This is a genomic window from Acidovorax sp. GW821-FHT10E04, assembly GCF_059415185.1.
This window is the reverse complement of the sequence record NZ_JBWKMT010000007.1, coordinates 221,971-278,526: the sequence shown is the minus strand read 5'-3', so window position 1 is coordinate 278,526 and position 56,556 is coordinate 221,971. Positions and strand designations below refer to the sequence as shown.

52 protein-coding genes (2 of these 52 cut by a window edge) are annotated in these 56,556 nt (G+C 68.1%); 37 read left to right on the top strand and 15 right to left on the bottom strand.

The features are described from left to right. From narJ to AC07OC_RS22115, 14 genes are all read left to right on the top strand, one after another. A protein-coding gene (gene narJ, locus AC07OC_RS22180) for a nitrate reductase molybdenum cofactor assembly chaperone (protein WP_218297308.1) crosses the window boundary here: on the top strand, positions 1-533 show its 3' portion. 169 nt of this gene lie to the left of the window's left edge; only the last 533 of its 702 coding nucleotides appear in the window; its start codon lies off the left edge, out of view; its stop codon occupies positions 531-533. Beyond that, on the top strand, positions 530-1,264 hold the full coding sequence (narI, locus tag AC07OC_RS22175; RefSeq protein WP_218297307.1) for a respiratory nitrate reductase subunit gamma: 735 nt from the start codon (positions 530-532) through the stop codon (positions 1,262-1,264). Before narJ ends, narI begins: the two co-directional genes overlap by 4 nt. Positions 1,265-1,421: 157 nt before the next feature. Continuing rightward, entirely contained in the window at positions 1,422-2,228 is an 807-nt protein-coding gene (locus AC07OC_RS22170) for a peptidylprolyl isomerase (RefSeq protein ID WP_218341431.1), read from the top strand. A 30-nt stretch (positions 2,229-2,258) separates the two neighbouring features. Further along, a complete protein-coding gene (locus AC07OC_RS22165; RefSeq protein ID WP_218297305.1) occupies positions 2,259-2,939 on the top strand; it encodes a carbonic anhydrase in 681 nt (226 codons plus the stop codon). A 96-nt stretch (positions 2,940-3,035) separates the two neighbouring features. Continuing rightward, a complete protein-coding gene (locus AC07OC_RS22160) occupies positions 3,036-5,468 on the top strand; it encodes an adenosylcobalamin-dependent ribonucleoside-diphosphate reductase (RefSeq protein ID WP_218297304.1) in 2,433 nt (810 codons plus the stop codon). Next, positions 5,465-6,796, top strand: a complete 1,332-nt coding sequence (locus AC07OC_RS22155) for an NnrS family protein (protein ID WP_370628117.1) — start codon at positions 5,465-5,467, stop codon at positions 6,794-6,796. The genes AC07OC_RS22160 and AC07OC_RS22155 overlap by 4 nt, the downstream gene beginning before the upstream one ends. Positions 6,797-6,818: 22 nt before the next feature. Further along, positions 6,819-7,514: a nitroreductase family protein gene (locus AC07OC_RS22150; protein ID WP_218341375.1), complete on the top strand. Its 696-nt coding sequence runs from the start codon at positions 6,819-6,821 to the stop codon at positions 7,512-7,514. 54 nt (positions 7,515-7,568) lie between these two features. Continuing rightward, positions 7,569-7,982, top strand: coding sequence for a ribonucleotide reductase subunit alpha (locus AC07OC_RS22145; protein WP_494602246.1), 414 nt, complete (start codon positions 7,569-7,571; stop codon positions 7,980-7,982). A 7-nt stretch (positions 7,983-7,989) separates the two neighbouring features. Continuing rightward, positions 7,990-8,547 carry a hemerythrin domain-containing protein gene (locus tag AC07OC_RS22140; RefSeq protein ID WP_255591685.1) on the top strand — a complete coding sequence of 186 codons (558 nt, stop codon included), beginning with the start codon at positions 7,990-7,992 and terminating at the stop codon, positions 8,545-8,547. Between the two features lie 224 nt (positions 8,548-8,771). Beyond that, positions 8,772-10,988: an O-linked N-acetylglucosamine transferase, SPINDLY family protein gene (locus AC07OC_RS22135; protein WP_255591689.1), complete on the top strand. Its 2,217-nt coding sequence runs from the start codon at positions 8,772-8,774 to the stop codon at positions 10,986-10,988. A 97-nt stretch (positions 10,989-11,085) separates the two neighbouring features. Beyond that, positions 11,086-12,486 carry a UDP-glucose dehydrogenase family protein gene (locus AC07OC_RS22130; protein ID WP_218341377.1) on the top strand — a complete coding sequence of 467 codons (1,401 nt, stop codon included), beginning with the start codon at positions 11,086-11,088 and terminating at the stop codon, positions 12,484-12,486. Further along, on the top strand, positions 12,483-13,433 hold the full coding sequence (locus AC07OC_RS22125) for a UDP-glucuronic acid decarboxylase family protein (RefSeq protein WP_218341378.1): 951 nt from the start codon (positions 12,483-12,485) through the stop codon (positions 13,431-13,433). Before AC07OC_RS22130 ends, AC07OC_RS22125 begins: the two co-directional genes overlap by 4 nt. 161 nt (positions 13,434-13,594) lie before the next feature. Next, entirely contained in the window at positions 13,595-14,653 is a 1,059-nt protein-coding gene (locus AC07OC_RS22120; protein WP_218341379.1) for an AbrB family transcriptional regulator, read from the top strand. A gap of 239 nt (positions 14,654-14,892) precedes the next feature. After that, positions 14,893-17,322 (top strand): tetratricopeptide repeat protein, encoded by a 2,430-nt coding sequence (locus AC07OC_RS22115; RefSeq protein WP_218341380.1) that lies wholly within the window; start codon positions 14,893-14,895, stop codon positions 17,320-17,322. A gap of 66 nt (positions 17,323-17,388) precedes the next feature. On the opposite strand, the gene AC07OC_RS22110 is transcribed toward AC07OC_RS22115, so the two are convergent. The 3 genes from AC07OC_RS22110 to AC07OC_RS22100 all read right to left on the bottom strand — a co-directional run bounded on the left by AC07OC_RS22110 (position 17,389) and on the right by AC07OC_RS22100 (position 19,991). Beyond that, complete coding sequence (locus AC07OC_RS22110) at positions 17,389-17,688, bottom strand: BTH_I0359 family protein (RefSeq protein WP_010462989.1); 300 nt, start codon at positions 17,686-17,688, stop codon at positions 17,389-17,391. Positions 17,689-18,020: 332 nt separating this feature from the next. Continuing rightward, positions 18,021-19,181, bottom strand: coding sequence for a DUF3108 domain-containing protein (locus tag AC07OC_RS22105; RefSeq protein ID WP_218341381.1), 1,161 nt, complete (start codon positions 19,179-19,181; stop codon positions 18,021-18,023). Positions 19,182-19,208: 27 nt separating this feature from the next. Then, a complete protein-coding gene (locus AC07OC_RS22100; RefSeq protein WP_218297295.1) occupies positions 19,209-19,991 on the bottom strand; it encodes an IclR family transcriptional regulator in 783 nt (260 codons plus the stop codon). Between the two features lie 103 nt (positions 19,992-20,094). Here AC07OC_RS22100 and AC07OC_RS22095 point away from each other — a divergent pair, with 103 nt between their 5' ends. Beyond that, entirely contained in the window at positions 20,095-21,102 is a 1,008-nt protein-coding gene (locus AC07OC_RS22095; protein WP_218341382.1) for a fumarylacetoacetate hydrolase family protein, read from the top strand. Between the two features lie 206 nt (positions 21,103-21,308). Next, positions 21,309-22,286: a Bug family tripartite tricarboxylate transporter substrate binding protein gene (locus AC07OC_RS22090; RefSeq protein ID WP_218341383.1), complete on the top strand. Its 978-nt coding sequence runs from the start codon at positions 21,309-21,311 to the stop codon at positions 22,284-22,286. A gap of 106 nt (positions 22,287-22,392) precedes the next feature. Here the strand turns inward: AC07OC_RS22090 and AC07OC_RS22085 are convergent, their stop codons facing one another. From AC07OC_RS22085 to AC07OC_RS22075, 3 genes are all read right to left on the bottom strand, one after another. Next, on the bottom strand, positions 22,393-22,806 hold the full coding sequence (locus tag AC07OC_RS22085; RefSeq protein ID WP_218341384.1) for a VOC family protein: 414 nt from the start codon (positions 22,804-22,806) through the stop codon (positions 22,393-22,395). 130 nt (positions 22,807-22,936) lie between these two features. After that, the gene (locus AC07OC_RS22080) at positions 22,937-23,956 is read right to left on the bottom strand and encodes a zinc-binding alcohol dehydrogenase family protein (RefSeq protein WP_494602241.1); all 1,020 of its coding nucleotides are present in this window, start codon (positions 23,954-23,956) and stop codon (positions 22,937-22,939) included. Positions 23,957-24,020: 64 nt separating this feature from the next. Further along, a complete protein-coding gene (locus AC07OC_RS22075; RefSeq protein WP_218297290.1) occupies positions 24,021-25,136 on the bottom strand; it encodes an alkene reductase in 1,116 nt (371 codons plus the stop codon). A 137-nt stretch (positions 25,137-25,273) separates the two neighbouring features. Here AC07OC_RS22075 and AC07OC_RS22070 point away from each other — a divergent pair, with 137 nt between their 5' ends. The 6 genes from AC07OC_RS22070 to AC07OC_RS22045 all read left to right on the top strand — a co-directional run bounded on the left by AC07OC_RS22070 (position 25,274) and on the right by AC07OC_RS22045 (position 30,377). Then, complete coding sequence (locus AC07OC_RS22070; protein WP_255591693.1) at positions 25,274-26,233, top strand: LysR family transcriptional regulator; 960 nt, start codon at positions 25,274-25,276, stop codon at positions 26,231-26,233. A gap of 136 nt (positions 26,234-26,369) precedes the next feature. Next, positions 26,370-26,711: a hypothetical protein gene (locus AC07OC_RS22065; RefSeq protein ID WP_218341386.1), complete on the top strand. Its 342-nt coding sequence runs from the start codon at positions 26,370-26,372 to the stop codon at positions 26,709-26,711. A 3-nt stretch (positions 26,712-26,714) separates the two neighbouring features. Beyond that, entirely contained in the window at positions 26,715-27,062 is a 348-nt protein-coding gene (locus AC07OC_RS22060) for a hypothetical protein (RefSeq protein ID WP_218297288.1), read from the top strand. 121 nt (positions 27,063-27,183) lie between these two features. Next, positions 27,184-28,347 (top strand): iron-containing alcohol dehydrogenase, encoded by a 1,164-nt coding sequence (locus tag AC07OC_RS22055; RefSeq protein ID WP_218341387.1) that lies wholly within the window; start codon positions 27,184-27,186, stop codon positions 28,345-28,347. A gap of 101 nt (positions 28,348-28,448) precedes the next feature. After that, a complete protein-coding gene (locus AC07OC_RS22050; protein ID WP_218341388.1) occupies positions 28,449-29,129 on the top strand; it encodes a type 1 glutamine amidotransferase domain-containing protein in 681 nt (226 codons plus the stop codon). A gap of 186 nt (positions 29,130-29,315) precedes the next feature. After that, complete coding sequence (locus AC07OC_RS22045) at positions 29,316-30,377, top strand: alpha/beta hydrolase family protein (RefSeq protein ID WP_370627865.1); 1,062 nt, start codon at positions 29,316-29,318, stop codon at positions 30,375-30,377. A 97-nt stretch (positions 30,378-30,474) separates the two neighbouring features. Here the strand turns inward: AC07OC_RS22045 and AC07OC_RS22040 are convergent, their stop codons facing one another. Then, positions 30,475-31,377 (bottom strand): LysR family transcriptional regulator, encoded by a 903-nt coding sequence (locus AC07OC_RS22040; protein ID WP_218341389.1) that lies wholly within the window; start codon positions 31,375-31,377, stop codon positions 30,475-30,477. A gap of 44 nt (positions 31,378-31,421) precedes the next feature. Between AC07OC_RS22040 and AC07OC_RS22035 the strand changes: the two genes are divergently transcribed. The 6 genes from AC07OC_RS22035 (at position 31,422) to AC07OC_RS22010 (ending at position 37,255) form a co-directional block, all read left to right on the top strand. After that, on the top strand, positions 31,422-31,550 hold the full coding sequence (locus tag AC07OC_RS22035; RefSeq protein WP_255591694.1) for a hypothetical protein: 129 nt from the start codon (positions 31,422-31,424) through the stop codon (positions 31,548-31,550). Positions 31,551-31,562: 12 nt separating this feature from the next. Continuing rightward, a complete protein-coding gene (locus tag AC07OC_RS22030; protein WP_494602236.1) occupies positions 31,563-32,291 on the top strand; it encodes a pirin family protein in 729 nt (242 codons plus the stop codon). Positions 32,292-32,425: 134 nt separating this feature from the next. Then, the gene (locus tag AC07OC_RS22025) at positions 32,426-33,103 is read left to right on the top strand and encodes a hydrolase (RefSeq protein ID WP_218297283.1); all 678 of its coding nucleotides are present in this window, start codon (positions 32,426-32,428) and stop codon (positions 33,101-33,103) included. 162 nt (positions 33,104-33,265) lie between these two features. Next, positions 33,266-35,167 (top strand): amidohydrolase, encoded by a 1,902-nt coding sequence (locus AC07OC_RS22020; RefSeq protein ID WP_218341392.1) that lies wholly within the window; start codon positions 33,266-33,268, stop codon positions 35,165-35,167. A gap of 2 nt (positions 35,168-35,169) precedes the next feature. After that, entirely contained in the window at positions 35,170-35,580 is a 411-nt protein-coding gene (locus AC07OC_RS22015) for a DoxX family protein (RefSeq protein WP_218297396.1), read from the top strand. Beyond that, positions 35,570-37,255, top strand: a complete 1,686-nt coding sequence (locus tag AC07OC_RS22010; RefSeq protein WP_255591695.1) for an MFS transporter — start codon at positions 35,570-35,572, stop codon at positions 37,253-37,255. The genes AC07OC_RS22015 and AC07OC_RS22010 overlap by 11 nt, the downstream gene beginning before the upstream one ends. Positions 37,256-37,350: 95 nt before the next feature. Here the strand turns inward: AC07OC_RS22010 and AC07OC_RS22005 are convergent, their stop codons facing one another. After that, positions 37,351-39,453 (bottom strand): molybdopterin-containing oxidoreductase family protein, encoded by a 2,103-nt coding sequence (locus AC07OC_RS22005; protein ID WP_218341393.1) that lies wholly within the window; start codon positions 39,451-39,453, stop codon positions 37,351-37,353. Between the two features lie 152 nt (positions 39,454-39,605). On the opposite strand from AC07OC_RS22005, the gene AC07OC_RS22000 reads away from it, so the two are divergent. Continuing rightward, positions 39,606-40,754, top strand: a complete 1,149-nt coding sequence (locus AC07OC_RS22000; RefSeq protein ID WP_218341394.1) for an ABC transporter substrate-binding protein — start codon at positions 39,606-39,608, stop codon at positions 40,752-40,754. 146 nt (positions 40,755-40,900) lie between these two features. Here the strand turns inward: AC07OC_RS22000 and argE are convergent, their stop codons facing one another. After that, a complete protein-coding gene (gene argE, locus AC07OC_RS21995; protein ID WP_494602232.1) occupies positions 40,901-42,073 on the bottom strand; it encodes an acetylornithine deacetylase in 1,173 nt (390 codons plus the stop codon). 76 nt (positions 42,074-42,149) lie between these two features. Here argE and AC07OC_RS21990 point away from each other — a divergent pair, with 76 nt between their 5' ends. The 4 genes from AC07OC_RS21990 (at position 42,150) to AC07OC_RS21975 (ending at position 47,615) form a co-directional block, all read left to right on the top strand. Continuing rightward, on the top strand, positions 42,150-43,358 hold the full coding sequence (locus tag AC07OC_RS21990; RefSeq protein WP_218297278.1) for a M20 aminoacylase family protein: 1,209 nt from the start codon (positions 42,150-42,152) through the stop codon (positions 43,356-43,358). 94 nt (positions 43,359-43,452) lie between these two features. Beyond that, positions 43,453-44,550: a M14 family metallopeptidase gene (locus AC07OC_RS21985; RefSeq protein WP_218341395.1), complete on the top strand. Its 1,098-nt coding sequence runs from the start codon at positions 43,453-43,455 to the stop codon at positions 44,548-44,550. Positions 44,551-44,808: 258 nt separating this feature from the next. Next, the gene (locus tag AC07OC_RS21980) at positions 44,809-45,810 is read left to right on the top strand and encodes a LuxR C-terminal-related transcriptional regulator (protein WP_255591696.1); all 1,002 of its coding nucleotides are present in this window, start codon (positions 44,809-44,811) and stop codon (positions 45,808-45,810) included. A 167-nt stretch (positions 45,811-45,977) separates the two neighbouring features. Then, positions 45,978-47,615, top strand: a complete 1,638-nt coding sequence (locus tag AC07OC_RS21975; RefSeq protein ID WP_255591698.1) for a tannase/feruloyl esterase family alpha/beta hydrolase — start codon at positions 45,978-45,980, stop codon at positions 47,613-47,615. Positions 47,616-47,728: 113 nt separating this feature from the next. On the opposite strand, the gene AC07OC_RS21970 is transcribed toward AC07OC_RS21975, so the two are convergent. Further along, positions 47,729-48,109: a tautomerase family protein gene (locus tag AC07OC_RS21970; RefSeq protein ID WP_218341397.1), complete on the bottom strand. Its 381-nt coding sequence runs from the start codon at positions 48,107-48,109 to the stop codon at positions 47,729-47,731. A gap of 95 nt (positions 48,110-48,204) precedes the next feature. Between AC07OC_RS21970 and AC07OC_RS21965 the strand changes: the two genes are divergently transcribed. Continuing rightward, a complete protein-coding gene (locus AC07OC_RS21965) occupies positions 48,205-49,062 on the top strand; it encodes a LysR family transcriptional regulator (protein ID WP_218341398.1) in 858 nt (285 codons plus the stop codon). 27 nt (positions 49,063-49,089) lie between these two features. On the opposite strand, the gene AC07OC_RS21960 is transcribed toward AC07OC_RS21965, so the two are convergent. Next, positions 49,090-49,710, bottom strand: coding sequence for a DUF922 domain-containing Zn-dependent protease (locus tag AC07OC_RS21960; protein ID WP_255591699.1), 621 nt, complete (start codon positions 49,708-49,710; stop codon positions 49,090-49,092). Next, positions 49,707-51,341: a wax ester/triacylglycerol synthase family O-acyltransferase gene (locus AC07OC_RS21955; protein WP_218297273.1), complete on the bottom strand. Its 1,635-nt coding sequence runs from the start codon at positions 51,339-51,341 to the stop codon at positions 49,707-49,709. Before AC07OC_RS21955 ends, AC07OC_RS21960 begins: the two co-directional genes overlap by 4 nt. Positions 51,342-51,504: 163 nt before the next feature. Between AC07OC_RS21955 and AC07OC_RS21950 the strand changes: the two genes are divergently transcribed. Beyond that, entirely contained in the window at positions 51,505-51,759 is a 255-nt protein-coding gene (locus AC07OC_RS21950) for an acyl-CoA-binding protein (protein ID WP_218297272.1), read from the top strand. 179 nt (positions 51,760-51,938) lie between these two features. Here the strand turns inward: AC07OC_RS21950 and AC07OC_RS21945 are convergent, their stop codons facing one another. Next, positions 51,939-53,168 (bottom strand): CaiB/BaiF CoA transferase family protein, encoded by a 1,230-nt coding sequence (locus AC07OC_RS21945; RefSeq protein WP_218341399.1) that lies wholly within the window; start codon positions 53,166-53,168, stop codon positions 51,939-51,941. Next, positions 53,161-54,093, bottom strand: a complete 933-nt coding sequence (locus AC07OC_RS21940) for a hydroxymethylglutaryl-CoA lyase (RefSeq protein WP_218341400.1) — start codon at positions 54,091-54,093, stop codon at positions 53,161-53,163. The genes AC07OC_RS21945 and AC07OC_RS21940 overlap by 8 nt, the downstream gene beginning before the upstream one ends. Before the next feature lie 159 nt (positions 54,094-54,252). On the opposite strand from AC07OC_RS21940, the gene AC07OC_RS21935 reads away from it, so the two are divergent. Both AC07OC_RS21935 and ocd read left to right on the top strand, forming a co-directional pair. Then, on the top strand, positions 54,253-54,981 hold the full coding sequence (locus tag AC07OC_RS21935; protein WP_218341401.1) for an IclR family transcriptional regulator: 729 nt from the start codon (positions 54,253-54,255) through the stop codon (positions 54,979-54,981). A 159-nt stretch (positions 54,982-55,140) separates the two neighbouring features. Beyond that, positions 55,141-56,202 (top strand): ornithine cyclodeaminase, encoded by a 1,062-nt coding sequence (gene ocd, locus AC07OC_RS21930; protein WP_218297268.1) that lies wholly within the window; start codon positions 55,141-55,143, stop codon positions 56,200-56,202. A gap of 16 nt (positions 56,203-56,218) precedes the next feature. On the opposite strand, the gene AC07OC_RS21925 is transcribed toward ocd, so the two are convergent. Beyond that, positions 56,219-56,556, bottom strand: partial view of a nitroreductase gene (locus AC07OC_RS21925; protein WP_218341402.1) — the 3' portion only. Its footprint extends 361 nt past the window's final position; the window shows 338 of its 699 coding nt (coding positions 362-699); its start codon lies off the right edge, out of view — the gene reads right to left on this strand; its stop codon occupies positions 56,219-56,221.

Below are 56,556 nucleotides of genomic sequence, written 5' to 3'. Positions count from 1 at the left end.
AGCACCTTGCGGCAATCGACCCGCTGGAAGCCGAGGCCCGCTACGTGGACAACTTCGACCGGGGCCGCCAGACCTCGCTGCACCTGTTCGAGCATGTGCACGGCGATTCGCGCGACCGGGGGCCGGCGCTCATCGACCTGCTGCAGACCTACGACAAGGCGGGCCTGAAGTTCGAAGCCGAAGAGCTGCCCGACCACCTGCCCGTGGTGCTGGAGTTCGCCTCCACCCAGCCGGTGGAGGTGGCCAGGGAGTTCCTGGGCGAAATGGCCCACATCCTGAACGCGCTGTTCAGCGCGCTGGTGGCGCGCAACAGCCCCTATGCCAGCGTGATTGCTGCGGTGCTCGAAGTGTCGGGCCAGCGCGTGCAGTCGGTGGCGCTCACGCCCGAGCCGTCCATGGACGAGGCCTGGGCCGAGCCCGAAGCGTTTGGCGGTTGCAGCACCCAGGGCCAGTCCAAGCCCGACCAGCCGCAGCCTCTGCATTTTGTTCGTACCCCCCGCGCCGAGCGGGCACCAGAAGGAGTCTCCGTATGACCGCCTGGCTTGACACCCTGTTGTTTGGCATCTATCCCTATATTTGCCTCGCTGTCTTTTTCATCGGCAGCTGGGCGCGGTTCGACCGCGACCAGTACACCTGGAAAAGCGATTCCTCCCAGCTGCTGCGCACCGGCAGCCTGCGCTGGGGCAGCAACCTGTTTCATGTGGGTGTGTTGTTCCTGTTCTTTGGCCATACCGTGGGCATGCTCACACCGCACTTCTTGTATGAGCACTTCATCGGCGCAGGCGCCAAGCAGCTCATGGCCATGGTGTCGGGGGGCATTGCAGGCCTGATGGGTTTCGTGGGCCTGTCCCTCCTGCTGCACCGCCGCCTGTCGGATGCGCGCATCCGCGCCACCTCCAAGACCAGCGACATCCTGATCCTGGTGCTGCTGTGGGTGCAACTGGCGCTGGGCTTGGCCACCATCCCGCTGTCGGCACAACATCTGGACGGCTCCATGATGATGCGCCTGGCTGAGTGGGGGCAACGCATCGTCACTTTCCGCAGTGGCGCGGTCGATCTGCTGGCCGGTGCGGGTTGGATCTTCAAGACGCACATGTTCTTGGGCATGAGTATCTTCCTGATCTTCCCCTTCACCCGCCTGGTGCATGTGTGGAGCGGCTTTGGCACGCTGGCCTATGTGCTGCGCCCCTATCAGGTAGTGCGTGCGCGCCGCCTGAATCTGCCACCCGGCCACATGCAGTCGCAAGACCGCCGTGGCGCTTGATTTCGCATCACAAAAGGAGCACACCATGAGCGGATGTGGAACCGGTAGCTGCGGTTGCGGCACCAGCGCAACCAGCCAGAGCGCCCCCCAAAGCATGCTCTCCCCGGAGCAGACGGCCGCCTACGAGGCGCTCTCCGCCACGGTAGGAGCGACTGCCATGGCAGACTCGCCCGCCATGGCAACCCCTCAGCCCATGGGGCAGGCCCCGGTGGCGCGCATCAACGGCGTGGCATTGAATTCAACGGCCGAGTGGCTGGATGAGGAGGCCCTGCGCCAGCGTGCCTGCACCGAGCTGCTGCGACAGGCGGCCCAGCAAGGCGGCCTGCTGGCGCAGGACGACGTGCCGGGTGTCGAAGGCGCCATCAGCACCGAGGCCTCGAATGCCATCGAGCAGCTGCTGGAGCGCGAGCTGCCCATCCCCGACCCGTCGGAAGAAGCCTGCCGCCGCTACCACGACGCCCACCCTGCGGCACACGCCCATGGCGAGCGGGCCCAGCTGCGCCACGTGCTGTTCGCCGTGACGCCGGGCGTGGACGTGAAGCAGCTGCGGCTGCGTGCCGAGGCCATGTTGATCGACCTGCGCTGCGCGGACGATGGTGGCGCGAAGTTTGCCGAGGCGGCTGCGCAGTGGTCCAACTGCCCCAGCGGCCAGCAAGGCGGCGACCTGGGCTGGCTGACCCGCGCCGACTGCGCCCCCGAGTTCGCCCGCGAGGTGTTTGGCAGCGCCGAGATCGGCGTGCTCGCACGCCTGGTGCACAGCCGGTTTGGCCTGCATGTGGTGGAGGTGGTGGCCCGCGACCCGGGGCAGCAGCCGTCGTTCGAGGAAGTGCGCCGGGCCATCGCCCTCACGCTGCGCCAGCAGGCCTGGGTGAACGCCCTGCGCCAGTACCTGCAGGTGCTGGCGGGCGCGGCCGTGGTGGAAGGCGTGTCGCTGGACGCGGCCGACTCGCCGCTTGTACAGTAGTTGCACCGCACGCCACCCGATTGCCTGCCCATGCCCGACGAGCTGCTTGATCGCCTGCGCCGCTTCCACAACGACGCCTTTCCCCAGTACCGCGAGCAGTTCCAGGCGCTGGTGGACGAAGGGCAGCACCCAACCACCCTGTTCATCGGCTGTTCCGATTCGCGCCTGGTGCCCTACCTGCTGACCGGTGCGGGCCCGGGGGAGCTGTTCTTGGTGCGCAACGTGGGTGCGTTCATCCCGCCGTATGACGGATCTCATGGCCACCATGGCACCACGGCGGCCATCGAGTTTGCGGTGCTCAACCTGCAGGTGCGCCGCATCGTGGTGTGCGGCCACAGTCACTGTGGGGCTATCAAGGCGATGTATGGTGAGGTTTCGCCCGAAGCGCCCAACCTGAACCGCTGGCTGGACCTGGGGCGCGAGGCCCTGCTGCCGATGCAGGCTGGCCCCGAGGTGCTGCGCCGCACCGAGCAGCGCGCGGTGGTGCTGCAGCTCGAACGCCTCATGGAGTACCCCATGGTGCGCAGCCGCGTGCAGTCAGGGCAGATCAGCCTGCACGGCTGGCACTATGTGATCGAGGAAGGAGAAGTCCATGTGTTTGATGTCAAGACGGGCGGTTTTGTGCCGGCCTCGCGGGCGGACAACAGCGGAACCGGTCCTTACCATCCGTACGTGGAGCATGATGGGCAGGTTCTTCTGGACGAGCTTTGACCTTGTCGGGCATGCTCGTGGCAGATCCGCGAGGAATGAGTCCCTCTTGATGGAACGCAAGACCTCACTGGCGTGAAACCCAAATCATCGGCCCCCATGAAACGCGAACCCCAGCCCCCCCTCAAGCCCACCTCGTCCCTGCAGCCCATCAGCCTGGATGTGCTGCGCGAGAAATACCTCAAACCCGGGGAAACCACCGCCGACGAGCTGTACCAGCGCGTGGCGCGGGCCCTGGCCTCGGTCGAAAAACCAGAACTCCGCGAAAAGTACGAAACCCTGTTCCTGGCCAACCTGAAGGCGGGCGCCATCGGGGCGGGCCGCATCATGAGCGCGGCGGGCACCGACATCCAGGCGACGCTCATCAACTGCTTCGTGCAGCCCGTGGGCGATTGCATCCAGGGTGTGGACGACGAGGGTTTCCCGGGCATCTACGAGGCGCTGCGCGAGGCAGCGGAAACCATGCGCCGGGGCGGCGGCGTGGGCTACGACTTCTCGCGCATCCGGCCCAAGGGCGCGCAGGTCAAGGGCACCGCGTCCATGGCCTCGGGGCCGTGCAGCTACATGAACGTGTTCGACCAGTCGTGCTCCACCGTGGAGAGCGCGGGCGCGCGCCGGGGCGCGCAGATGGGTGTGCTGCGCATCGACCACCCGGATGTGCACGAATTCATCACGGCCAAGCGCACGCCGGGGCGCTGGAACAACTTCAATGTGTCGGTGGGGGTGTCCGACGAGTTCATCCATGCCGTGCAGAACAGCGCGCCGTGGGAGCTGGTGCACAAGGCACGCCCCGGCACTGCCCTGCTGGCCCAGGGAGCCCGCCAGCGCGCCGATGGCCAGTGGGTCTACGCCACGGTGCCCGCGCGCGAGCTGTGGGACACGATCATGAAGTCGGCCTATGACTTCGCCGAGCCCGGCATCCTGTTCCTGGGCCGCATCAACGAAGACAACAACCTGCACTATTGCGAAGACATCGCGGCCACCAACCCCTGTGGCGAGCAGCCGCTGCCGTCGTACGGGTGCTGCGACCTCGGCCCCATCATCCTGACCCGCTTTGTGCGCCACCCCTTCGGTTTCGGGGGCGTGGCCGCGTTTGATTTCGATGCGTTCACGAAGGCCGTGGCGCTGCAGGTGCGCGCGCTGGATAACGTGCTCGATGTGACCTACTGGCCGCTGCCGCAGCAGCGCGACGAGGCCATGGACAAGCGGCGCATCGGCGTGGGCTTCACCGGCATGGGCAACACGCTGGCCATGCTGTGCCTGCGCTACGACCTGCCCGAGGGCCGCACCATGGCCGCGCGCATCGCCGAGTGCATGCGCGATGCCGCCTATGCCGCCTCGGTGGACCTGGCGCGCGAGAAAGGGGTGTTCCCCAAGTTCCAGGCCGAGCCCTACCTGTCGGAGGGCACGTTCGCCAGCCGCCTGCCCGATTCGCTCAAGGCCGCCATCCGCCAGCACGGCATCCGCAACAGCCACCTGCTGTCCATCGCCCCCACGGGCACCGTGAGCCTGGCCTTTGCCGACAACGCCTCCAACGGCATCGAGCCTCCTTTCTCGTGGATGTACAAGCGCAAGAAGCGCGAGTCCGACGGCAGCACCTCGGAGTACGCCGTCGAAGACCACGCCTGGCGGCTGTACCGCGAGCTGGGCGGCGATGTGGAGGCCTTGCCGGACTACTTCGTCTCGGCGCTGGCCATGCCCGCTGAAGGCCACATTGCGATGATGGAGGCCGTGCAGCCCTTTGTGGACACGGCTATTTCGAAGACGGTGAACATCCCGGCCGACTATCCCTACGAAGGTTTCAAGGACCTGTACCTGCAGGCCTGGCGCGCCAGGCTCAAGGGCCTGGCCACCTACCGGCCCAATGCCATCCTGGGATCGGTGCTGGAAACCCACGCCGCGCCTGAACCAGCATCTGTAGCACCCCCCGCACCTGCGGTGGACCCCATGCGTACCGTGATCGAAAGTCGCCCCCAAGGCGGCCTTTCGGCCGTGGCCGAAAAGCTCGAGTACTGGACGCAGGAAGGCCACAAGACGCTGTACCTCATCGTGTCGTTCCTGCCCGTGCCCACGGGGGTTGGCAACGGTACGGTGGACCGCGCCATCGAGTTCTTCATGCCCGTGGGCCAGAGCGGTGAATCGCAGCAGTGGATCACCTCCAGCATGCGCATGCTGTCGCTGGCGGCGCGCGGCGGCTTCCTGGAGCGGGCGCTGTCCGACATGCGCAAGGTGGCCTGGGATCGGGGCCCGGTGCGCCTGGGGCAGCACCGCAAGGACGATGGCACCCTGGTGCCCATGTGGCACGACTCCGAAGTGGCGGCCATGGCCTATGCCATCCAGAACATCCTGGCGCGCCGCGTGGCCGACCCCGTGCAGCAGCAGCTGCCCCTGGACGAACCCGCGCCGCCGCCGGTGGCCGTGCCGCAGGCCATGGCGGGCAAGAAGTGCAGCGAATGCGGCGCCCACGCCGTGATCCGCAAGGACGGCTGCGACTACTGCACGCAGTGTGGACACCTGGGGACCTGTGGGTGACCTCCCGGCCGGTCATTCCCGTGCGCCCCGCGGCGGGAAAACCCTCGCCTGAGGTACTGGCCGCGCTGGACACGCGGTGGCGCTGGCGCTACCTCATGCTGGCACCGCACCGGCTGGGTTTCTTCCTGGCCATGGTGGTGCTGGTGGCGTCGGGGGGATGGTGGGCGCTGGTGCAGGTGGCCAGGTCCACCGGCTGGTGGGGCCTTTACTATGCGCTGTCCCCCACGCTCGTGCATTCGGTTGTGATGGCATTCGGCTTCATCCCGCTGTTCTTTGCGGGTTTCCTGTTCACGGCCGGCCCCAAATGGCTCGGGGTGGCGCCCCTGCCGGCGCAGGCGTTGCGCGCACCCCTGGTGGCACAGGCCGCGGGCTGGCTGCTGTGGCTGGCGGGCGCGCATTGGCGGATTGGCGCGGCCCTCGCGGGGCTGGCGCTGGCGGCCGTTGGCCTGGTGTGGATGTCGGCGCTGTTCTGGGGCCGTGTGCGCCAGAGCCAGGCGCAGGACCAATTGCATGCGCGTGTCGTCGCGGGCGCCTGCGCGCTGGGCTGCCTCAGCCTCGCGGGCCTGTGGCTGAGCCTTGCTGTGGGAACACATGCGCTCGCCCGCGCCTGGGTGTTCACCGGCCTGTGGGGGTTTGTCGTCGTGGTCTACGTCACGGTGGCGCACCGCATGATCCCGTTCTTCACCTCCAGCGCCATGCCCATGGTGCAGGCGTGGCGGCCCTTCTGGGTGCTGTGGCTCATGCTCGCCGCCGCGCTGCTGCAGGTGCTCGCCGCCTGGCTGGAGTGGGCCGGGCTGCCCGCCACCCGGGCGGGGCCCGCCTGGACGCTGGTGCACGGCACGCTGCAGCTGGTGGTGGGGGGCGTGCTGGTCTGGCTGGCCTGCGTGTGGGGGCTGGTGCAAAGCCTCAGGAACCGGCTGCTGGCGATGCTGCACATCGGATTTCTGTGGCTGGGGCTGGCTTTCGTGCTCGGAGGCCTGTCGCAGTGGCTGGCCTGGGGCTTTGGCCTGGGAACGCTGGGCCTGGGCGCGCTGCACGCGCTGACCATGGGCTGCCTGGCGTCGCTGATGCTGGCCATGGTGACGCGGGTGTCGTGCGGGCACAGTGGCCGGGCGCTGGTCGCCGACCGCATCGCGTGGTCGCTGTTCTGGCTGCTGCAGGCGGCCACGGTGCTGCGCATCGCGTCGGCGGTGCCGGGTGTTTTCGGTATCGCGTGGGCCTGGCTGCTGCCGCTGGCAGCGTGCCTGTGGGCCGTCACCATGGGCGTGTGGGGCGTCCGGCTGGGCCGGTGGTATGGCCGGGTGCGGGCCGATGGCCGTCCGGGCTGAAGCACCTTTTCAAGGATATTCCATGGCTGTCATTCCCTGGCCTTTGAACCACACGCCCCGGCCCGCGCCCCCTGCGGCGCATGGCGCTGCACGCGCGGCCGCCGCGCCGGAGGATGTCGCCGCCATGGCCGCGGCGCTGATCCAGTCGCGCCAGACCATCCTGCCCAAGCGGCTGGCCGCCCCGGGGCCGAGTGCCCTGGAACTGGCGCAGATCCTCAACGCCGCGTCCCATGCACCGGACCACGGCCAGCTGGTGCCGTGGCGCTTCGTGCTGGTGCCCGAGGCAGCGCGCCCGGCGCTGGCCGATGTGTTTGCCCAGGCCCTGCGCGAGCGCGATCCCGCAGCCACGCTGGCGCAGGCCGAGCAGGCGCGCGAGAAGGCCTACCGGTCACCGGTGCTGATGCTGGTGGTGGTGAACGGGCAATGCGGCGACCTCGGCATCGACCTGTCCGAGCGCCTGGTTTCCGCGGGATGCGCGGTGCAGAACATGCTGCTCATGGCCACCGCGCAGGGGTATGGGTCGGCGCTCACGAGCGGCAAGGCCCTCACGTCGGGCGGGCTGCGGGGGCTGTTCCAGCTGGCCCCCTGGGAGCAGGCGCTGTGTTTTGTCAGCATCGGGACCGTGCAGTCGCGCAAGGCCGCGCGTGCCCGGCCCGCGGCGGACAGCTATGTGAGCACGCTCGACGCGCAGCAGGGCGTGGTGCTGCCCGGCTTCTGAAGCGGGGCGCGCCCGGCGATTCCTTTCCTTTCATTTCATTTCATAGAAACCTTCATGGACATTTCCAGTTTTGACGACCTGCTGCAGGCTGCGCGCCTGCAGCCCGAGCCCCAGCGCCTCCTGTTCGTGTTTGCCGCGGTGGAACTGCCGGACGACGCCAGCCCGGCCCAGCGTGCCCGCTTCGAAGCGGGGCAGGGCGGAGCCCTGGTGCCGCTGATGTGCGTGGACAAGGCGCCCCAGGAGCTGCTTTCGTTCAGTGCGCTGGTGGAAGAGGCCAGCCAGTTCAGCGCCCCGGGCCATGACTGGGCCATGGTGTTCGCAGCAGCCCTGTCGGGCACGCTGGACAAGGCACCCACCAGTGCGGATGCCCAGGCGCCCCTGCAACGCATGGTCGATGCGATCAAGGGCGGGTCCCATGGGGCGTATATACCCTTCGACCGGCGGGGACAGCCCGTCCGGTTCGGCTGAGGCGCAGATGGCCTCGCCCGCCCCATCCGCCCGCCATATCCCCGGTTTCAGCGCGCCGGCCGTCGGGTTCGAGCAACCCTTCGCCATGCTGGAGGCCTGCCATGAGCGCGTGCAGCGTTCGCTGGCCTTGTTGGGCCGCCTGCGCGCCCATGTGCGCCTGCAGGGCGCCGACGAGAGCGCCCGCCAGGCGGCGCGCGACGTGCTGCGGTATTTCGACATCGCCGCACCGCTGCACCATGAAGACGAGGAACTCCACGTCTTCCCGCTGCTGCTCGCCCAGGCCGCGCCCGGGGTCCAGGCGCTGGTGCGCAGCCTGCAGGACGACCATGTCCGCATGGTGGCGGACTGGGCTGCAGCACGGGTTGCGCTGCAGGCGCTGGAACAAGGAGCCATCCAGGGATTCGCGGAATCGGAGGAGGCGCTCCTTGATCGATTTGCGGACCGCTATGCAGGCCATATCCGCCGCGAGGAGCAGGAGGCCTACCCGGCGGCGCTGCACCTGCTGGAGCCCGCTGCGCTGGACGGGATGGGGCGGGAGATGGCGCGCCGCCGCGGCGCTGCCTGACACGGTGGTGCCCTCTGCAGCGCCCCCGTGTGCCGTGATTGAGCCGGGTGCCGCAGTACCCGTGTTCCGGAACGGTTGACTAGACGGAGCGCGCGGAGCCTTGTCCCCGGAGCCTCTCAGGTCCAGAGGCCGATGGCACCCGGGTGGAGGGCGGATCGGGACTGGAGCCGTGCAGGTGTTTACCATCACGGGATGTCACTCTCTCATCTGCACCGGGACGCACCTTGACCGACGCAAAGAAACCCCATTTTGGCCAGCCCTTCAAGGTGGGCTCCCTATCTTCCACACCGCCTGGTTTCAAGTTCGGAATCAACTACGGCACGGGCCTGGTGTCGGGCAATAGAGTCGCCGCTGAGCCAGCCCTCCCCGATGACGCGACATCCTGCAACACGCGGGGAAATGACTGGCTGCTGTCCAACCGGACTGCCGACGCCATTCGTGCCTACGACCGGGCCATCGCACTCAAGCCCGATTACGTCGATCCGTACTTCAACCGCGGCAACGCCCTGCTGCGCCTGCAGCGCAACGAAGAGGCCTTGGCCTCATTCGACCAGGCCATCGCGCTTTCGCCGGGGTTGGTGCTGGCGCACTACAACCGCGGAACCGTCCTGCAAACGCTGGGCCGGTTGCCGGAGGCCATGGAAAGCTACCGCCGCGTGCTGGCGATGGAGCCCGGGAATGCGCAGGCGCGTTTCAACCTGGGCTGCGTGCACCTGCAGATGAAGCAGTTTGGAGAAGCCCTGGAATGCATGGACGAAGTGATAGCGCGCGCACCCGAGATACCGGAGCCGCACAACAATCGGGGCACGGCCTTGCTTCGGTTGGGGCGTTATGCCGAAGCAGTTGCCAGCTTCAGCCGGGCACTGGCCCTCCAGCCTCAGTACGCAGAGGCATACAACAACCGGGGCGAGGCGCAACTGCAACTGAGAAACCTGGAAAACGCGCTGGCGGATGTCCGCCGCGCGGTCGAGCTTCGGCCCCAGCAAGGGGAGTCCAGATTCCTCATGGGCAGGCTTCTGCGGGAGATGAAGCGGTATGACGAAGCATTGCAGCAGTTGTACCTGGCTCAGCGCCTGTCTGCCCCGATTCCTGTGCTGCAGTGCGAAATCGCCACGGCGAAGGTGAATGGTTGCATTTGGCAGGGTCTGGAGGAGGAGATCCTTCAGCTGCAGCAGGCAGTCACACACCAGAAGCACGCGCTGGAGCCGTTCATTGCGTTGTCATTGTTCGATGTGCCCGCGCTTCACAAGGAGACGGCGCGGCTCCAGGCCGAGCGCGAGCTTCCTGCTCCGGCACTGGGCGCCATTCCTGCACGTGCAAGGCACGGAAAAATCCGCGTGGGGTACTACTCGGCAGATTTTCGCGATCACCCCATGGCGCACCTGATCGCCGAGCTCTTTGAGGTGCATGACCGCGAGCGGTTCGAGTGGTTCGCCTTCTCCGTGGGGCCTGACGTACAGGATAGGATGCGCCAGCGCGTGGCGGCGGCGTTTGATCATTTTCTGGATGTCCGTGAGCGCAGTGATATCGAGATCGCCCGTCTCTCTCGGGAACTCGGTATCGATATCGCCATTGACCTGATGGGTTTTACCATGGCGAGCCGGTTGGGTTGCTTTTCCCACCGGTGTGCCCCTGTCCAGGCCAGCTATATGGGCTATCCGGGTACCACCGGGGCCGACTGCATGGACTACGTGATTGCCGACAAGGTGGTGATCCCGCCTCAATCCCAGGCCCATTTCACTGAAAAAGTGGTCTACCTTCCCCACAGCTACCAGGTCAACGATTCGCGGCGCAAGATTGCGGAGCGCGAATTTACTCGCGAGGAGGTGGGTCTGCCAGCCAGCGGGTTTGTCTTTTGCTGCTTCAACAACAATTTCAAGATCATGCCACCCACTTTCGGCGGCTGGATGCGCATCCTCCACGCTGTCGAAGGCAGCGTGCTGTGGCTGCTGGAAGACAACCCGACAGCCGCGCGGAACTTGCGGCGCGAGGCGCAGGCCCGGGGGATTTCCGCGGAGCGCCTGGTGTTTGCACCGCGCATGCCCATGGACCAGTATCTGGCGCGCTTGCGGCTGGCGGACCTGTTCCTGGACACCCTGCCCTACAACGCGCACACCACCGCCAGCGATGCTTTGTGGGCGGGGTTGCCGGTGTTGACATGCATGGGGGAGTCATTCGCGAGCCGCGTGGCTGCCAGTCTCTTGTGCGCCGTCGGACTGCCGGAACTCATCGCGCAGACCCAGGGCGATTTCGAGGCGCGGGCGATTGAGCTGGCCCGTGACCCCTCGCAGCTTGGGCATATTCGCGGCAAACTGCGCAGGGAGGGCCCTGTGTCGCCGCTGTTCGATGCCAGGCTCTTCGCACGCCATGTGGAATCGGCGTACACCACCATGTACGACCGCTTGTGCCAGGGTTTGCCTCCCGATGTGATCGAGGTGTGATGCTCCCTCCTTGGCAGCCCCGAGCAGCGGTGGCTGGCGCCGTCACGGGTGCGTACGCAGCGCGTGCCAATTCCACAACTTTGCTCTGACTCCAAAAATGAATCTCACCCTGTTCGGAACCGGTTATGTGGGGCTTGTCACCGGGGTGTGCCTTGCGGAACTGGGCAATGATGTCCTGTGCATCGACACGGATGCCGACAAGATTGCAGCCCTTCAGCGCGGAGAAGTGCCCATCTACGAGCCCGGGCTGCAGGAGCTGGTCGTCAGCAACTCCCGCGCGGGCCGGCTGGGGTTCTCCACCGACATGGCGCGCGGAGTGGCCCACGGGGATGTTCAGTTCATCGCGGTGGGCACTCCTTCTGCGGAGGACGGCAGTGCGGATCTGCGCCATGTATTCGATGTGGCTGGTGCCATTGCCACGCACATGACGGGCTTCAAGGTCATCGTCAACAAGTCGACGGTGCCCGTCGGCACGGGCGAAGCGGTGCGCCGTGCTGTCGCCGCCACGCTGGCGCGACGCGGGGAAGGCGCGGACCCGGCCCCTGGCTACGCCGTGGTGTCCAATCCAGAATTCCTCAAGGAAGGCAGCGCGATCGAGGACTTCATGCGGCCCGACCGCATCATTCTCGGCTGCGGCGACACGCCGCAGGAGCTGCGGGCCGGCAACCTCATGCGTGAGTTGTACCGCCCGTTCGGGCATGGCCACGACCGCGTCATCTGCATGGACCGGCGCAGTGCCGAGTTCACCAAGTATGCGGCGAACGCCATGCTGGCCACGCGCATCAGTTTCATGAACGAGATGGCCAACCTGGCCGACCGGCTGGGTGTGGACATCGAACCCGTGCGCGTGGGTATCGGCGCGGATCCGCGCATTGGTGAGAGCTTTCTTTACCCGGGCGTGGGCTATGGCGGCAGCTGCTTTCCCAAGGATGTGACTGCGTTGCAGCGCATGGGCGAGGAGGTCGGGCTGCCGCTGCGATTGCTCGCGGCGGTGGCACAGGTCAACGATAGACAGAAGCGGCTGCTGGTGGACAAGCTCGCCCAGCGGCTCGGACCGGATCTTTCCGGCCGTCGGCTGGCGGTGTGGGGGCTTGCCTTCAAGCCCAATACCGATGACATGCGCGAGGCTTCCAGCCGGGTGCTGGTCCGTGAATTGCTGGAGCGCGGGGCGGTGCTTCGGGTCTTCGATCCGGTGGCCATGCAGGAGGCCCGCCGTTGCATGGAGGAGGATCTGCGCGACCGGCCCGAACTGCTCGAGCACATCAGCTATGCCCAGGATCCCATTGACGCCGCGCGCGGTGCAGACGCCTTGCTGATCGTGACCGAATGGCAGGTGTTTCGCAGTCCCAATTTCGATGCCCTGCGGGCGGCCCTGCGGCAGCCCCTTGTCGTGGACGGGCGCAATCTGTACGAGCCGCGCTCCATGCGGGCCCTGGGGTTCGACTATCTGACCGTGGGCCGCAGCGCTGCGGATGCACTCGGGGCCATGGCAGCATGACGACGGAAAAAAAAATCCTGGTCACGGGAGGCGCTGGCTTTCTTGGCTCCCATCTGTGCGAGCGCCTGCTGAAGGATGGCCATGCGGTGCTGTGCGTGGACGACTTCTCCACCGGCTTGGAAAAGAACATCGCCCACCTCCTGGCCTCGCCGCGGTTTCGTGTGCTTTGCCACGACGTCGTCCAGGCCCTAGATGCCGAAGTGGACGAGATCTACAACCTGGCCTGCCCCGCGTCGCCCGTGCACTACCAGTCCGATCCGCTGCGGACCCTGCGCACCAGCGTGCTGGGTGCCATGAATCTGCTGGAGCTGGCCCGCAAGTGCCATGCCGTGATTCTTCAGGCCTCGACGAGCGAGGTGTATGGCGACCCCGGCGTGCATCCGCAGCCTGAGTCCTATTGGGGCAACGTCAATCCCATCGGTGTGCGGGCCTGCTACGACGAGGGCAAGCGCTGCGCGGAGACCCTGTTCTTCGACTACCGGCGCCAGCATGGCGTGCGCACCAAGGTCGTGCGGCTGTTCAATACCTATGGCCCGCGCATGCGTCCGGATGACGGCCGGGTGGTCTCCAACTTCATCATCCAGGCGCTGCGCGGGGCGGATCTGACCGTTTACGGGGCGGGGACGCAGACCCGCAGCTTCTGCTACGTGGATGACCTCGTGGAAGCCCTGGTGCGCATGATGGCCACGCCGGACGAGGTGGCGGGACCGGTCAATCTGGGCAATCCAGGGGAGTTCACCGTCCTGGAACTCGCGCAGAAAATCCTCGCAGGGACGGGCTCGTCCGCGCGGATCACCTACCACCCGCTCCCGGGAGACGATCCCCGGCAGCGGCAGCCCGACATTTCGCTGGCGCGCCAGCTGCTGGGGGGGTGGGCCCCCCGCGTCGACATTGACGCGGGCTTGCGCCGGACCATTGCCTATTTCAAGGAGGCGGACGCCGGCTGAGCCCCGGGAGGCGGAGCCAGCGCGTGTCTGGCATCCGCCCCCGCTGTGCCATTCCGCGATGCCCCCCGTTCCATTTGGAACATGTCGAGGGGCAGGAGGTGCGGGTATGGTGCCCGCCGGGGTTTGGTCCTTTCCGATGCCGATACCGAGCCCCCGCTGCCATGAATCTGTTTCTCCGTATCCTCCTGACCCTGTTGCTCGCTCTGGCTTGCGCGATCGGCTGCGCAGCCCTTCACACCCCGCTGCCCTGGATGATCGGCCCGCTGCTGGCCACTTCGGTGGTGTCCATCGCTGGCGGGCCCACGGAAAGCTGGGGGCCCTTGCGCAATGCGGGGCAGTGGACCATTGGCGCCGCCTTGGGCCTGTACTTCACGCCCCAGGTCGTGGGACTGATTGGCGGGCTCTGGTGGGCCATCGCGCTGGGCATCGTGTGGGCGCTGTTCCTGGGCTGGCTGTTTGGCGCCTGGCTGTACAGGGTGCATGCGCCGCGCATGCACGGGGTGCCTGCGCCGATGCTGCGGGCCACGAGCTACTTCTCGGGGGCCATCGGTGCGGCATCCGAAATGACCCTGCTGTCCGAACGCGAGAACGCCCGCACCGACCTCGTGGCGGCCAGCCACAGCCTGCGGTTGCTGATCGTCACGGTCACGATCCCTTTCGCGCTGCAATGGAGCGGACTGCATGGCCTGGACATCCTGCCGCCCACGGCCCGGGTGGTGAGCGCACCCGGTCTGGCGCTGATGGCGCTGCTGACGGGGGCCGGGGCCCTGCTGATGGACAGGCTGGGCCGGGCGAACCCGTGGTTCATGGGCGCGATGCTGGTGTCCATGGGGCTCACCATGGCAGGCATCACCCTGTCCGCCGTGCCCCAGGCGATGGTGAATGCGGCGCAACTGGTCATCGGCGTGAGCCTGGGGGTCCGCTTTCGTGCGGATTTTCTGCACACGGCGCCGCGCTGGCTCGTGTCGGTGGCGGTGGGCACCCTGGTGCTCATGGGGGTGTGCGCGTTGTTCGCGGCCTCGCTGGCCTGGGCGACAGGTCTGCCCTGGGTCACCCTGCTGCTGGGGACCTCGCCCGGAGGCATCACCGAGATGGCCATCACCGCCAAGGTGCTGCAGCTGGGCGTGCCGGTCGTCACGGCGTTCCAGGTGTGCCGGCTGATCGCGGTGCTGATGCTGGTGGACCCGCTGTACCGGCGGATATACCCGGCAGCGAGCTGAAAGAGGATTGAAAACTTCAGTCGGGCCATGCCATGGCCGGCAGTTGCCTGGTGAGAGTGGGGCTGGTTCTTGGCGGTCAGCATCAGAATGGGCAATGAGCCAACCGATTTATGATAGCCGCAGTCGGTTGTTGGTGCGTGCGCATCTGCTATGCCAGCTCCAGCACCCCCATTGTCTTTCGGCTGGGTGTCTTGCCCCCGTGTACTGACGCCACCGTGAACGGTGGCCTTCCTTCGACCATGAGTATCCACTACAACCTCGGTGGCCGTCCGCCCCGCACGACCAAGGCGCAGCATGCAGCATTGCTGGAGCAAGCCATGCGCCTGCACCGGCTGGGGCATCTGGCCCAGGCGAATCAGGCATACAACACCATCTTGCAGACCGACTCACGCAACACTGGCGCGCTGCACATGCTCGGTGTATTGGCATATCAGACTGGTCACCATGAAGCCGCCTGCGACCTGATTGGACAAGCCATTGACATCTCTCCCCAGGACCCCGCGCCCTATGTCAACCGTGGGCTCGCGCTGAGCGCCCTGAAGCGTAGTGAAGAAGCTTTGGCTCATTTTGGGAAGGCCATTGCCCTGCGTCCTGATTTTGCAGAAGCGTATGTCAACCGCGGCAAGATCCTGGCGGAACTCTCGCGCACAGAGGAAGCCATCGAAAGCTACGACAGGGCCATTGGCCTTCAACCCAGGCTGGCTGCCGCCTACAACAACAAGGGCAATGCCCTGCGCCATCTGGGGCACCTGGGAGAAGCGCTGCAATGTTATGAGCAGGCCTTTGCGTTGGACGGCCGCCATGTTGATGCATGTCAGAACATGGCGACCTTGCATGCCGAAGCAGGCCGCTCAGAGGACGCCTTGGGGTGTTTCGACAAGCTAATTGCTTTGCAGCCGGGGCATGCCGCAGCCCACAATGGCAAGGGTGTCATCCTGGCGCAGAGAGAACAGCGGGACCAGGCTATTGCACACTTTCAGGCCGCGATCCACGCGGACGAAAAATATGTCCAGGCCTACAAGAATCTGGCGCGAGCGCAATACTCCGCGTCCGAGTTTTCAAAGGCGGCGCAGTCGCTGAAGACCGCAGCCCAACTGCAGCCCGAAGATGTGGAAATCCTGTCGCTGCTGGCACTTTCCTTGACAAGCGCCGGGAGGTACGCGGAGTCGATGGCCGTCTATGACGAGGCCATCCGGTTGGCCGCCGAGGCGCCAGATCTCTACTACAACCGTGCGAACCTGCGTACCCGGTTCGGCCAGCACGAAGACGCCGTTGCCGACTATCTGGCGGTGTACGACGCAAAACCAGACGTCAAGTATTTGCTGGGCTACCTAGTGAACAGCAGACTTAAAACCTGCGATTGGGCGCACCTGTCCAGTGACCTCGAGCGATGTGATCGGAGTCTTCGAGCGGGGGAATTGACCGTACAGCCCTTTGTGGCGCTCGCTCTGTTTGACACTCCGGAATTGCATAAGCGTGCGGCGCAGATTCGCGTTGAGTTCGACTTTCCGCAAGCCATGGACCTGGGGCCTACCCATACAGGCCGGCGAGAAGCAAAAATTCGCGTTGGCTACTACTCTGCCGATTTTCATGGCCACGCCACTGCGTATCTGATGGCGGAGCTTTTTGAGGCCCATGACCGCGATCGCTTCGAGTGGTTTGCGTTCTCGTTTGGACCTCATTCCCAGGATGCGATGCGCGAGCGCTTGGCGGCAAGCTTTGACCACTTTGTCGACGTGCGCGATCAGGGAGATATCGACATTGCCCGCCTGTCGAGGGAGTTGGGCATTGACATTGCCATCGATCTCAAGGGCTTCACCACGGACAACCGGTTCGGCATTTTTGCCCACCGTTGTGCGCCCATCCAAGTCAGCTATCTGGGATACCCTGGCACCACGGGGGCGGGCTATATGGACTACGTGATTGCAGACAAGGTGGTCGTCCCTCCCGAAGCTCAGGCGTATTTCACAGAGAAGTTGGCCTACTTGCCGCACAGCTACCAGGTCAACGACTCGAAACGAACGATCAGCGACAGGATATTCACTCGCGAGGAGGTCGGGTTGCCCTCTACGGGGTTTGTTTTCTGTTGCTTCAACAACAATTACAAAATTCTTCCTTCGGTCTTTGACAGCTGGATGCGCATCCTGCAAGCTGTGCCGGGCAGCGTCCTCTGGCTGTACGAGGACAACCCGGCCGTGGTGGGGAACCTGCGGCGTGAGGCCCAGGCACGGGGAGTTGCCGCAGAAAGGCTGGTGTTTGCGCAGCGTATGCCACTGGATCTGCATCTGGCGCGCCACCGTCTGGCTGGCCTCTTTCTAGACACCTTGCCGTACAACGCCCATACGACCGCGAGCGATGCGTTGTGGGCGGGACTGCCGGTACTCACCCGCCTGGGTGAATCCTTTGCTGCGCGCGTGGCGGCCAGTTTGCTGCAGGCCGTGGGCCTGCCAGAACTAGTGACGCGCAGTGTGGCCGAATATGAGGCCTTGGCGATCACGCTTGCCTGTGATCTTGCACGCTTGCAAGCGCTACGCGACAAATTGAACGCGCAAAAAACCCGTTCTTCCCTGTTCAATGCTCGGCAATTTGCCCGCGATATCGAGGCTGCCTATGTGGCAATGTATGAGAGAAAAAGGAAGGGGCTGCCGCCCGAAGTGATCGAGGTATAGGCAAAGCCGCCCAGCGCTTCTGGGCGCGAGCTATGTTGGGATCTTGATGCGGGCTTCCGCTCTGGATCAGTGCACCACCACCGGGTTCTGCGCCAGCCCCGCATAGCGGTCCAGCGCGTCTTCCACTTCTTCCTGCGTGGGGGTGTCGCGCTGCCAGGCCAGGATCTGCTCCTGGAACATCTCGGCCCAGGAGCCGTCCAGGTACACCTCTTTGCCCGAACGCTTGTCCACGATTTCAAAGCCATGGCGTGCGAGCTGGGGAACGGCGGGGGCGGTGTCGTTGAGCGCCTGGGTGCTCTTTTTCTCCACGGCGTCGGGCAGCATGTGGACCACCACGAAGGATTCTGAGTCGTAGAGCATGTGCATCGTGTTCCCCTTGTCGATATAGATGTCAGATGACAGCGGGTTCGCAGAGTTCAAGGCCCAAGGCAGCTTCCGGGAAACGCTGGCAAGGTCGTAACGCCTTGTCCTACGGATCGGTGATCAGGGGGAAGCCCGCTCTGGGCTTGGCTCTCTGCTGCGTTCCAGTATTTCATGAAAAAGCGGTGCGGCCGGGCTTCCGGGGGTTTTTTACCGGTCCGGAGCTCGGGTGGCGCTCGGGCGCAACACTTTGATGCAGGAGTGGGCGCCGCAGCCGCCTGCTGTGCCGTCTTCCCTCTTGCGCAGACCAGTTTCAACCGGCCTGCCGCGACCACGCCTCACGGCGCGCCACTGCTGCGCAGCAGCAGGTCGGCGAAGTCGCCGTTGGCCTGGGTCAGCTTGATGCGCACGGGCAGGTAGTTGAGGGCGGGGGCCACCCAGAGCTCGGCCTTCTGGTCGTAGTCCTTGCGGGGCAGGCGCAGCAGCTTCAGGGCGGGGGTGGGGCCGGCGGGCAGGTCCAGCGTTTCCGGGCCTTCGACGGTGAAGGTCCAGCGGTCTGCGGTACGGGCGCTCACGGTGGTGATGGTGACCTGCGTGCCGGGCACGAAGCGGCCCGGGTCGGCCGCCAGCATGGCACCCAGCTGGATGAACAGGCTCAGCCTGTCCTGTGCGCCCGGGCCGACGGCGGCCTCGGGTGTGTTGGCGCTGAAGGTCACCCGGCCCTTGGCATGGTCGAAATGCGCGGCCTGCTCGCTGCGGGATTTGTCGGAAAACTTCTCGGGCAGCAGGCCCTGGGCCGTGATGGCGCCCACGCTGCGCTGTATGCGGCTGCCCACCAGGAAGGCGCTGACCTCCTGGCGTGCTTCGTAGCGGCTGCCGTCGTGCTGCCAGAGCAGCTCGGCGCGGGCGTTGTACGCGAACTTCTTGGCCTGCCCGCTCACGTCGAACGCCAGCCGCGTGGGGGCCGGAATGCGCACGGGCGGCGGCGGGGCACCCGCGCTGCGTGCTGTGCCGGAGCCCGGGGGCGCGATGTCGATTCCGGCGGCGGTGGTGGTGGTGGTTTCTTCCGCAGGCGGTGCCGAAGCCGCTGGTGCCGGTGCCTCGGCCTGGGGGGCTGATGCCGGGGTGGCCGCGTCTGGCGTGGCAACGTCGGCGGCTGGCGCGGCGGTGGCGGCGTTTGCGCTGGCCTCTGCACCCGCCACCTGCGCGGAGGCCCCGGGCGCCGCAACCGGCGGATCTGCCGCGGCCGGGGAGGGGGCGGGCGGCGCAGGTTTCCTGCGCACCACGGGCTTGGCCGCAGGCGGCGTTGGCGTGGGCGCGGCCACTGGAGTCGCGGTGGGGGCGGGCGCGGGCGGCGGGGCTGCCACGCCGCGCGTGCTGAAGACGCGGCCCGCCGCTGGCTGCTGGGGGCTGTCCCATGCCAGGGGCACCCCTGTCAGCACCAGCCAGTGCAGGGCCAGTACCAGGGCGGTGATGAGAACCAGGGCGCGCCGTGGCATCTACAGCGATGCGTGCAGGAGGGGGCGTCAGGCGCTGCCGGCGCCCAGGTCGCTCGACAGCTGGGCGGCGGCAGCGCGCAGCGGAACGTCGATGGCGCCGTCCCATTCCGGGTCGAAGGTGGCGATGGAGCCCAGCGTGGTGATGCCCAGCTCCAGATGGCCGTCCGCGTCGAACACCGGTGCGCAGAACGCCACGATGCCGGGCAGAAGGGTGTCCACCACGCGGGCCGCGCCGCGCGTGCGCACCTCCGCCAGCAGTGCGTTCACCTCGGCCATGGTGGAGGGCAGGTCGGTGCGGCGCATCTTCACGGCGCGGGCCAGCTCGTCCTTGAGCAGCGGAGCCACCACGTCGGGCGCCATGTGCGCCGCAAAGCAGCGGCCGGTGGCGGACGAGAGCAGCGGCATCACGTCGCCCAGGCGCAGGTTGGCGGTCACGGCCTGGGGCGATTCCTCCCAGTGCACGATGGTCGGGCCGTGGTTGCCCCACACGGCCAGCGCCAAGGTGTGGCCGATGCTTTCCATGAGCTCGGGCATGCGCTCGCGCGCCAGGCGCACGGCATCGAGCCGGGCCAGCGAGGCCAGCCCCAGCTTGAGGGCGGCGGGCCCCAGGTCGTAGCGCGCGGTGCGGCTGTCCTGCGTGACCAGGCCCAGGCGCTGAAAGCTCACCAGATACCGGTGCGCCTTGGCCGCGCTCATGCCGGCCGAGGCCGCCACATCCTTGAGCATCAGCGGTCCGCGCGAGCGTGTCAGCCCCTCCAGCAGGGCAAAACCCACCTCGACCGATTGAATTCCTGCACGTTCTTTGTCCATGTGCACTAAAATTTGCGAGTTTTGTTTAGTTAAATCAATTTACCCAAGCGTAATTCGTGCTGGGTGAAGACTTTCAACCCCTTGAGACAAAGGTCCTGCCACCATGAAACTCGCTACCTACAAAGACGGCTCGCGCGACGGCCAACTGGTTGTCGTCTCCCGCGACCTGGGCACAGCCCATTATGCGACCGGCATCGCCAGCAAGCTCCAGCAGGTGCTGGATGACTGGGGCTTCCTGTCGCCCCAGCTGCAGGACCTGTACGACCAGCTCAACAGCGGCCGCGCGCGCCACGCCTTTCCCTTCGACCCCGCCCAATGCATGGCCCCGCTGCCCCGCGCCTACCAGTGGGCGGACGGTTCGGCCTACATCAACCACGTCGAACTGGTGCGAAAAGCGCGCAACTCCGAGGTGCCCGAAAGCTTCTATACCGACCCCCTGATGTACCAGGGCGGCAGCGACGACTTCATCGGCCCTTGCGACGATGTGGTGGTGCCCAGCGAAGCCATGGGCATCGACTTCGAGGCCGAGATCGCCGTGGTGACCGGTGACGTGAAGATGGGCGCCACCGCCGACCAGGCGCTGGACGGCATCCGCCTGGTGATGATCGCCAACGACGTGAGCCTGCGCAACCTGATCCCCGCCGAGCTGGCCAAGGGCTTCGGTTTCTTCCAGAGCAAGCCCGCCACCGCCTTTGGCCCCGTGGCCGTGACGCTGGACGAACTGGGCGACGCCTGGGACCATGGCCGCGTGAACCTCACGGTGCAGTCCACCTGGAACGGCCGCAAGGTCGGCATGTGCGACGCCGGCCCCGAGATGACCTTCCACTTCGGCCAGCTGATCGCCCACGTGGCCAAGACGCGCAACCTGCGCGCCGGTTCCATCATCGGCAGCGGCACCGTGAGCAACAAGGGCGTGACCGACGCCAGCGGCCGCACCGAATGGCCCAAGGGCTACAGCTGCATCGCTGAAAAGCGCTGCATCGAGACCATCCAGGACGGCAAGCCCAGCACCGAATTCATGAAGTTCGGCGACACCATCCGCATCGAGATCAAGGGCAAGGACGGCGCCAGCATCTTCGGCGCGATCGACCAGACCATTGCAGCCCCCTGAGTCGCCTTCGGCGCCTTCCCCCTCAGGGGGACGCCACCAGTGGCCTGGCGGAGCCAGTTCCACGGTGGCACTGGCCTGAGGATGTGCCCGTTTCATGCGCCGTGCGCTGAACGTGTGGCATAGAGATTTTTAAGCCAAAATGGCCTCTAGCGCTTGATATATAAGCGCAAGCAGCTATCAATTAAATAGTAAAAGGAGACAGCCCCATGCACCGCAGAACCCTCTTGACCGCCCTGGCCGCCGCAGGCGCCACCTCCGCCGCCCCCTGGGCCGCCGCCCAGTCCGCGTGGCCCGACCAGCCCTTGCGCTGGGTGGTGCCGTACCCGGCCGGCGGCGGCACCGACGTGCTGGCGCGCACCGTGGCCGAGGCCATGCGCCAGACCCTGGGCCAGCAGATCATCGTGGACAACCGTCCCGGCGCGTCCACCAACATCGGCGCGCAGCTGGTGGCCACGGCCAAGCCCGACGGCAACACCTTCATGTCGGCCGACAACGCCGTGCTGGCCTACAACGAGCACCTGTTCACCAAGCTGCCGTTCAATCCCGAGAAGGACTTCACCTACGTGGGGGGCATCAGCCGCTTTCCGCTGGCGCTGGTGGTGCACCCGGCGTTCGAAGCGAAGACGTTGAAGGAATTCCTGGCCTACGCGCGCGCCAACCCCGGCAAGCTCAACTACGCATCGCCCGGCAACGGCTCACCACACCACCTGGCGATGGAGATGTTCAAGAACCGCACCAAGACCTTCCTCACGCACATCCCCTACCGGGGCGCGGCGCCCGCGCTGCAGGACGTGATGGGCGGGCAGGTGCCCTGCATGTTCCTGGACCTGGCCGCCGGCCTGCCCGTGATCACCTCGGGCAAGGTGCGCGCGCTGGCCATCGGCTCGGCCAAGCGCGTGGCCGCGCTGCCCGACGTGCCCACGCTGGCCGAAGCCGGTGTGCCCAACACCGAGGTGTTTGCGTTCCAGGGCATCCTGGCGCCCGCCGGTCTGCCCGCTGCGATCACGGCGCGCCTGAACGGCGACCTGAACAAGGCCCTGCTCAACCCCGCCGTGGTCAAGCGCATGAACGACTTCGGCATGGAAGCCCTGCCCGGTACGCCCGAGCAGTTCCGCGCCATGGCACGGGCCGAGTCCAAGCGCTGGGGCGAGATCATCAAGGCGGCGGGCGTGAAGCTGGACTGATCCCTCAGCACCTCGGTGCACGGAACGGTGCACTGGGTGGCCTGACTTTGGCAGGCCCCTCCACCCCTTCAGCCTGGCAGGCCGCTGGCCCCAGCAGGCCCATCCACTATTCAGGCAGGTGGCACACCGCCTCGATGTTGTTGCCCTCGGGGTCGATGACAAACGCGCCGTAGTAGTGGGGGTGGTAGTCGGGCCGCAGGCCGGGGGCTCCGTTGTCTTGGCCCCCGGCTTCGATGGCGGCGCGGTAGAAGGCATCGACCTGGGCCCGCGTGGCGGCCCGCCACGCCAGGTGGCAGCCCGTGCTGGCGGGCGGGCCGCCGTAGGGCGAGGGGCCGTCGATGAACCACACATCCGCCTTCTTGCCGTCGGGCTCGGACGGAGCCGGGTAGGCATAGCCCAGCATGTTGGAGCCGTAGTTGCCTTCAAAACACAGGCTGTAGCCCAAAGGCGTGAGGACTGCGGTGTAGAACGCCTTGGTGCGGGCGATGTCGGTGACGCGGAAGGTCATGTGGTCCAGCATGGGAGGTCTCCTCGGGTTGTGGTGCCCTGTTTTATACCTGAAATACTGTTTGTAAATACAGTGTTTTTCAACCCGGCACACAATCTGCCGCGCGGATGGTGCTGCGCCCCCCTGCGTGGCCCGCAGTTCTTCAGGCCCATCCCTCCAGCACCAGCTTGCCCCGCGCCTTGCCGCTCTCGATGAGCGCATGCGCGCGCTTCAGATTCTCGGCATTGATGGTGCCAAACCGTTGGTCCAGCGTGGTGCGGATCAGCCCCGCATCCACCAGCTGCGCCACCTCGGTCAGCAGCCGGTGCTGGCCGATCATGTCGGCGGTGCCGAAGAGCGCGCGGGTGAACATCAGCTCCCAGTGCACCGACACCGACTTGCGCTTGAACTTCGTCACGTCGAGCGACACCGGGTCGTCGATCAGCGCGAACTGGCCCTGCGGCGCGATGGCCTCGACGATCTGGTCGAAGTGCGCGTCGGTCTGCGTGAGGCTCACGATGATGTCCACCGAGGGGTGGCCGATGCGGGCCAGCTCCTGCGTCAGGGGCTTGCTGTGGTCGATCACGTGGTGGGCGCCCAGGTCGCGCACCCATTGCCGCGTTTCGGGGCGCGATGCGGTGCCGATGATCGTGAGGCTGGTGAGCCGCGCCGCCAGCTGCGTGAGGATAGAGCCCACGCCCCCGCTCGCGCCGATGATGAGCAATGTCTTGTTGGTGGGCTGCTTGCCGGGCACCACGCCCAGGCGGTCGAACAGCAGCTCCCACGCGGTGATGGTGGTCAACGGCAGCGCGGCGGCCTCGGCAAAGTCCAGCGATTGGGGGGCGTGGCCCACGATGCGCTCGTCCACCAGGTGCAGTTCGCTGTTGGTGCCAGGGCGTGCGATGGAGCCCGCGTACCAGACGCGGTCGCCGGGCGCGAAGAGCGTCACGTCGGGCCCCACCGCGCGCACGATGCCGCTGGCGTCCCAGCCCAGCACCTTGTACGCCTGGCCCTCGGCGGGGCCGCTGCCCTTGCGCACCTTGGTGTCCACGGGGTTCACGGAAACGGCATGCACTTCCACGAGCAGATCGCGGCCGGTGGCCACGGGGTCGGGCAGGGTGATGTCGAGCAGCGATGCGGGGTGGTCGATGGCGCGGGGGGCCTGGTAGCCAATGGCTTTCATGGTGGTGTGTCCTTGCAGAAAAGTGAGGTGGAAAAAGAGCGGTCCATGCGGTGGCGGCCAGGCGTCACGCCGCGGCCGCGTGCGCGCGGTAGTCGGAATACCCCTGGGCCGCGCCGCCGAACAGCGTGCCCGGGTCGTAGCCGGCCAGGGGCAGCCCGGCCGCATAGCGCGCGGGCAGGTCGGGGTTGGCGATGAACGGCCGGCCAAAGGCCACCAGGTCGGCCATGCCCGAATCCAGGATCTGCTGCGCGCGTTCGGGCGTGTACTTGCCCGCCACGATCACGCGGCCGCCATAGGCCGCGCGCAGGGCCTGGCGGAAATCGGCGGGAATGGAGGGGGCATCGTCCCAGTCGGCTTCGGCCAGGTGCAGGTAGGCCAGGCCCAGGGTGTCCAGCTCGCGTGCCAGGTGCAGGATGGTGGGGATGATGTCCGGGCAGTCCATGCCGCGCTGCGTGATGAACGGCGCCAGGCGCATGCCGGTGCGCTCGGCCCCGGCCTCGCTGGCCACGGCGGCGGCCACCTCGCGGGCGAAGCGGGTGCGGTGGGCCACCGGGCCGCCATAGGCATCGCTGCGGTGGTTGGAAGTGGTGCGCAGGAATTGGTCGATGAGATAGCCGTTGGCGCCGTGGATCTCCACGCCGTCGAACCCAGCACGCATGGCGTTGGCGGCGGCGCGGCGGAAGTCGTCCACCACGCCGGCGATTTCGCTCGCTTGCAGCGCGCGCGGCACCGGGCAGTCGAGCATGTGGCCCACGCCGTCGCCGTCCGCCACCCACACCCGGGCCTCGGGGGCAATGGCCGAGGGCGCCACGGGCAGGCCGTCGGCGTGGAAACTGGCGTGCGACATGCGGCCCACGTGCCACAGCTGCAGCACCATGCGGCCGCCGGCGGCATGCACCGCGTCGGTCACCCGGCGCCAGCCCTGCACCTGCGCGTCGCTGTGGATGCCGGGCGTGAAGCTGTAGCCCTGGCCCTGGGGCGAGACCTGGCTCGCCTCGCTCACGATGAGCCCGGCGCTGGCGCGCTGGGCGTAGTAGTCGGCCATGAGCGCGTTGGGCACGCCGCCCGGCTGGCTGCTGCGGGCGCGGGTCATGGGGGCCATCACCATGCGGTTGGGCAAGGTGAGCGGGCCGAGTTGCAAGGGGCGCGCGAGAGCGGGCGCGGTGGCGGTGGAGGTCATGGCGTTGTGCCTTGGCAAGCGGTGTGGAACATGGCCGTGATGGTGATCCTGTTGTCTTTTGTTTTAAATAGGATGGTGGTTGAATCAATATTCAAAGAAAATTTGAAAATCCAGCCCTAAAACTCCCCACGCCACCCATGAAAAGCCTGCAGGACCTCGACATCTTCGTGCGCACCGTGGACAGCGGCAGCCTGTCGGCCACCGCGCGGGCGCTGGACCTCACGCCGGCGGCGGCCAGTGCGGCCCTCAAGCGGCTGGAGGCCGAGCTGGGCGTGGCGCTCTTCGTGCGCTCCACGCGCAGCCTGCGGCTCACGCAGGAGGGCGAGCTGTTCCTGGAGCACTGCCGCCCCGCGCTGGCCGCGCTGCAGCAGGTGCGGGGCCAGTTGCAAGGCGGCCAGGCCCGCGGATTTCGCGGCACGCTCCTGCTCGCCGCCCCCTCCGACCTGGGGCGCAACGTGCTGCTGCCGTGGCTGGATGCCTTCCAGGCCGAGCACCCGGGCATCGACATCCGCCTGCAGCTGTCGGACCGCATGGCCAATGTCTACAGCGAACCGGTGGACGCGGCCTTTCGCTACGGCAAGCCGCAGGATTCGAGCCTGGTGGCACTGCCGCTCGCGGCCGACCACCGGCGCGTGCTGTGCGCCGCGCCCGCCTATCTGCAGGCCCGCGGGGCGCCCGCCACGCCGCATGCGCTGGCCGGCCATGACGCCCTGTGTTTCATGCTCGGCGAGGACGTGCACGACCGCTGGCGCTTCTGGGATGCGGCGGGCCAGGAGGTGCTGGTGCGCGTGCGCAGCCGCAATGTGTCCAACGACGGCGACGCCGTGCGCCGCTGGGCCGTGCGGGGCCGGGGCATCGCCTACAAGTCGTACTTCGATGTGGCGGACGACCTTGCCGCCGGGCGCCTGGTGCCGCTGTGCCCGGGCTGGACCACCGAGGCCGTGCCCCTGTTCCTCGTGGCGCCCAGCCGCCGCCAGCTCACGCCGCTGGTGCGCGCGCTGCGCGACTTCATGGCGCAGCGGCTGCAGGTGTTGGCGGGCGCGGAGTCCGGTCGCCAGGGCGAAACCAGGGGTGGGGCGGCAGGGGCGCCGGATTGATCGGGGCCTCCCGGGGACCGCAGCACCTGAGGGGCGGCGCCAGCGTGGCCGTGGCCGTTGCCGCTACAGTCGGTCCACGCAGAACGCGCCACCGCGGCGCGCACGTTCCGCGCCCCACCAGGAGTTTCTTTCTTCCATGCCCGTACCCGCCCCGCCCGAATGGGCCGATGCCTTGCGCCGCGCCCTGCCACTGGCTGCCCTGCGGTCCGGCGACGTGGGTTACTTCCTGGTCAGCCCCGGTGGGCGCTATGTGGCGTGCACGACCCACGCCCTGCATTCGGTGCTGATCGACACGGCGCAGCGGCGCTACGCCGTGCCGGCCGACTGGAGCGTGCGGGGGCTTGACGATGCCGCGGTCGAGCTGGAGTCGGACGAGACCCGCCGGCAGGCGTTTGCGGTCTATGCCGACCTGTGGCGACCCGCCTTCACCGACCCGGCCTTGCCCTGGCAGGCGGCACGAGAAGAGGCCGAGGGCTGATCGATGGCCACCACCACCACTACATCTTCGGCGGCGGCGCGCGTGCCGGTGCCGGTCTGGGCGGGGCTTGGTGTGCTCGCCGTGGGCCTTGGCGTGTCGCTGGCCTTGCTCACCGGCTTCGGGCAGGCCATGGCATGCGGTACGTTCGGGCTCGATTGCATCGCCGCGGCCTTTGGCACGGTGCTGTGCACCCTGTGTGCCGCGCTGGTCCTGCTGCTGCGGGGCCTGGGCACCCTGCGCCGCAGCGGGGGATTCTCCGTGGCCAAGGTGCTGACGGTGGGCATCGCTGGCATCGTGGCGCTGGCGATGGTGTTGCTGCTCGGGTTTGCGGCGCTGGTGGTGCTGCGGTAGGCGGGGCAGGGAGGGGCATGGCGCGCTGGCGGGCCGGTGTGCCTGCCCGCCGTGTTGCGCAGGCGACGCTCGCCCCGCCCCAGGGCACGACACAATGCCCGCACCCCACCCAAGGATTGCCATGCTGAATTTCGACTTTCACAACCCCACCCGCATCGCGTTCGGCCAGGGCCGCATCGCCGACCTGGACAAGCTCGTGCCCGCCGCCGCCAAGGTGCTCATCCTCGTGGGCGGCGCCAGCGCCGAGAAGACCGGCACGCTGGCCGAGGTGCGCACGGCGCTCGCCAGCCGCCAGCACGCCACCTTCAGCGGCATCGAGCCCAATCCCAGCTATGAAACCTCGATGAAGGCCGTGGCGCAGATCCGCGAAGGCGGGTTTGACTTCCTGCTCGCCGTGGGCGGCGGCTCGGTGATCGATGCGGTCAAGTTCATCGCAGCGGCCGTGAAGTTCGAGGGCGGCGATCCCTGGGCCATTTTGGAAAAGCACGGCCGCAACGTCACCGCCGCGCTGCCCTTCGGCGCCGTGCTCACGCTGCCCGCCACGGGCTCCGAGATGAACAACGGCGGCGTGATCACCCACCGCGCCAAGGGCGCGAAGCTGGCCTTTGGTAGCGTGCACACCTATCCCGTGTTCTCGGTGCTCGACCCCACCAAGACCTACACCCTGCCGCCCCAGCAGCTGGCCAACGGCGTGGTCGATGCCTTCGTGCACACGGTGGAGCAGTACCTCACCTACCCGGTCAACGCGCCCGTGCAGGACCGTTTTGCCGAAGGCATCCTGCAGACGCTGATCGAGATCGGCCCGCGCCTCTTGACCGCCCCCGAGCCCGTGTACGACGACCGCGCCAACCTCATGTGGGCGGCCACCATGGCGCTCAACGGCCTGATCGGCGCGGGCGTGCCGCAGGACTGGGCCACGCACATGATCGGCCACGAGCTCACGGCGCTGCACGGCATCGACCACGCGCGCACGCTGGCCATCGTGCTGCCCGCGCTGCTGCACGAGCGCCGTGGCCCCAAGCGCGCCAAGCTGCTGCAGTACGGCGAGCGCGTGTGGGGCATCACCACCGGCACCGACGACGAACGCATCACCGCCGCCATCGGGCGAACGCGCGCTTTCTTCGAGGCCATGGGCATCGCCACGCGCCTGTCTGGCTACGGCCTGGGCGCCGACACCGTGGGCGCCGTGGTGGCGCAGCTGGAGGCGCACGGCATGGTCACGCTGGGCGAGCAGCGCGAGATCACGCCCGCCGTGAGCCGGCGGATTCTCGAAGCCGCGCTGTAAGCCAACGCCGCGAACTGCGCCCTGCGAGGGCGCAGCCGAGGGGATTGCGGGTACGGTGAGGGGCTGGACATTTTTCAACCGCACCCAGGAAAGAAACGCCTATGCCCCGCATCCTCATGGTTCTCACGTCGCACGACCAATTGGGCGACACGGGCAAGAAGACAGGCTTCTGGCTCGAAGAGTTCGCCGCCCCGTACTACGTGTTCAAGGACGCGGGCGCTTCGGTCACCCTTGCGTCCCCCCGGGGTGGCCAGCCGCCGCTGGACCCCAAGAGCGACGCGCCCGATGCGCAGACCGATGCCACGCGCCGCTTCAAGGACGACGCAGCGGCCCAGGCGCAACTGGCCAGCACCTTGAAGCTGTCCGAGCTGGATGCCGCCCAGTTCGATGCGGTGTTCTACCCCGGCGGCCACGGCCCGCTGTGGGACCTGGCACAGGACGCGCGCTCCATCGCCCTCATCGAATCCACGCTGGCCGCCGGCAAACCCCTGGCGGCCGTGTGCCATGCCCCCGGCGTGCTGCGCGATGCCAAGGCGCCCGACGGCACGCCCCTGGTGCGCGGCAAGAACGTGACAGGTTTCACCAACAGCGAGGAAGCCGCCGCCGGCCTGACGCATGTCGTGCCCTTCCTGGTGGAAGACATGCTCATGTCCCACGGCGGCCTGTACACCAAGCAGGCCGACTGGAAGCCGCACGTGGTCACCGACGGGCTGCTGATCACTGGGCAGAACCCCGCGTCGTCCGAGCCTGCGGCGCAGGCCCTGCTGCAGGCGCTGGCGTGATGCTGCGGCCCTGACCGGGACGCCAGCTGCACGGCCTGCGCCTTTCGCCCGCCGTTTCGCGCCGCCCACGGGCATTTCGTCGCATGCCGCTCCCCGTGCAGGGGGGGCCGCGCCTACAGTGCCGCCATGCCGCCACCACACTTCCGCACGGTGGCGGCTTCTGGCAGACCCGACGAAAGGCGCACTGTGACCATCCTCCTCCTCCTGGCCCTGCGCTTTGCCGCGCGGCATATCCGCCCCTTCATGGCCGCCGCCTTCGTGGCGCTGACCATGCTGTCCGGCGCCGCATCGGCCCAGCACGCCGGCCTGCGCACCCTCGTCGTGCCAGGCGACGAGCCGGTGAACGTGGCACTGTTCTACCCCACCGTGCGCAGCGCGGGCGTGGTGCAGCTGGGCCCCTGGCGCCCGGTGGTCGGCCTGGGCGCACCCGTGTCGGCCGAGCCGCTCAAGGGGCTGATCCTGGTGTCGCACGGCACGGGCGGCAATGAACTCGCGCACCACAACCTGGCCACCCGCCTGGCGGCGGAGGGCTACCTGGTGGCCGCCGTTCGCCACCCGGGCGACAACTGGCAGGACCGCTCCATGATCACCTCGGGCCGCTACTTCGGCGAGCGCCCGCGCCAGGTCAGCCGCGTGCTCGACGCGCTGCTGGCCAGCCCCGAGTGGGGCCCCCGCATTCCGGCCGGCCGCATCGGCGCACTGGGCCACTCGGCCGGCGGCTACACCGTGCTGGCGCTGGCCGGCGCGCAGGCCGAGCCCGCCCGCGCCGCCCGGCACTGCCGCAGCGTGTTGGACGACCCCGGCTTCTGCGGCCTGGCCCAGGGCCCCAAGGCGCCGCAGCCGGCCGCTGCCAGCGCTGCAACACCCGCCAATCTGGTGCCGGACGGCGCCCTGGTCTCCGTGCCCGACCCGCGCATCCGCGCCGTCGTCGCCCTGGCGCCCATGGCCGTGGTGTTCACCCCCGAGAGCCTGAAAGCCGTGACCGTGCCGGTGCTGCTGCGCGTGGCCGAGCAGGATGCCGTGCTGACGGGCAAGTACCACGGCGGGCTGGTGGCCGCGAATCTGGCCACCACGCAGGCGGACACCGTGCCGGGTGCCGGCCACTTCGCCTTCATGGCCCAGCCCAGCCAGAGCCTGCCGTCCGACGCGGGCGACGCCGCCGCCAACCCGGCGGGCTTTGACCGGGTGGCCTACCACGCGGTGCTGGAAGACCAAGTGGTGCAGTTTTTTGGCCAGCAGTGGCGCTGAGAGGAAGTTTTATGATCAAAACAGACCCTGGCGTTTGTTCTGATTGGTTTATTTGCTATTAATTTGGTAGTGAATGGGTTGTGGCGCAGGCCAGCACCTAGTACGGCAGGATCCCTGGTAGCAGCGGCCGCGCCAGCCGCTGGCACCACCACTTGAGCGCCTCGCCCCGGTGCTCGGGCTTCCAGGCCAGCCAGAAGGTCTCATCGGCGCGGGGCTCGTCCACCGGCACCTCCACCAGGATGCCGTTTTCCAGCTCCACCCGCACGCAGGCGCGCGGCACGAAGCCGTGGCCCAGCCCGGCGGCCTGGCAGGCGATCTTGGCCTGCATCGACGGCACGGTGATGCGCCGCTGGCCCGACAGCAGGCCCACCGTGCGGTCCGACAGTGTGCGCGCCCCGTCGCCCACCACCACGGCCGTGTGCTCCAGCAGGTCGCTGCGCGTGAGCGGCCGGCCCAGGCGCGCCAGCGGGTGCGACGCGGTCACGCAGAACACGAAGTCCAGGCTGCCCACCGCCACGGCCTTGTAGCCGCCGCCGGCCGGGCCTTCGCCCGCCGCCACGATGATGTCGGCGCGCCCGTCGCGCAGCGCCTCCCAGGTGCCCGTCAGCGCCTCGCAGCCGATGCGCAGGCGCGTGCCGCAGTTCAGCCCCTCAAAGGCCGCGATGTCGTCGTTGAACGCACTGGTGGGTATCAGCGAGTCGTGCACCAGCCGCAGCTCGGACTCGAACCCCGTGGCGATCTGACGCAGGCGCGATTCGAGCTGCCGCGCCGAGGCCAGCAGCCAGCGGCCCTCCTTGAGCAGCTCGTGCCCCGCGGGCGTGAGCGCCACGCGCGGGCCGTTGCGGGTGAACAGGGCCAGGCCCAGTTGCTCCTCGAGCTTGCCCACGGCGTAGGAGATGGTGGACGGTACCTTGTGCAGCCGCTCCGAGGCGCCTGCGAACGAGCCGTAGCGGGCAATCGCATCCACCAGTTCGATGGCTTCGAGGGAGAGTTTGAGCATGGCAAAAGGCCCGGAATTTCAATCATCGAAATTATCGATGATGAATGGCAAAACCTTTCAATCTGATGCTTGCGCATGCGCCGGATACTTCATCCATCGCAGCACTGAGCGCCAATGAAATCCAGTGGATTTCAGACCCGCCACCCAGTGTGAAATTCATCGACAGACATTGAAAGGAAGACACCATGCTCGACATCCGCAAAGCCCAACACCGCGGCAACGCCAACCACGGCTGGCTCCATTCGCGCCACACCTTCTCGTTCGGCCACTACCACGACGCCCACCAGCAAGGCTTTTCCGACCTGCTGGTCATCAACGACGACCGCGTGGCTCCCGGCAAGGGCTTCGGCACCCACCCGCACCGCGACATGGAAATCTTCTCGTACGTGCTGGAAGGCGCGCTGGAGCACAAGGACTCCATGGGCACCGGCTCGGTCATCCGCCCCGGCGACGTGCAGATGATGAGCGCCGGCACCGGCGTGCGCCACAGCGAGTTCAACCACTCGGGCGAAGAGCCCGTGCACTTCCTGCAGATCTGGATCGTGCCCGGTGCCCGCGGCGCCGCACCCCGCTATCAGCAGGTGCACTTCAGCGAGGCCGACAAGCGCGGCCGTCTGCGCCAGATCATCTCGCCCGAAGGGGCCGACGGATCGCTGGCCGTGCACCAGGACGCCCGGGTCTATGCCGGCTTGTTCGACGGCAGCGAAGAGTCGGCCGATCTGGACGTGGGCCCGGGCCGCAACGTGTATGTGCACGTGGCCCGCGGCAGCCTGGAGGTGAACGGCGAGCGGCTGTCCGAAGGCGACGGCGCCCGCATCCGCGACGCCGGGGCCCTGCGCTTTGCCCACGGCGAAGGCGCCGAGGTTCTGGTGTTCGACCTGCGGCCCAACGAGCTGCCCTCGATGCCGCACTGAGCGGATGGCGCGCCCTGAGGCGCGGGTGGGTGGGCGATGCCGCCCATCCCTTGCGCCCCGGCCCGCCGCATTGCCTTGTCTCGTTTTTGTTCTTCTTCTCGACGACTTCATCTTCAATTTCCAGGGAGTTCACCATGACCCACGTCAACACCACGACTGCCAGCACCACCGCCTACGCCAAGCCCGGCGCCACGCTGCTGAACGCCGACGACCACACCCTGGTCATGATCGACTTCCAGTCGCAGATGGCCTTTGCCACGCACTCCATCGATGCGATCACGCTGCGCTCCAACGCCGGCCTGGTGGCCAGCGCGGCCGCCGGGTTTGGCGTGGACACCATCCTCACCACCGTGGCCGAAAAGAGCTTCAGCGGCCCCATGTTCGAGGAAGTGACCGCACCGTTCCCCGGCCAGGCGCTGCTGGACCGCACCTCCATGAACACCTGGGAGGACGAGGCCGTGATCGCCCGTGTCAACGCCATCGGCAAGCCGCGCATCGTGCTGGCCGGCCTGTGGACCAGCGTGTGCATCGTGGGCCCGGCGCTGTCGGCGCTGGACCAGGGCTTCGAGGTGTATGTGATCGCCGACGCCAGCGGTGACATCTCGGCCGAAGCCCACAACCGCGCCATGGAGCGCATGGTGCAGGCCGGCGCGCGGCCCATCACGGCCCTGCAGTACCTGCTGGAGCTGCAGCGCGACTGGGCGCGGGGCGAGACGTACGACATGACGACGGGCATCGCCAAGAAGTTCGGCGGGGGCTATGGCCTGGGCATCACCTACGCCAAGACCATGTTCAACGCCCACGAAGGCTAAAAAAGGGTGCATTGGCCTACTGCGCGACCCGATCCCGCACCTGCGGTTCTCGCCGTACGCTTGTACGGCTGCGGTCCTCGATGCAGGCTAGGGCCGCTCGCTACGGCCACTGCACCCTTTTTGCGCTCTGCCATTGCTGAAATTCTTGAAGGCCTGAACATCATGACCCAACCCGCCATCACCCCCGACCTCATCCTGCGCAACGGCCGCTTCACCACGCTGGACCGCGCCAACCCCACGGCCAGTGCGGTCGCCATTGCGCAAGGGCGCTTCACCAAGGTGGGTGACGACCGCGAGGTGATGGCGCTCGCCGGCCCGCAGACGCGGGTCATCGACCTGGGCGGGCGCAGCGTGCTGCCGGGGCTCATCGACAACCACCTGCACATCATCCGCGGCGGGCTCAACTTCAACATGGAGTTGCGCTGGGACGGCGTGAAGAGCCTGGCCGACGCCATGGCCATGCTCAAGCGCCAGGTGGCCGTGACGCCCGCGCCGCAGTGGGTGCGCGTGGTGGGCGGCTTCACCGAACACCAGTTTGCGGAAAAGCGCCTGCCCACGCTGGCCGAGCTGAACGCCGTGGCGCCCGATACGCCCGTGTTCATCCTGCATTTGTACGACCGCGCGCTGCTCAACGGCGCCGCGCTGCGCGCCGTGGGCTATGGCAAGGACACGCCCGCGCCACCCGGCGGCGAGATCGTGCGCGACAGCGCGGGCAACCCCACGGGCCTGCTGCTGGCCAAGCCCAATGCCGCCATCCTGTACGCCACGCTGGCCAAGGGCCCCAAGCTGCCGCACGACTACCAGGTCAACTCCACGCGCCACTTCATGCGCGAGCTCAACCGCCTGGGCGTGACCGGCGCCATCGACGCGGGCGGCGGCATGCAGAACTACCCGGATGACTACGACGTGATCCAGGAGCTGGCCGATGCCGACCAGCTCACCATCCGCCTGGCCTACAACCTGTTCACGCAAAAGCCCCAGCACGAGAAGGAAGACTTCCTGAACTGGACGGCCACCTCGCAGTACAAGCAGGGCACGGACTACTTTCGCCACAACGGCGCGGGCGAGATGCTGGTGTTCTCTGCCGCCGACTTCGAGGACTTCCGCCAGCCCCAGCCCGAGCTTGCGCCCGGCATGGAAGGCGAGCTGGAAGAGGTGGTGCGCATCCTCGCGCAGAACCGCTGGCCCTGGCGCATGCACGCCACCTACGACGAGACCATCGAGCGCGCGCTCAACGTGTTTGAAAAGGTCAACCAGGACACACCGCTGGCCGGCCTGAACTGGTTCTTCGACCACGCCGAGACCATTTCGGAAAAGTCCATCGACCGCATCGCGGCCCTTGGCGGCGGCGTGGCGGTTCAGCACCGCATGGCCTACCAGGGCGAGTACTTCGTCGAGCGCTACGGCGCCGCGGCGGCCGAGGCCACGCCCCCGGTCAAGCGCATGCTGGAGAAGGGCGTCAATGTGTCCGCCGGCACCGACGCCACCCGCGTGGCCAGCTACAACCCCTGGGTGTCGCTGTCGTGGCTCGTCACCGGCAAGACGGTGGGCGGCCTGCAGCTCACGCCGCAGCGCAACTGCCTTACCCGCGACCAGGCCCTGCGCATGTGGACCGAGAACGTCACCTGGTTCAGCAACGAGCAGGGCAAGAAGGGCCGCATCGAAGCGGGCCAGCTGGCCGACCTCGTCGTGCCCGACCGAGACTTCTTTGCCTGCCCCGAATCCGACATCGCCGACACCACCGCCCTGCTCACCGTGGTGGGCGGCAAGGTGGTCTATGGCGCGGGCGATTTCGCGCGCTTCGACGACGCGGCCCCGCCGCCCGCCATGCCCGACTGGTCGCCCGTGCGCACCTTCGGCGGCTATGGCGCCTGGGGCGCTCAGGGCGGGCCGGACGGCGCGCCGCTGCAGGCCGTGCTGCGCAACGCTGCCGCGAACTGCGGTTGCGCCAGCAACTGCAACCTGCACGGCCACGCCCACGCCACGGCCTGGAGCAGCAAGCTGCCGGTGTCCGACCTGCAGGGCTTCTGGGGTGCGCTCGGCTGCGCCTGCTGGGCGGTGTGACGGTGCAGCACGCATTGCACACCGCCGCCACCGCTCCCTGGGTGCAGACGCTGGCGCTGCTGTGCCTGTGCGCCGCCTACCTGCAGGGCGGCATCGGCAAGGCCCGCAACTTTGCCGGTTCCGCGGCCGAGGTGCGCTCGCTCGGCTTGGCACCCGCCGCGCCCATCGCCGCCGCCACGCTGGTGCTGCAGCTCTCGGCCTCGGCGCTCATCCTGTCGGGCTGGTACCGCTGGCTCGGGGCGCTGGCCCTGGCGGGCTTCACCGTGCTCGCCGCTTTGCTGGTGGACCGCTTCTGGGCTGCACCGCCCGCCGATCGGCAGCGCAGCGCCAACGCATTTTTTGAACACTGGGGCCTGGTGGGCGGCATGCTGCTCGTCGCCTGGCACGACCTCGGAGGCCGCCATGCCGGATAACCAACACGATCATCACCACCACCACACCCCTGCTGCTGCAGCGTCCGCGCCGGCATCGGCTGCTCCGGCGGCTTCCGGCAGCTTCGCTCCCCTGGCCATCCCCGTCTTCGCGGTGCTCTGGGCCGCCACCGTGCTGGGCAACATCGGCAGCTTCATGCGCGACGTGGCCAGCGCCTGGATGGTGACCGAGCTCTCGTCCAGCCCCACCGCTGTCGCGCTGATCCAGACGGCCGCCACGCTGCCCGTCTTTCTGCTCGCCATCCCTGCGGGCGTGCTGTCGGACATCCTGGACCGCCGCCGCTTCCTCATCGGCGTGCAGGTGCTGCTGGCGGCCGTCAGCGGAACGCTGCTCATCCTGGCCAACACCCACACGCTGACGGTGGAGTGGCTGGTGGCGCTGACCTTCGTGGGCGGCATCGGTGCCGCGCTCATGGGCCCCACGTGGCAGTCCATCGTGCCCGAGCTGGTGCCGCGCAGCGAGCTCAAGAGCGCCGTGGCGCTCAACTCACTGGGCATCAACATCGCGCGCGCCATCGGCCCTGCGGCGGGCGGCCTGCTGCTGGCCAGCTTCGGCGCGGCCATGGCCTACGGCCTGGACGTGCTGAGCTATGTGTTCGTGATCGCCGCGCTGCTGTGGTGGAAGCGCCCGAAGGCCGAGGCCTCAGGCCTGAACGAGCAGTTCTTCGGCGCCTTCCGTGCCGGCGTGCGCTACGCCCGCGCCAGCCGCGAGCTGCACGTGGTGCTGCTGCGCGCGGCCGTGTTCTTCCTGTTCGCCAGCTCCGTCTGGGCGCTGCTTCCGCTGGTGGCGCGCCGCATGCTGGGCGGCACGGCCGGTTTCTACGGCGTGATGCTGGGCGCCGTGGGCGCGGGCGCCATCCTGGGCGCCGTGCTGCTGCCCCGCTTGCGCCAGCGGCTGGACACTGATGGCCTGGTGCTGCTGGCCTCGCTGCTCACCGCCGCCGTCATGGGCGTGCTGACCGTGGCCCCGCCCCAGTGGGCCGCCGTGGCGCTGATGCTGGTGCTGGGCCTGGGCTGGATCATCGCGCTGACCACGCTCAACGGCGTGGCCCAGGCCGTGCTGCCCAACTGGGTGCGCGGTCGGGGCCTGGCCATCTACCTCATGGTCTTCAACGGCGCGATGGCCGCCGGCAGCCTGGGCTGGGGTCTCATCGCGGGGCAGGCCGGTTTGCCGGTCACGCTGTTGGTGGGCGCGGCCGGGCTGGTCGTGGCGTCGCTCATCTTTCACCGCGTGAAGCTGCCCACCGGCGAGGCCGACCTGCAGCCCTCGAACCACTGGCCCGAGCCCCTGCTGGCGGAGCCCGTGGCGCACGACCGGGGCCCGGTGATGGTGCAGATCGAATACCGCATCGCCAAGCCCGACCTGCCCGCCTTCCTGCAGGCCATGCAGCACCTGTCCCAAGAGCGCCGCCGCGACGGCGCCTACGCCTGGGGCGTGGCCGAACACACGGGCGAGCCGGGCCGGGTCATCGAATGGTTCCTGGTCGAATCCTGGGCCGAGCACCTGCGCCAGCACCACCGCGTGTCCAAGGCGGACGCGGACCTGCAGGCGGAGGCGCTGCGGTTTCACCAGGGAGCGGAGCGGCCCGTGGTGCATCACTTTCTGGCGTTGACTGCGGGGGACGCAGGCCGCACCCATGCCATGCAGGCACAGTGAGAGGTGGTTTTTAGTGAAAATAGCTACTGGCGCCTGTCCAATAAGCGCCATTAGCTATCAAAACATGAGCATTCTGCGTGTCTGGCAGAGCGCGGTCAGCCTGCTATTGCCGCTGCCTCCACAGCCTCCACCTCCACCAAGCAGTCATAAAACGTCGGCGCGCGGCCCAGGTCCGTGAGGGCCTGGCTGGTGACCTCGTTCACGTTGGTGCCGTCAAGCCCCAGCTTGCGCCACCAGATGCCCAGGCCGTTGACCACGCCGGGCCGTGCGCGGCGGGAGACGGTGGCGTGGCACTGGTAGCTGCCACGGTCGTTGAACACGCGCACCACGGCGTCGTTGGCGATGCCGCGGGCTTCGGCGTCGTCGGGGTGGATCTCCAGGATCGGGCGGCCTTCGATGTTGCGCAGGCTCGTCACGTTCACGAAGGTGGAGTTCAAAAAGTTGCGCGCGGGCGGCGAGATCATCGCCAGCGGGTAGCGTGCATCCGTGCCCTGCAGTTCGTAGTTGGGCAGGTGGTCGGGCAGGCCGTCCAGGCCCTGGGCGGCCAGGCGGGCGCTGTAGAACTCGCACTTGCCCGACGGTGACGGAAAGTTGCCTTCGGCGAACAGTGCATCCGGGATGGCCACGGTGGCAAAGCCCTGGGATTCGAGCAGCGCGTAGTCCACGGCATCCCCAAACGCCTGGCGGCACAGCGCCTCGTCGGTGTCGGCAAAGCAGGGCTCGGCAAAGCCCATGCGCGCGGCCAGGTCGCGGAAGATCTGCGCGTTGCTGCGGGCCTCGCCCAAGGGCTGGATGGCGGGGCGGTTGAGCACCACGTCGGTGTGGCCGTAGGACAGGTGCACGTCCCAGTGTTCGAGCTGCGTGGTGGCGGGCAGGATGTAGTCCGCGTAGTCGGCGGTGTCGGTCTTGAAGTGCTCCAGCACCACGGTGAACAGGTCTTCGCGCGCAAAGCCGCGCACCACCTTGCCCGAGTCCGGGGCCACCGCCACGGGGTTGCTGTTGTAGACCACCACGGCCTCGACCTTCGGGCCGAAGGCGGGCGATGCCTCGCGCAGCAGGTCGTCGCCGATGGTCGTCATGTTGATGGTGCGGGGCACGCGCCCTGAGGCCGCCTGGGGCATCAGGTCGGGCCGCTGCAGCACCGCGCGCTGCGCCGGGAACTGGCCGGAGCTGGACAGCAGCATGCCGCCCGCGCGGTGGCGCCAGGCGCCGGTGAGGGCGGGCAGGCAGGCCACGGCGCGCACCGCGTTGCCGCCGCCGCGCACGCGCTGCATGCCGTAGTTCAGGCGGATGGCGGCGGGCTTCGTGGTGCCGTAGTCCCGGGCCAGCTGGCGGATCTGCTCGACCGGAATGCCGCAGATCTCGGCGGCGCGCTCGGGCGGCCACTGCAGGGCGCGCTCGCGCAGCGGGTCCCAGCCCAGCGTGTGGCGCGCGATGTAGTCGTGGTCCAGCCAGTCGTGGGCGATCAGCTCGTGCATCAGCGCCAAGGCCAGCGCGGCATCGGTGCCCGGGCGCAGGGCGATGTGCTCGTGGCATTTGTCGGCTGTCTCGCTCTTGCGCGGGTCGATGCACACCAGCCGGGCGCCATTGCGCTTGGCCTGCTGCGCGTAGCGCCAGAAATGCAGGTTGCTGCCGATGGAGTTGCTGCCCCAGATGAGGATGAGCTGCGATTCGGCGAAGAACTCCACCTTCATGCCCACCTTGCCGCCCAGGGTCTGCGTCAGCGCTTCGGCCCCGGCGGATGCGCAGATGGTGCGGTCGAGCAGCGATGCACCGAGCTTGTGGAAGAAGCGGCGGTCCATGCTCTCGCCCTGCACCATGCCCATGGTGCCGGCGTAGCTGTAGGGCAGCACGGCCTCGGGGTCGCGCGCGGCGATGGACTGCAGGCGATGGGCGATGTCGTCCAGGGCCTCGTCCCAGCTGACAGGCGCGAACTGGCCGCTGCCCTTGGGGCCCGTGCGCTTGAGCGGAGTGAGCACGCGCTCGGGGTGGTAGCTGCGCTCGGTGTACTTGCTCACCTTGGCGCACAGCGCGCCGTCGGTGTGGCGGTGGTCGGGATTGCCCTGCACGCGGGTGGCCACGCCGTTGTCGTCCACGGTGGTGATCAGGGCGCAGGTGTCGGGGCAATCGTGCGGGCAGGCGCCACGCACCTGGACGGGGACAGCTGGCGGAGAAATGGTGGCGGAAGGCGTGGACATATGTGGGGTGGTCGTTAAACTGCCAGAGGGTTGGAAACGGCGTGCATATCTAACCAACATCTATCAAATTGCGCATCGCTTCCCCAGCAGGCTGCTCACCGGCAGCATCGAGGGGTCAGCCTCGTTGTGTTGACAGGAAGAGGGATTTCACCATGAAGCAAATGGCATTGGGGCGCAGACAGTTTTCCATCGGCCTGGGTGCGGCCGCGCTGGGGGGCCTCCAGAGGGCGGGTGCCCAGGGCGAAGGCCGCATCGTGCTGGGCCAGTCGGCTGCCTTCACCGGCCCGGCGGCGCAGCTGGGCGTGCAGTTCAACCTGGGGGCCAAGCTCTTTTTCGACCAGCTCAACGCCCAGGGCGGCGTGGGCCGGCGCATGGTGGAGATCCGCACCATGGACGATGGCTACGAGCCCGACCGCTGCGCCGAAAACACCAGGAAACTCATCGCCGACGAGGTGTTCGCCCTGTTCGGCTACATCGGCACCCCCACCAGCCTGGCCGCGCTGCCCCTGTTCACCCGGGAGAAGGTGCCGTTCTTCGGCCCCTTCACCGGGGCCGAGGCGCTGCGCCAGCCATTCAACCGGCTCATCTTCCATGTGCGCGCGTCCTACTACGACGAGACCGCGCTCATCGTGCGTCAGCTCACCAACCTCGGGCTCAAGAAGATCGCCGTGTTCTACCAGAACGACGCCTACGGCAAGGCCGGGCTCGACGGCGTGAACCGGGCACTGGCCGAGCTCAAGCTCGCGGCGGTGGCCACGGCCACGGTGGAGCGCAATTCCACCGATGTGAAGGCCGCCGTGGACAAGCTGGTGTCCGCCCAGCCCGACGCCGTGGTGCAGATCGCCGCCTATGCGGGCAGCGCGGCCTTCGTGCGCGCGGCGCGCAAGGCGGGGTACGGCGGCACGTTCTACAACGTGTCTTTCGTGGGCACGCAGGCCCTGGCCGATGAGCTGGGCAAGGACGGCGCGGGCGTGGTGGTCTCGCAGGTCGTGCCCTCGCCCTACCAGCCCTCGCGCCAGATCACGCGCGAGTTCCTGGAGGCCATCAAGAAGGGGGGCGACAAGGTGCAGCCCAACTATTCCAGCATGGAAGGCTACCTGGCCGCCCGCATCTTCACCGAGGGCCTGCGGCAGGCGCAAGGCGGCGGCAAGCTCACGCGCGAGAGCTTCATCGCCGGCACCGAGGCGATCGGCAACCAGGTGATCTCGGGGTTTCCGGTGTCGTTCAGCGCCACCAGCCACGCGGCGTCGAAGTTTGTCGAGATGTCGATGCTGACGGGGGACGGACGCGTGAGGACTTGATATCCCCCTGAGCCGCTTCGCGTCTTCCCCAGAGGGGGACGCCACCCGTGGCCTGGCGGAGCCAGTTCCACGGTGGCACTGGTCTGGGGCGCGCCAGTTGCAGCCCGCGTGGGGATTGCGTTGGCCAGAGGCTTTGCAGGACTTGGCTAGTCGATCGAGGTGGTGCGCGCCAGCCCCTGCATGAACGCCTCGCAGCGCGCCAGCTGTTCCAGGCTCACATACTCGTCCGGCTGGTGCGCCTGGCGGATGCTGCCGGGGCCGCAGACCACGGTGGAGATGCCGGCGTTCTTGAACAGGCCGGCCTCGGTGCCGAAGGCGACGAGGGTGGTGCACTTCTCGCCCGACAGGGTCTGCGCCAGGCGCGTCACCGGGTCGTCCTTGCTGCCCAGGAAGCTCGGGATCTCGCAGATGGTTTCGAACGAGAAGCCGGCCGCCGGCGCCACCTGCTTCATGCGCGGCTCCAGAGATTTCGCATACGCCACCACCTCGGACTGCATCTGCGCGGCGTTGGCCGTGGGCAGGTCGCGGAATTCATAGCGGAACTCGGCATCGCGCGGCACCACGTTGTCGGCGATGCCGCCGTGGAACTGGCCCACGCTGGTGGTCGAGAACGGCACGTCGAAGCCCTCGAAGCGGGGCTCCTCGCGCTCGAAACCCTCGCCCATGTCGCGCAGGCGGCCGACCACGCGGGCCGCCATCTCGATGGCGTTGACCGAATGGGGCGTGAGCGACGAGTGCGCCTCCTTGCCGCGCACGCAGCACTTGTAGCGGTACACGCCCTTGTGGGCGATGGCGGGCACCATGCTGGTGGGTTCGCCCACGATGCAGGCCAGCGGCTTGATGTTCGCTTCGCGCAGGTCGGCGATCAGTTCCTTGACGCCGAAGCAGCCGATCTCTTCCTCATAGCTGAAGGCCAGGTGCACGGCGAAGGGCGCGTTGCTGTGGAGGAACTGCTCGGCCTGCGACACGGCGATGCCGATGAAGGCCTTCATGTCGGCGCTGCCCCGGCCATACAGGCTCGGCCCCTCGGGGCCGTCCAGGACGCGCGCGCTCAGCGGGTCCATCGTCCATTCCTGCCCATCCCACGGCACGGTGTCCGTGTGGCCCGAAAGGATCACGCCGGCCGGCTTGCCTTCGCCCAGGGTGGCGAACAGGTTGGCCTTGGTCTTGTCCTCGTTGAAGGTCAGCCGGCTTTTCACGCCCAGCCGGGCGAGGTGGTCGCGGATGAAATGGATCAGCTCCAGGTTGGAGTTGTGGCTGACGGTGTTCATGCGCACCAGGGTTTGCGCGAGTTCGAGGGCGTGTGGCGAGAGCTTCATGTTGCAGTGCAAATAAACCCCGGGTGGCGCAGGGCAGGCCAGCGGGCTAGACTGTGAGATCGTAAGGATACATATCATGAACGTTATTGATTCCATCGTCACGCAGGCGGCCAGTATTGCCGCCGTGCGCCGGGACATTCACGCGCATCCCGAGCTGTGCTTCGAAGAGGTGCGCACCGCCGATGTGGTGGCGCAAAAGCTCACCGAATGGGGCATTCCCATCCACCGTGGCCTGGGCACCACGGGCGTGGTCGGCATCGTCAAGGGCCGCGACGGCGGCGCCAGCGGACGGGCCATCGGCCTGCGCGCCGACATGGACGCCCTGCCCATGCAGGAGTTCAACACCTTTGCCCACGCCAGCAAGCACCAGGGCAAGATGCACGCCTGCGGCCATGACGGCCATGTGGCCATGCTGCTGGCCGCGGCGCAGCATTTCGCCAGGCACCGCAATTTCGACGGCACCGTGTACCTGATCTTCCAGCCGGCCGAAGAGGGCGGCGGCGGTGCGCGCGAGATGATCACCGACGGCCTGTTCGAGCAGTTCCCCATGCAGGCCGTGTACGGCATGCACAACTGGCCTGGCATGCCCGTGGGCCAGTTCGCGGTGAGCCCCGGCCCGGTGATGGCGTCCAGCAACGAGTTCAAGATCACCATCCGCGGCAAGGGCAGCCATGCGGCGCTGCCGCACAACGGCATCGACCCGGTGCCGATCGCCTGCCAGATGGTGCAGGCCTTCCAGACCATCATCAGCCGCAACAAGAAGCCCGTGGACGCGGGCGTGATCTCGGTGACGATGGTGCACGCGGGCGAGGCCACCAACGTGGTGCCCGACAGTTGCGAGCTGCAGGGCACGGTGCGCACGTTCTCCATCGAGGTGCTGGACCTGATCGAAAAGCGCATGAAGCAGGTCGCCGAGCACACCTGCGCCGCGCACGACGCCACCTGCGAATTCCACTTCCACCGCAACTACCCGCCCACCGTGAACTCGCCGGCCGAGGCCGACTTTGCGCGCAAGGTGATGGCCGGCATCGTCGGCGAGGCCAATGTGCTGGTGCAGGAGCCCACCATGGGCGCGGAAGACTTCGCCTTCATGCTGCAGGCCAAGCCCGGTGCCTACTGCTTCATCGCCAATGGCGACGGCGCGCACCGCGAGATGGGCCATGGCGGCGGGCCCTGCACGCTGCACAACCCGAGCTACGACTTCAACGACGACCTGATCCCACTGGGCGCCACCTACTGGGTCAAGCTGGCCGAGGAGTGGCTGGCGCAGCCAACGGCGGCCTGACGCCGGCTTCTTGGCTGTCCTGACGCCCCGGGCCCCCTGGGTGCCCGGGCTTTCTTTTCTCTTGTTCCCAACCCACCCACGAAAGCCACCGCCCATGATCGGCATCGCCCGCGCCTTTTCGCCCAGCTACGCCCAGGCCCGCAAGAAATTTCTGGAGGCCGCGGCCGCTGCGGGCCTGCCCATCGAATCGCACGCCCACCCGCTCAAAGGGCGCGATGGCGAAGACCTGGCCATGGACGTGGTGCGCGACGGCCCGGCCGATGCGACCAGGCTGCTCATCGTGAGCAGCGCCTGCCACGGCGTGGAAGGCTACTGCGGCAGTGGCGTGCAGGTGTTTGCGCTGCACGACCAGGAGTGGCGCGACAAGGCGCGCGCGGCCGGCGTGGCCACGCTCTACATCCACGCGCTCAACCCCTACGGTTTTTCGCACGTGCGCCGCTTCACGCACGAGAACGTGGACCTGAACCGCAACTTCCAGGACTTTTCAAAGCCCCTGCCCGTGAACGAGGCCTACCGCGAAGTCCAGCCGCTGCTGCTGCCCGAGGCGTGGCCCCCGTTGCCCGAGAATGCCGCCGCCGTGCAGCAGTACATCGACACCAAGGGCGAGGCGGCCTGGCAGGCCGCCATATCGCGCGGCCAGCACGAGTTTCCGCAAGGCCTGTTCTTTGGCGGCACCGAGCCCACCTGGAGCAACCGCACGCTGCGCCAGGTGCTGCGCCAGCATGGCGCGGGCGCGTCGCACATCGCGTGGATCGACCTGCACACGGGCCTGGGCCCCAGCGGCCATGGCGAGCGCATCTACGCCGGCAACGACGACGATGTGGCCGTGGCGCGCGCACGCGCCTGGTGGGATGGCGGCGGCGCCACGCCGGTCACCTCCATCTATGACGGCTCGTCCACCTCGGCCTTCCTCACCGGCCTCATGTGGACCTCGATCTACGACGAATGCCCGCATGCCGAGTACACCGGCATCGCCATGGAATACGGTACCGTGCCCGTGCTCGATGTGATGAACGCGATTCGCGCCGAACAGTGGCTCAACCTGCACCCCGGCACCCCCGCCGACAAGGCCGCGCAGATCAAGGCGCAGATGCTGGCGGCGTTCTACACCGACACCGATGAATGGAAGGGCCAGATCATCAGCCAGGCGCGGCAGTCGATGTTCCAGGCGGTGGATGGGCTGGCCCGCTGAATGGAATGGAATGGAATTGGCCGCTGGCGCTTTGTGAATAAGCGCAGAAAGCTATAAAAATGATAGCATTTGCGCCGGCGCGGGCTGCAGCCGCGTAGCGGGCTGCGCACGCACCTGCCGCCGCCTCGGGGGGGGCTTGGGGTGGCGGCCCGTGCGTGGCCGCTACCATCGCCTGAAAAAACAGGAGACTGGCGCCATGGCCCACGCAGACGACGCGCTTCGCGCAGCGCAAGACGCCCCGGCGGTATGCCGATGAGCATGCCCCCTTCCGCAACGGGCGGGCGCGGCCCCTCCGATGCCTTGCGGGCGCTCAGCCGCAGCCTGCTCGCGCTGGCGCGGGGGGCGCAGCAAGCGCCGCCGCAGGACATGCTGCACCAGGCCTTGCAGACGCTGCGGGAGCTGGTCCGCTTCGATGCGGCCTGGTGGGGCGAGGTGTCGGCCGGCGATGTGCACACCGGTCCGCGCAACTGGCTGCATGGCAGCATCGGCCTGAGCCAGAGCTTTGCGCAGGAATGGAACGAACTGTCCGCGGTGGACGAGTTCGCGCGCCAGTCCATGACCCGGCTGGGCGTGGTGATCCGCGAGCGCGATGTGGTGGGCGATATCGTGGAACACCCCGAGGTGGTGGCGTTCAGCCAGCGCCATGGCCTGTACCACTGCATGGCGCTCACCGCCGAGCTGCCCCACAGCGGACTGATGTTTTTTGTCTCGGTGTACCGCCCGCAGGCGCGTTCGGAATTCACCGACGAAGAGACCGTGCTGTTTGGCGAATTTGTGGTGCATCTGCTGCAGCACTGGCACCACGTGCTGCAGCGGCTGCAGAGCGAGTCCGCCAGCCGTCCCTGGGACAGTTTTGCGCTGGCGGAGCCCTCGGGAGAGCTGCTGTTTGCGGGCCTGCGCATCAGCATGGCGCTGGGCGAGGCGTGCCCCGGCTGGACGGGAACCCGCGTGCCGCTGGAGGTTCTGCAGGCCCTGCCACGTGCTCCCTGCAGCCTGTTGGTGGGCAAGTCCTGCCGCTTGCGGCTCGAACCCTGCGGTCCGCTGGTGGCTGTCAGCATGGCATCGCGCCACCAGAAGTCCCCACTGGCCCCGCGCGAGCTGAGCGCCGCCATGCTCTACGCCCAGGGGCGTTCCCACAAGGACATCGCCGCCACCCTGGGGCTCACCCCCGCCACCGTGCGCACCTACCTGCGCACCGCCTACGCCGTGCTGGGGGTGAACAACAAGCTGGCGCTGGTGGCGGCGCTGCGCAACGGGTAGCCAGGCCTGCTCGGTAGTTTCCCGGGCCCTCTGCATTTGCAGGGGCTGCAAGGGAGCCTTCTTTTCCTATCGTCCCCACCGGAGCCACAAGGGCTGCGGTGGCGGCCGTCCTGCTGCTGCTGCCAGTGCCTGGGCTCCTGAAAACCACCATCACTGGAGACTCCCGCATGTTCCCGATTCCATTCCTTGCCGGCGTGGCACCCCATCGCCGCGTCCACCACCGTGCCCCCCCGGGGCGGTGGGCCGCCTGCACCCTGACTGCCCTTGCCGCCGTGGCGCTGACGGCCTGCGGCGGCGGTGGCGATGCCCCCGCGCCCCTGGCCAGCAGGCCCCTGGCCGAGGCCTGCGCCGCCTACACCTCCACCGCCTTGCCCCATGGCGCCAAGGTCACGCGCACCGAGTTGCGCAAGGCCGAGGGCACGCTGCCGGACGCCTGCATCGTGCGCGGCCAGATCGTGTCCTCGCCCGAGTCGACGATCAACTGGGCGGTGGAGCTGCCCACGCTGGCGCAGTGGAACGGCAAGACGCTGACGATTGGCGGCGGTGGGTTCGACGGGTTCATTCCGACCGATGACCCGTGGTACCAGCAGCTCGTGGGTCCATCGGCCAATCCCTATGTGAAGATCAGTTCCGACTCTGGCCACCAGGTGCGCGGCTTTGCCTGGGGCAACAGCGATGTGGCGTTGCGCAACCATGCGTTCGATGCCAACCACTTCGTGCTGGAGATTGGCACCACCATCGCCACGGAGTTCTACGGCAAGCGCCCCGTGCGGCGCTACCACATGGGCCACTCCAACGGCGGGCGCTCGGGTCTGATCTCCACGCAGAAGTACCCCAAGGACTACGACGGCGTGGTGGCCATGGAGCCCGCCATCAGCCAGCAGGCGCACCAGGTCAACCTGGGCCCCACGGTGCTGCGCCACATCTTCAAGAGCCGCGAGAACTGGATGAGCCCGGCCAAGATCGCGCTGTATGCCAAGGCCGAGGCGGCCGCGTGTGATGGTCTCGATGGCCTGAAGGACGGCATCATCGGCAACGTCGAGGCATGCAACTACGTGCCCACCGACCTGCTGTGCCAGGGCGCCGACAACGACAGCTGCCTGACGGCCGGGCAGATCGAATCCATCCGCCTCATCTACAGCGACCACAAGACGCCCGTGACCCTGTCGCGCGGTGCCGTGGGCTATCCGCGCTACGGCCGGGGCGGGGCGTCCACCTCGGACTGGCAGTCGTACATGTTCGGTACCAGTTTTGAGAACCCCGACTCGTTCAACCACATGGCCGTGACGGAAGCCGCGCGCCTGGTGGAGGGCAACCCCAACGCCAGCATCCTGACGCACGACCCGACCCAGTACCAGGCGAAATATCTGCGGCTGGCCGAGATGATCGACGGCACCGACCCGGACATCTCCGCCTTTGCCGACAACGGCGGCAAGCTGCTGATCTGGTATGGCCTGGGCGACACGTGCGTGTCGGTGTACCGCACGGCGGACTACTTCGACTCGGTGAAGCAGCGCCTGGGCGCGAGCAAGGTGCAGGGCTTCGCGCGCATGGTCACCTCGCCCTCCAACGGGCATGACCTGGATGGCGCGGGCACCGAGCCGCGCTCCATCGACCTGCTCGCCGCCATGGACGCCTGGGTGGAAAAGGGCACGGCGCCCGACAAGCTGGTGGCCACCCAATTCGCACCCGGCACCACCACGCCCGTGGCCCAGCGCCCGGTGTGCGAGTACCCCAAGTTCCCGCGCTACAACGGCATGGGCGACCCCGCCAAGGCCGAGAGCTTTACCTGCTCGGCGTCCTGAACGCGGCGGGCCGCCATGGCGGCCCGTTCACCCCGCCCGGCGGCTGGTTCGCAGGTGCCGTGCCGACCCGCCTTCACCGCCGCCCACGGCACGCAGCGCCGTGGAAGGGATGGCTACGCGTACTGCGCCAGGCCATGCCCGAAGGACCAGTTCTCCTTGGCGACCTCCACGATGTTCACGAACACATCCTCGGGCCTGAGGCCCGGGCTTTCCCCGAGCAGCTGCGCGATGCGTGCAAACAGCGCCTTCTTCTGCTCCAGAGTGCGCGTGTTGTTGGCGGTGATCTGGATGAACACCACGTCGTCGCTGCGCACCACGCCCAGGTAGGTGGGGCTGTAGCGGAAGTTCGCGGCCTCGTGCTCGGTGATGGTCATGAACTGGTCGTCCTCGGGCACGTTGAAGGTTTCGCGCAGGGCGCGGTACAGCGTGTCGAAGATCGCCTGGCGGTAGGCCGCGGGCTTTCCGGCGCGCATGGCAATGTGGATGAGGGGCATCGCAAGATCCTTTTTGAACAACAAAAGAAGAAGCTGGCGAAATGCTATCCATATGAATATGCTATGGATATCTATTTCAGAAATATCAAATTCAAATGGTTGAGCGATCCCTGGATCTGGATGCCGTCGAGGCCTTCGTGCGCATTGCCGAGCTGGGCAGCTTCACGCGCGCCGCCGAGGCGATGGGCACGGCGCAGGCCGCGATGAGCCTCAAGCTCCAGCGGCTGGAGGCCCGCCTGGGCTGCCGGCTCATCGAGCGCACGCCCCGGCATGTGCAGCTGTCCGCGCGGGGCGCCGCCTTTCTGGAACACGCCCGTGAACTCCTGGCCGTGCACGACCGCGCGCTCGCCACGTTCGCCCAGGCGCGCCAGCGCCTGACCATCGGCATCAGCGACCACGTGGCCGGGCCCGAGCTGCCCGCGCTGATCGCCCGCATGAACGCGCAGGACCCGCAGCTCCTGATCGAGATCCGCATCGGCTCGTCCGGCGACCTGCTGCAAGCCTACGACCGGCGCGAGCTGGATGCGGTGCTGGCCCGCATGCACGTGGGCCGCAGCGACGGCGAGCTGCTGGCCGAAGAGCAGTTCGGCTGGCTCGCGGCCCCCGGCTGGCAGCACCGCGCGGGCGAACCCCTGCCCCTGGCCACGCTGGCCGAGCCCTGTGGCGTGCGCGCGATGGCGGGGCGGTCGCTGGATGCCGCCGGCATGGCCTGGGCCGAGGTGTTTGTGGGCGGCGGCGTGGCGGCGGTGGCCGCGGCCGTGATGGCCGGGCTGGGGGTGGCGGCGCTGGCCCCGCGCATGCTGCCCCTGGGCGCGGTGGACGTCGGCACGCGCCTTGCGCTGCCCGCACTGCCCCGCCTGCCCGTGCTGCTGCACACCCGCATCAGGGACGGCCGCCCGCGCGACGCCCTGGCGGCGCTGTCCGCGGCTTTCCGCAGCGCGGTGCGGGGCTAGCCTGGCCGAGGCCGGGCGATGATCCGCTCACTCCAGCCTGGCGCCTTGCGATGCGCCGTGGCGCGTGTCGTGGTCGTATTGCTTCTCGCGCTCGGCGTGTTCGCGCAGCAGGCGGTGGCCCAGCGCGTTGGCCTGGCGCTCCAGCGTGGCGCAGTCCGGCGCGGCGGGCAGCTGCGCAATGCCCAGGTCGATGGCGCGGGCGGCGTCGCGCCCGAACTGCACATGGCCTTGCTCGTGGCGCGACAGGGCCGGCAGGTAGCGGTCGAACAGCGCCCGCTGCGCCGGCGTGGCGCGCCGCAGCTCGGGCAGCTGCACCTCGGTGCGCAGCCGTGTGGTGACCTCGGTGATGCGGCATTCGCCCGACGAGGCCTCGCGCCCCCAGCGGAAGGTCCAGCGCACGTTCCAGCGGGTGTGGCCGTGAAAGCGCTGGCCGTCCGTGACGATGGGCGTGGCCGCGTTCAGCGCCTGGCGCAGCGTGTCGCCAGGCTCCGCATGCACGGCGTAAGGGCGCTCGGCATGCTCCTCGCGCACGGCGGCCTGCGCCAGGGGCACAGCGGCCCACAGCGCCGCCAGCAGTGCGGCGGCCTTCATCCGCGGCCGCCGTGCCAGGGCCGCCAGGCCGCGCAGCGTCACAGGGTGCCGCTTCATTCGCCCCAGGGCAGCATCAGCGTGAGCAGCGACAGCTGGTCGAACTCGGGCGCGAACGCGTCGATGATGCGCTGCGGCTCGGGGCACAGCGTGGTGTCGGTGATCACGCCGAACTGCACGCCGCCGCCATAGCTCAGGATGGAAACCCCCAGGCCGATGTCCCCCGACTGCGGCACCCAGAACATGCACTGCGTGACGCGCGCGCCGCACAGCGTGAGCTGCTCCTTGGGCCCCGGCACATTGGTCATGACCGCCGTGGTCTTGCGGCCGAACAGGTTGAGCAGCGCGTCCTGCGCGGGCTTGATCATCAGGCCCGCCACGGCGAGCATCGCGAACGCGAGGATGGGCTGAGTGCTGCCTTTGAGCGCATTCATGCGCTTGCGCACCTCGTACACGCGCTCCACCGGGTTGGCCATGCCGATGGGCAGCACCAGCGGCACCAGGCCGAAGCGGTTTCCCAGCTTCCAGGCCTCTTCCATGGGGCGCAGGTTCACGGGGATCATGGCGCGGATCTCCTGCCCCGTGGGGTCGTCGCCCTGGCTGCGCAGGTAGCCGCCGATGGCGCCGGCCACGCAGGACAGCAGCACGTCGTTGATCGAGCAGTTGAGCGCCTTGCCGATGGCCTTGACCTCCTCCAGCGGGATGGGCGGGCACCACGCCACGCGCTTGGCTTGGCCGGGCTGGCCCTTCAGGCGCGTGGGTGAATCGTCGGGCATCAGCGCCAGGGCGGCCGCGTCGCTCACCAGCTGGTAGGCCACGCGCGCCATGTCCAGGGTGCCCGACAGGCCGTTCTGCATCGCCTTCTCGGGGTCGCCCAGCATCTGCAGCGACCTGGCCGCGCTGTCGCCGGCCATATCGAGCGCTTTCACGGTCATGCCGGTGAAAGGCTTGATGAGCGTGTCGGCGATCCAGTCCTCCGCCGTGGCGGCCTCCTTGTCCGCACGGGACTTGCGCCTGGGGGGCTCGGCACCGCCATCGACCAGCGACATGGTCACCGAGATCAGCGCGATGCCGTCCGCGATGCAGTGGTGGATGCGCACCACGAGGGCGCTGCCGGGCTGGCCGTCGTCGCCCACGAAGTCCTCGATCAGGTGCATCTGCCACAGCGGGCGGCGCGCGTCCAGCGGCTGCATGGCCAGCTCGCCCACGCGGTCCTGCAGGGCGCGCTGCATGCTTTGCCCGGGGGTGCGGGGCAGCGTCTCGCGCAGCACATGGGCGGCGATGTCGAACTGGCGGTCTTCCACCCAGGTGGCCCCGGCCGCGTCCTCCACCACGCGCTGGCGAAAGCGCGGGTACTGCAGCAGGCGCTGCTGCACGCGCTCGCACAGCGCGTCCCAGCCGATGCCGGGCGAGAGCGTCCACACGCCGTTGATCATCATCAGGTTGCTGGCCGAGTCCATGCGCAGCCAGGCCGTGTCGACCTTGCTCATGCGTTCGCCCGAGAGGCCCAGCATGCCGGTGGCGGCACGCCGCACGTTCTTTTGCACCACGCCGGCGGCCTTGCGCGCGGCGGGCGGAAGGGCCTGGGCCGCGCGGCGGGCGACGTCGGGGGCCTGGGCGCGCACCTTGCGCAGGGGGCTGGCGGCGCCTTCGGTGGCCGGGGCGCGGGGGGCTGGGATGCGGGTCACCATCAGATGTACACCTGTTGTGGTTGTTTTTGGGGGCTTGCCTCTATGGATGGCACCGCTTGGCGCGGTGCGCAGCCCGTAAGATACAACGCAGCAAACCCTTGCCGACACCGTTCTTTCCCTCCCCCTTCCCCTTCTTTCGTTTTCCATCCAAGGAGCAACCGACATGGCCGACCTGAACGCCACCTTCGAAGCCGCCGTAGCCAATTCCAAGAACCTCAGCGAGCGCCCCGACAACGCCACGCTGCTCAAGATCTACGCGCTGTACAAGCAGGCCACCGCGGGCGACAACACCGAGAAGAAGCCCAGCTTCTCCGACATGGTGGGCCGTGCCAAATGGGACGCGTGGGAAAAGCTCAAGGGCACCGAAGCGGATGCCGCCAAGCAGCAATATGTCGACCTGATCACGTCACTCCAGTAGCCCCCTGAGGCGCTGCGCGCCTTTCCCCTCAGGGGGGACACGCCACCGGTGGCCCGGCAAAGCCGGTTCCATGGTGACACTGGTCTGGGCCCTGCCCCTTGGTGGGCAGGCTGGCGGAGTCAAAAACAAGCGGCCTCGGCCGCTTGTTTTTTGGCAGATCCTCAGCAACCAGAGAAAAATCAGGCGCTACCGCTTGCTGGGTAAGCGCCAAGCGCTTCAATTTTTATAGCGTCGTAACCCAGCTCGGCCAGCAGCTCCGCATTGTGCTCACCCACCCGGGGCGGCGAGAGGCGCACGCCGGGGCGCTGGCCGTCCATGGCCAGCGGCAGCAGCACCGTCTGGGTGGCGCGGCCATCGGGCAGGGTCATGGGGGCCAGGGCGCCGGTGGCGTTGAGGTGGGGGTCGTCCAGCAGGTCCTCTGGCCGCGTGATGGGCGCAAAGGGCAGGGCGTGGCGCTCGAACACGTCGGCCAGGTGCGCGGCGCTGAAGGGCGCGAGCCGCTCGCGCAAGAGCGGCATCATCCAGGCGCGTTCGCGCACGCGGTCGTTGTTGCTGGCCAGGCGCGGGTCGGCCTTCAGGTCGGCAAAGCCGAAGGCATCGCAGAACACCGCCCAGGCGCCACCGCTCACCACGGCCAGGAAGATCTGCTCGCCGTCCTTCACCTGGAACACGTCGTAGATCGCCCAGGCCGAGATGCGAGCGGGCATGGGGGCGGCCGGCTGGCCGGTGACGGCGAACTGCATGATGTGCTGCGCGACGAGGAACACGTTGTTCTCGAACAGCGCGCTCTGCACCTCCTGGCCGCGCCCGGTCTTCTCGCGCTGTGCGAGCGCGGCCATGGCGCCGATCGCGCCGAACATGCCGCCCATGATGTCGTTCACGCTGGTGCCCGCGCGCAGCGGGTCGCCGGGCCGGCCGGTCATGTAGGCCAGGCCGCCCATCATCTGCACCACTTCATCCAGGGCGGTGCGGTGGTCGTACGGGCCGGGCAGAAAGCCCTTGTGGCTCACGTAGATGAGGCGCGGGTTCAGGGCCTTCAGGCTCGGGTAGTCCAGTCCCAGCTTCTGCATGGTGCCGGGCTTGAAGTTCTCGCTCACGATGTCGGCCGTCGCGATCAGGCGCAGCACGGCCTCCTTGCCCTCGGGGGTTTCCAGGTCCAGCGCCAGGCTCTTCTTGTTGCGGTTGAACAGCGGGAAGAAGCCCGCCCCCGACCCGCGCAGCTTGCGCGTGGCATCGCCCTCGCGGCCATGGCCGATGGGCTCGACCTTGATGACCTCGGCCCCCAGGTCGGCCAGCACCAGGCCGCAGGTGGGGCCCATGACCATGTGGGTGAACTCCACCACGCGGATGCCGGTGTAGGGCAGGGCGGTCCGGCCGCCGCCTGGGGCGCTCTCGTTGTTTTCAGGCATGTGGTGTCTCCTGGGTCCAGCCCTTGGGCAGGCCCGCTTCGGGCGTCATCCCGTAGACCGGTTCGCCGGGCAGCCCCGCCTGCAACGGCACGCGGGCCGCGAAGAGCTTGTGCAGGTCCACACCCGTGGACAGACCCATGGCCTCGAACATGAACACCAGGTCTTCGGTGACCACGTTGCCGGAGGCGCCCGGCGCATAGGGGCAGCCGCCCAGGCCGCCCAGCGATGCGTCGAAGGTGCGCACTCCCACGTCGTATGCGGCCAGGCAGTTGGCCAGGCCCAGGCCGCGCGTGTTGTGCATGTGGGCCGCGCCGGCGCGCGGGCCGATCTCGCTGCGCAGCCGCGTGAACAGGCGGCGCACCTGCGCGGGGTTGGCCATGCCGGTGGTGTCCGACAGGCCGACCTCGTCCACGCCCGCCGCCACGCAACTGGCGGCCAGGCGGATCACGTCGTCCTCGGGCACTTCGCCCTGCAGCGTGCAGCCGAACGCGGTGGAAATGCCCACTTCCACCAGCACCTGCGGCGCGGTCTCGGCGCGCAGGCGGGTGATGGCGCGCAGCTCGTCCACCATGGCGTCCGGGCTCTTGCGCACATTGGCCAGTGAATGCGCCGCGCTGGCCGACACGGGCAGCGTGATCTTGTGCACGCCGCTGGCCAGCGCGGCCTCGGCGCCGCGCAGGTTGGGCACCAGGGCCATCACGGTGATGCCGGGGTGGGTGAGCGCGTGGCGCACCACCTCGGCCACGTCGGCCATCTGCGGCAGCAGCCGCGCGGGCACGAAGGAGCCGACTTCAATTTCGCGCAGGCCCGCCGCCACGAGCGCGTCGATCCAGCGCAGCTTGTGCTGCGTGGGCATGGTGGCTTTCACGGACTGCAAGCCGTCGCGCGGGCCTACTTCGCTGATGAGGATGTCGGGGACGGGCATGGGCGGATTCCTGCGGGGCTGGCCGAGCGCCGGGGCTTGACGCTGCGGAGGGTTGTCGTTCTAATAGATGGAACGAAGTTCTTTCTATTGAAATGATTGACGGTTTGCGCTTTTGCGTCAAGCCCCCGCCCCTGCGTCCTGTTTCCACCCCGCGCCCGCATGCCCCGCAAATCCACCCATGAATCCCTGGCCGATGCCGATGCCGCCCCGGGCGGCGTGGCGGCCGTGGACCGCGCGCTCACGCTGCTGGGTGCGTTCCGGCAGGGCGACGGTGCCCTGCCGCTCGCGGAACTGGCCACGCGCACGCAGCTGCACAAGAGCACGGCGCTGCGCCTGCTCGCATCGCTGGAGCATGCACGATGGGTGCAGCGGCTCGCGGACGGCCGCTACGCCCTGGGCCCCGAGGTGGCGCGGCTGTATGCGCTGTACGCCGCCGCGTTCTCCCTCGACCGGGTGGTGCTGCCGGTGCTGCGCGATCTGGTGGCCGCCACGGGCGAAAGCGCGGCCTACCACGTGCGCCAGGGGGACGTGCGCCTGTGCCAGTTCCGGGTGGATTCGCCACACCCCGTGCGCGACCACATTCGCGCGGGCGATCTGCTGCCGCTCGAGCGTGGCACGGGCGGGCGGGTGCTGGTGGCGTTCGATCCGGCTCCCGGGCGCGTGCCGGGCGCGCGGGACCGCGCGCTGCATGCGCGCATCCGGGCCGATGGCTATGCCGCCAGCGTGGGCGACCGGCTCGACGAGGTCGCCGGAATCTCGGCACCGGTTTTCCATGCCGATGGCAGCCTGGCGGCGGCGGTCACGCTGACCATGCCCGCGCACCGCTATGACGAGCGCTACGTGAAGGCGGTGCTGGAGGCGGCACGCCGCCTGAACGGGCAGGTGTAGCCAGAAGAGGCTGAGACAGAGGTGGTGCGCGGGATTGGGCAGAAGGGCAGTTTGCGCTGCCGTTTCGCCAACCCGGCCTGCAATATGCGGCAGTTCTGGCGATTCACATTGCTGCGGCGCTCCGGGAAACTTGTCCCATCCCTTACGGAGACAAGCACCATGCGTTCCCAGAACACCTTCACCACCCTGTACCTCAGCGCGCCCGATGTCATCGACCTGGTGCGCCGCAAGGGCATCGAGGCCTGCCTGCGCGGCATCGCCGACAACATCCATGCCGATTTCCTGCGCTGGCAGGCGTTCGACAAGTCGGCGCGCGTGGCCAGCCATTCGCGGGACGGCGTGATCGAGCTCATGCCCATCGCCGACGGGGAGACGTATGCCTTCAAGTACGTCAACGGCCACCCGCGCAACACCCGGCTGGGCCTGTCGACCGTGATGGCGTTCGGCGTGCTGGCCGACGTGGCCACGGGGGCGCCCCTGCTGCTGAGCGAGCTCACGCTCACCACGGCGCTGCGCACGGCCGCCATGTCGGCGGTGGCCGCACGTGCCCTGGCACGCCCCGGCGCGCGCACCATGGCGCTCATCGGCAACGGTGCGCAAAGCGAGTTCCAGGCGCTGGCGTTCCACCACCTGCTGGGCGTCGACACGCTGCGGCTGTTCGACACCGACCCGGCCGCCACCGCCAAGCTGCAGGCCAACCTGCAGGGCGGCGGCCTGCGCACCGTGGCCTGCGCCAGCGCGGCCGAGGCCGTGCGCGGCGCCGACATCGTGACCACGGTGACGGCCGACAAGACCAACGCCACCATCCTCACGCCGGACATGCTGGCGCCCGGCATGCACATCAATGCGGTGGGCGGCGACTGCCCCGGCAAGACGGAGCTGCATGCCGACGTGTTGCGCCAGGCGCAGGTGTTCGTCGAATATGCGCCGCAGACGCGCATCGAGGGCGATATCCAGCAACTGCCGTCCGACTTCGCGGTGACCGAGTTGTGGGAGGTGCTGGCGGGCCGCCTGCCGGGCCGCGGCAGCGATGCGCAGGTGACCGTGTTCGACTCGGTGGGCTTCGCGCTGGAGGATTTTTCCGCGCTGCGGTTCATGCGCCATGCCGCGGCCGAACTGGGGGTGGGCCAGCCCATCGAACTCATCCCCGAACTGTCCGACCCCAAGAACCTGTTTGGCGTGCTGCACGCGCGCGGCCCCTTGCTGCGCGCGGCGGCCTGAGGACGTGCCCGCCCCGTCAGTCGCGCCACACCACGCTGTCGGCAGGGTCTGCCCGCGTGGTGCGAAAGTGGTTGGCGGGGTGCGCGGGGTCGGCCAGGCCGAACGAGATGCCGCAGACGATGGTGCGGTCCGCGCCGATGCCCAGCACCTCGCGCAGCACGCCGGGGTACGAGGCCAGCGCGGCCTGCGCGATGGAGCCCACGCCCAGGCTGTGCGCGGCCAGCATGAAGCTTGACACGTACGCGCCGCAGTCCACCGCGCCATAGACGCCCAGCGCCTCATCGCTGCTGACGATGGCCACATGCGGCGCGCCGAACATCGTGAAGTTCTGCGCCGCCTGTTGCGCCGAGGCCT

Coding starts and splice junctions, on each gene's coding strand:
- narI (WP_218297307.1), top strand. CDS start 530: ATGACCGCCTGGCTTGACACCCTGTTGTTTGGCATCTATCCCTATATT.
- AC07OC_RS22170 (WP_218341431.1), top strand. CDS start 1,422: ATGGCAGACTCGCCCGCCATGGCAACCCCTCAGCCCATGGGGCAGGCC.
- AC07OC_RS22165 (WP_218297305.1), top strand. CDS start 2,259: ATGCCCGACGAGCTGCTTGATCGCCTGCGCCGCTTCCACAACGACGCC.
- AC07OC_RS22160 (WP_218297304.1), top strand. CDS start 3,036: ATGAAACGCGAACCCCAGCCCCCCCTCAAGCCCACCTCGTCCCTGCAG.
- AC07OC_RS22150 (WP_218341375.1), top strand. CDS start 6,819: ATGGCTGTCATTCCCTGGCCTTTGAACCACACGCCCCGGCCCGCGCCC.
- AC07OC_RS22145 (WP_494602246.1), top strand. CDS start 7,569: ATGGACATTTCCAGTTTTGACGACCTGCTGCAGGCTGCGCGCCTGCAG.
- AC07OC_RS22140 (WP_255591685.1), top strand. CDS start 7,990: ATGGCCTCGCCCGCCCCATCCGCCCGCCATATCCCCGGTTTCAGCGCG.
- AC07OC_RS22130 (WP_218341377.1), top strand. CDS start 11,086: ATGAATCTCACCCTGTTCGGAACCGGTTATGTGGGGCTTGTCACCGGG.
- AC07OC_RS22125 (WP_218341378.1), top strand. CDS start 12,483: ATGACGACGGAAAAAAAAATCCTGGTCACGGGAGGCGCTGGCTTTCTT.
- AC07OC_RS22120 (WP_218341379.1), top strand. CDS start 13,595: ATGAATCTGTTTCTCCGTATCCTCCTGACCCTGTTGCTCGCTCTGGCT.
- AC07OC_RS22115 (WP_218341380.1), top strand. CDS start 14,893: ATGAGTATCCACTACAACCTCGGTGGCCGTCCGCCCCGCACGACCAAG.
- AC07OC_RS22110 (WP_010462989.1), bottom strand. CDS start 17,688: ATGCACATGCTCTACGACTCAGAATCCTTCGTGGTGGTCCACATGCTG.
- AC07OC_RS22105 (WP_218341381.1), bottom strand. CDS start 19,181: ATGCCACGGCGCGCCCTGGTTCTCATCACCGCCCTGGTACTGGCCCTG.
- AC07OC_RS22100 (WP_218297295.1), bottom strand. CDS start 19,991: ATGGACAAAGAACGTGCAGGAATTCAATCGGTCGAGGTGGGTTTTGCC.
- AC07OC_RS22095 (WP_218341382.1), top strand. CDS start 20,095: ATGAAACTCGCTACCTACAAAGACGGCTCGCGCGACGGCCAACTGGTT.
- AC07OC_RS22090 (WP_218341383.1), top strand. CDS start 21,309: ATGCACCGCAGAACCCTCTTGACCGCCCTGGCCGCCGCAGGCGCCACC.
- AC07OC_RS22085 (WP_218341384.1), bottom strand. CDS start 22,806: ATGCTGGACCACATGACCTTCCGCGTCACCGACATCGCCCGCACCAAG.
- AC07OC_RS22080 (WP_494602241.1), bottom strand. CDS start 23,956: ATGAAAGCCATTGGCTACCAGGCCCCCCGCGCCATCGACCACCCCGCA.
- AC07OC_RS22075 (WP_218297290.1), bottom strand. CDS start 25,136: ATGACCTCCACCGCCACCGCGCCCGCTCTCGCGCGCCCCTTGCAACTC.
- AC07OC_RS22070 (WP_255591693.1), top strand. CDS start 25,274: ATGAAAAGCCTGCAGGACCTCGACATCTTCGTGCGCACCGTGGACAGC.
- AC07OC_RS22065 (WP_218341386.1), top strand. CDS start 26,370: ATGCCCGTACCCGCCCCGCCCGAATGGGCCGATGCCTTGCGCCGCGCC.
- AC07OC_RS22060 (WP_218297288.1), top strand. CDS start 26,715: ATGGCCACCACCACCACTACATCTTCGGCGGCGGCGCGCGTGCCGGTG.
- AC07OC_RS22055 (WP_218341387.1), top strand. CDS start 27,184: ATGCTGAATTTCGACTTTCACAACCCCACCCGCATCGCGTTCGGCCAG.
- AC07OC_RS22050 (WP_218341388.1), top strand. CDS start 28,449: ATGCCCCGCATCCTCATGGTTCTCACGTCGCACGACCAATTGGGCGAC.
- AC07OC_RS22040 (WP_218341389.1), bottom strand. CDS start 31,377: ATGCTCAAACTCTCCCTCGAAGCCATCGAACTGGTGGATGCGATTGCC.
- AC07OC_RS22035 (WP_255591694.1), top strand. CDS start 31,422: ATGGCAAAACCTTTCAATCTGATGCTTGCGCATGCGCCGGATACTTCA.
- AC07OC_RS22030 (WP_494602236.1), top strand. CDS start 31,563: ATGCTCGACATCCGCAAAGCCCAACACCGCGGCAACGCCAACCACGGC.
- AC07OC_RS22025 (WP_218297283.1), top strand. CDS start 32,426: ATGACCCACGTCAACACCACGACTGCCAGCACCACCGCCTACGCCAAG.
- AC07OC_RS22020 (WP_218341392.1), top strand. CDS start 33,266: ATGACCCAACCCGCCATCACCCCCGACCTCATCCTGCGCAACGGCCGC.
- AC07OC_RS22010 (WP_255591695.1), top strand. CDS start 35,570: ATGCCGGATAACCAACACGATCATCACCACCACCACACCCCTGCTGCT.
- AC07OC_RS22005 (WP_218341393.1), bottom strand. CDS start 39,453: ATGTCCACGCCTTCCGCCACCATTTCTCCGCCAGCTGTCCCCGTCCAG.
- AC07OC_RS22000 (WP_218341394.1), top strand. CDS start 39,606: ATGAAGCAAATGGCATTGGGGCGCAGACAGTTTTCCATCGGCCTGGGT.
- argE (WP_494602232.1), bottom strand. CDS start 42,073: ATGAAGCTCTCGCCACACGCCCTCGAACTCGCGCAAACCCTGGTGCGC.
- AC07OC_RS21990 (WP_218297278.1), top strand. CDS start 42,150: ATGAACGTTATTGATTCCATCGTCACGCAGGCGGCCAGTATTGCCGCC.
- AC07OC_RS21985 (WP_218341395.1), top strand. CDS start 43,453: ATGATCGGCATCGCCCGCGCCTTTTCGCCCAGCTACGCCCAGGCCCGC.
- AC07OC_RS21980 (WP_255591696.1), top strand. CDS start 44,809: ATGCCCCCTTCCGCAACGGGCGGGCGCGGCCCCTCCGATGCCTTGCGG.
- AC07OC_RS21975 (WP_255591698.1), top strand. CDS start 45,978: ATGTTCCCGATTCCATTCCTTGCCGGCGTGGCACCCCATCGCCGCGTC.
- AC07OC_RS21970 (WP_218341397.1), bottom strand. CDS start 48,109: ATGCCCCTCATCCACATTGCCATGCGCGCCGGAAAGCCCGCGGCCTAC.
- AC07OC_RS21965 (WP_218341398.1), top strand. CDS start 48,205: ATGGTTGAGCGATCCCTGGATCTGGATGCCGTCGAGGCCTTCGTGCGC.
- AC07OC_RS21960 (WP_255591699.1), bottom strand. CDS start 49,710: ATGAAGCGGCACCCTGTGACGCTGCGCGGCCTGGCGGCCCTGGCACGG.
- AC07OC_RS21955 (WP_218297273.1), bottom strand. CDS start 51,341: ATGGTGACCCGCATCCCAGCCCCCCGCGCCCCGGCCACCGAAGGCGCC.
- AC07OC_RS21950 (WP_218297272.1), top strand. CDS start 51,505: ATGGCCGACCTGAACGCCACCTTCGAAGCCGCCGTAGCCAATTCCAAG.
- AC07OC_RS21945 (WP_218341399.1), bottom strand. CDS start 53,168: ATGCCTGAAAACAACGAGAGCGCCCCAGGCGGCGGCCGGACCGCCCTG.
- AC07OC_RS21940 (WP_218341400.1), bottom strand. CDS start 54,093: ATGCCCGTCCCCGACATCCTCATCAGCGAAGTAGGCCCGCGCGACGGC.
- AC07OC_RS21935 (WP_218341401.1), top strand. CDS start 54,253: ATGCCCCGCAAATCCACCCATGAATCCCTGGCCGATGCCGATGCCGCC.
- ocd (WP_218297268.1), top strand. CDS start 55,141: ATGCGTTCCCAGAACACCTTCACCACCCTGTACCTCAGCGCGCCCGAT.